At 67.8% G+C, this 57,671-nt stretch carries 45 protein-coding genes and 1 pseudogene (1 of these 46 running past the window's edge); 19 read left to right on the forward strand and 27 right to left on the reverse strand.

The genetic code is table 11. The annotated features are described in order from the left end of the window. The 5 genes from RTO53_RS03225 to RTO53_RS03245 form a co-directional block, all read right to left on the reverse strand. Positions 1 to 907: glycosyltransferase family 2 protein (locus RTO53_RS03225; RefSeq protein ID WP_312236445.1), on the reverse strand; the 907-nt coding region annotated here is incomplete at its 3' end. Then, complete coding sequence (locus RTO53_RS03230) at positions 892 to 1,995, reverse strand: DegT/DnrJ/EryC1/StrS family aminotransferase (RefSeq protein ID WP_312236446.1); 1,104 nt, start codon at positions 1,993 to 1,995, stop codon at positions 892 to 894. The genes RTO53_RS03225 and RTO53_RS03230, both read right to left, overlap by 16 nt. Positions 1,996 to 2,128: 133 nt before the next feature. Next, on the reverse strand, positions 2,129 to 2,521 hold the full coding sequence (locus RTO53_RS03235; protein WP_312236447.1) for a hypothetical protein: 393 nt from the start codon (positions 2,519 to 2,521) through the stop codon (positions 2,129 to 2,131). 65 nt (positions 2,522 to 2,586) lie between these two features. Further along, positions 2,587 to 3,525 (reverse strand): electron transfer flavoprotein subunit alpha/FixB family protein, encoded by a 939-nt coding sequence (locus RTO53_RS03240; protein ID WP_312236448.1) that lies wholly within the window; start codon positions 3,523 to 3,525, stop codon positions 2,587 to 2,589. Then, positions 3,526 to 4,272: an electron transfer flavoprotein subunit beta/FixA family protein gene (locus RTO53_RS03245; RefSeq protein ID WP_312236449.1), complete on the reverse strand. Its 747-nt coding sequence runs from the start codon at positions 4,270 to 4,272 to the stop codon at positions 3,526 to 3,528. It lies immediately after the preceding gene. Between the two features lie 266 nt (positions 4,273 to 4,538). Here RTO53_RS03245 and rfbB point away from each other — a divergent pair, with 266 nt between their 5' ends. The 4 genes from rfbB to rfbD are packed head-to-tail and all read left to right on the forward strand — an operon-like array spanning position 4,539 to position 7,957. Further along, on the forward strand, positions 4,539 to 5,594 hold the full coding sequence (gene rfbB / locus RTO53_RS03250) for a dTDP-glucose 4,6-dehydratase (protein WP_312236450.1): 1,056 nt from the start codon (positions 4,539 to 4,541) through the stop codon (positions 5,592 to 5,594). A 34-nt stretch (positions 5,595 to 5,628) separates the two neighbouring features. After that, positions 5,629 to 6,516, forward strand: coding sequence for a glucose-1-phosphate thymidylyltransferase RfbA (gene rfbA, locus RTO53_RS03255; protein WP_312236451.1), 888 nt, complete (start codon positions 5,629 to 5,631; stop codon positions 6,514 to 6,516). Beyond that, complete coding sequence (rfbC, locus tag RTO53_RS03260; protein WP_312236452.1) at positions 6,513 to 7,070, forward strand: dTDP-4-dehydrorhamnose 3,5-epimerase; 558 nt, start codon at positions 6,513 to 6,515, stop codon at positions 7,068 to 7,070. Before rfbA ends, rfbC begins: the two co-directional genes overlap by 4 nt. Beyond that, entirely contained in the window at positions 7,067 to 7,957 is an 891-nt protein-coding gene (gene rfbD, locus RTO53_RS03265; protein ID WP_312236453.1) for a dTDP-4-dehydrorhamnose reductase, read from the forward strand. Before rfbC ends, rfbD begins: the two co-directional genes overlap by 4 nt. A 140-nt stretch (positions 7,958 to 8,097) precedes the next feature. Here the strand turns inward: rfbD and RTO53_RS03270 are convergent, their stop codons facing one another. The 8 genes from RTO53_RS03270 to RTO53_RS03305 all read right to left on the reverse strand — a co-directional run bounded on the left by RTO53_RS03270 (position 8,098) and on the right by RTO53_RS03305 (position 17,118). Continuing rightward, entirely contained in the window at positions 8,098 to 9,501 is a 1,404-nt protein-coding gene (locus RTO53_RS03270; protein ID WP_312236454.1) for a mannose-1-phosphate guanylyltransferase/mannose-6-phosphate isomerase, read from the reverse strand. A 12-nt stretch (positions 9,502 to 9,513) separates the two neighbouring features. Continuing rightward, positions 9,514 to 10,863 carry a phosphomannomutase gene (locus tag RTO53_RS03275; RefSeq protein WP_312236455.1) on the reverse strand — a complete coding sequence of 450 codons (1,350 nt, stop codon included), beginning with the start codon at positions 10,861 to 10,863 and terminating at the stop codon, positions 9,514 to 9,516. Between the two features lie 128 nt (positions 10,864 to 10,991). Then, the gene (locus tag RTO53_RS03280) at positions 10,992 to 11,393 is read right to left on the reverse strand and encodes a GtrA family protein (protein WP_312236456.1); all 402 of its coding nucleotides are present in this window, start codon (positions 11,391 to 11,393) and stop codon (positions 10,992 to 10,994) included. Continuing rightward, positions 11,390 to 12,676 carry an NAD(P)/FAD-dependent oxidoreductase gene (locus tag RTO53_RS03285; protein WP_312236457.1) on the reverse strand — a complete coding sequence of 429 codons (1,287 nt, stop codon included), beginning with the start codon at positions 12,674 to 12,676 and terminating at the stop codon, positions 11,390 to 11,392. The genes RTO53_RS03280 and RTO53_RS03285 overlap by 4 nt, the downstream gene beginning before the upstream one ends. Before the next feature lie 2 nt (positions 12,677 to 12,678). Further along, the gene (locus RTO53_RS03290) at positions 12,679 to 13,626 is read right to left on the reverse strand and encodes an NAD-dependent epimerase/dehydratase family protein (RefSeq protein ID WP_312236458.1); all 948 of its coding nucleotides are present in this window, start codon (positions 13,624 to 13,626) and stop codon (positions 12,679 to 12,681) included. 8 nt (positions 13,627 to 13,634) lie between these two features. Continuing rightward, positions 13,635 to 14,372 carry an SDR family oxidoreductase gene (locus RTO53_RS03295; protein WP_312236459.1) on the reverse strand — a complete coding sequence of 246 codons (738 nt, stop codon included), beginning with the start codon at positions 14,370 to 14,372 and terminating at the stop codon, positions 13,635 to 13,637. A 2-nt stretch (positions 14,373 to 14,374) separates the two neighbouring features. Beyond that, on the reverse strand, positions 14,375 to 15,682 hold the full coding sequence (locus tag RTO53_RS03300) for an FAD-binding oxidoreductase (RefSeq protein ID WP_312236460.1): 1,308 nt from the start codon (positions 15,680 to 15,682) through the stop codon (positions 14,375 to 14,377). After that, positions 15,682 to 17,118, reverse strand: coding sequence for a UbiA family prenyltransferase (locus RTO53_RS03305; protein WP_312236461.1), 1,437 nt, complete (start codon positions 17,116 to 17,118; stop codon positions 15,682 to 15,684). Before RTO53_RS03305 ends, RTO53_RS03300 begins: the two co-directional genes overlap by 1 nt. A gap of 183 nt (positions 17,119 to 17,301) precedes the next feature. On the opposite strand from RTO53_RS03305, the gene RTO53_RS03310 reads away from it, so the two are divergent. Genes RTO53_RS03310 through RTO53_RS03320 form a run of 3 tightly spaced genes read left to right on the forward strand, consistent with a single transcriptional unit; the run spans position 17,302 to position 19,311 of the window. Continuing rightward, positions 17,302 to 18,033: a CoA transferase subunit A gene (locus tag RTO53_RS03310; RefSeq protein WP_312236462.1), complete on the forward strand. Its 732-nt coding sequence runs from the start codon at positions 17,302 to 17,304 to the stop codon at positions 18,031 to 18,033. A gap of 1 nt (position 18,034) precedes the next feature. Then, a complete protein-coding gene (locus RTO53_RS03315) occupies positions 18,035 to 18,667 on the forward strand; it encodes a CoA transferase subunit B (RefSeq protein ID WP_312236463.1) in 633 nt (210 codons plus the stop codon). Positions 18,668 to 18,720: 53 nt separating this feature from the next. Next, entirely contained in the window at positions 18,721 to 19,311 is a 591-nt protein-coding gene (locus tag RTO53_RS03320; RefSeq protein WP_312236464.1) for an alpha-ketoglutarate-dependent dioxygenase AlkB, read from the forward strand. Here the strand turns inward: RTO53_RS03320 and RTO53_RS03325 are convergent. From RTO53_RS03325 to RTO53_RS03340, 4 genes are read right to left on the reverse strand one after another with little or no spacing between them, the layout of a single operon-like run. Then, on the reverse strand, positions 19,274 to 19,948 hold the full coding sequence (locus RTO53_RS03325) for an ABC-type transport auxiliary lipoprotein family protein (protein ID WP_312236465.1): 675 nt from the start codon (positions 19,946 to 19,948) through the stop codon (positions 19,274 to 19,276). The genes RTO53_RS03320 and RTO53_RS03325 overlap by 38 nt on opposite strands. Next, the gene (locus RTO53_RS03330) at positions 19,945 to 20,871 is read right to left on the reverse strand and encodes an MlaD family protein (RefSeq protein ID WP_121042588.1); all 927 of its coding nucleotides are present in this window, start codon (positions 20,869 to 20,871) and stop codon (positions 19,945 to 19,947) included. Before RTO53_RS03330 ends, RTO53_RS03325 begins: the two co-directional genes overlap by 4 nt. A gap of 3 nt (positions 20,872 to 20,874) precedes the next feature. Further along, a complete protein-coding gene (locus RTO53_RS03335) occupies positions 20,875 to 21,684 on the reverse strand; it encodes an ABC transporter ATP-binding protein (protein ID WP_312236486.1) in 810 nt (269 codons plus the stop codon). Positions 21,685 to 21,708: 24 nt separating this feature from the next. After that, positions 21,709 to 22,821, reverse strand: coding sequence for an ABC transporter permease (locus RTO53_RS03340; protein WP_312236466.1), 1,113 nt, complete (start codon positions 22,819 to 22,821; stop codon positions 21,709 to 21,711). Between the two features lie 102 nt (positions 22,822 to 22,923). On the opposite strand from RTO53_RS03340, the gene RTO53_RS03345 reads away from it, so the two are divergent. Next, positions 22,924 to 24,183 carry a threonine/serine exporter family protein gene (locus tag RTO53_RS03345; protein ID WP_312236467.1) on the forward strand — a complete coding sequence of 420 codons (1,260 nt, stop codon included), beginning with the start codon at positions 22,924 to 22,926 and terminating at the stop codon, positions 24,181 to 24,183. Positions 24,184 to 24,700: 517 nt separating this feature from the next. Here the strand turns inward: RTO53_RS03345 and RTO53_RS03350 are convergent. From RTO53_RS03350 to RTO53_RS03360, 3 genes and pseudogenes are all read right to left on the reverse strand, one after another. Then, positions 24,701 to 25,072 (reverse strand): annotated as a pseudogene (locus RTO53_RS03350) (H-NS histone family protein); the annotation flags it as partial. A 152-nt stretch (positions 25,073 to 25,224) separates the two neighbouring features. Next, positions 25,225 to 26,916 (reverse strand): proline--tRNA ligase, encoded by a 1,692-nt coding sequence (locus RTO53_RS03355; protein WP_312236468.1) that lies wholly within the window; start codon positions 26,914 to 26,916, stop codon positions 25,225 to 25,227. Between the two features lie 111 nt (positions 26,917 to 27,027). Further along, the gene (locus tag RTO53_RS03360; protein ID WP_312236469.1) at positions 27,028 to 27,414 is read right to left on the reverse strand and encodes a DUF4124 domain-containing protein; all 387 of its coding nucleotides are present in this window, start codon (positions 27,412 to 27,414) and stop codon (positions 27,028 to 27,030) included. 124 nt (positions 27,415 to 27,538) lie between these two features. Between RTO53_RS03360 and pssA the strand changes: the two genes are divergently transcribed. The 3 genes from pssA to rimI are packed head-to-tail and all read left to right on the forward strand — an operon-like array spanning position 27,539 to position 29,300. Then, on the forward strand, positions 27,539 to 28,318 hold the full coding sequence (pssA, locus tag RTO53_RS03365) for a CDP-diacylglycerol--serine O-phosphatidyltransferase (protein WP_312236470.1): 780 nt from the start codon (positions 27,539 to 27,541) through the stop codon (positions 28,316 to 28,318). Continuing rightward, positions 28,315 to 28,806 carry a hypothetical protein gene (locus RTO53_RS03370; RefSeq protein WP_312236471.1) on the forward strand — a complete coding sequence of 164 codons (492 nt, stop codon included), beginning with the start codon at positions 28,315 to 28,317 and terminating at the stop codon, positions 28,804 to 28,806. Before pssA ends, RTO53_RS03370 begins: the two co-directional genes overlap by 4 nt. Next, positions 28,803 to 29,300: a ribosomal protein S18-alanine N-acetyltransferase gene (rimI, locus tag RTO53_RS03375; RefSeq protein ID WP_312236472.1), complete on the forward strand. Its 498-nt coding sequence runs from the start codon at positions 28,803 to 28,805 to the stop codon at positions 29,298 to 29,300. The genes RTO53_RS03370 and rimI overlap by 4 nt, the downstream gene beginning before the upstream one ends. 337 nt (positions 29,301 to 29,637) lie before the next feature. On the opposite strand, the gene RTO53_RS03380 is transcribed toward rimI, so the two are convergent. From RTO53_RS03380 to RTO53_RS03400, 5 genes are all read right to left on the reverse strand, one after another. Beyond that, entirely contained in the window at positions 29,638 to 30,462 is an 825-nt protein-coding gene (locus tag RTO53_RS03380) for a DMT family transporter (protein WP_312236473.1), read from the reverse strand. A 235-nt stretch (positions 30,463 to 30,697) separates the two neighbouring features. Beyond that, the gene (locus RTO53_RS03385; RefSeq protein WP_312236474.1) at positions 30,698 to 33,466 is read right to left on the reverse strand and encodes a valine--tRNA ligase; all 2,769 of its coding nucleotides are present in this window, start codon (positions 33,464 to 33,466) and stop codon (positions 30,698 to 30,700) included. A gap of 42 nt (positions 33,467 to 33,508) precedes the next feature. Further along, complete coding sequence (locus tag RTO53_RS03390) at positions 33,509 to 33,697, reverse strand: YqaE/Pmp3 family membrane protein (protein WP_088432079.1); 189 nt, start codon at positions 33,695 to 33,697, stop codon at positions 33,509 to 33,511. Between the two features lie 49 nt (positions 33,698 to 33,746). Continuing rightward, the gene (locus RTO53_RS03395) at positions 33,747 to 34,172 is read right to left on the reverse strand and encodes a DNA polymerase III subunit chi (RefSeq protein WP_259207039.1); all 426 of its coding nucleotides are present in this window, start codon (positions 34,170 to 34,172) and stop codon (positions 33,747 to 33,749) included. An 85-nt stretch (positions 34,173 to 34,257) separates the two neighbouring features. Then, positions 34,258 to 35,736 carry a leucyl aminopeptidase gene (locus tag RTO53_RS03400; RefSeq protein WP_312236475.1) on the reverse strand — a complete coding sequence of 493 codons (1,479 nt, stop codon included), beginning with the start codon at positions 35,734 to 35,736 and terminating at the stop codon, positions 34,258 to 34,260. A 104-nt stretch (positions 35,737 to 35,840) separates the two neighbouring features. On the opposite strand from RTO53_RS03400, the gene lptF reads away from it, so the two are divergent. Beyond that, a complete protein-coding gene (gene lptF, locus RTO53_RS03405) occupies positions 35,841 to 36,920 on the forward strand; it encodes an LPS export ABC transporter permease LptF (RefSeq protein WP_312236476.1) in 1,080 nt (359 codons plus the stop codon). Continuing rightward, a complete protein-coding gene (gene lptG, locus RTO53_RS03410; protein ID WP_312236477.1) occupies positions 36,917 to 38,023 on the forward strand; it encodes an LPS export ABC transporter permease LptG in 1,107 nt (368 codons plus the stop codon). The genes lptF and lptG overlap by 4 nt, the downstream gene beginning before the upstream one ends. 246 nt (positions 38,024 to 38,269) lie before the next feature. Here lptG and RTO53_RS03415 read toward each other — a convergent pair whose 3' ends face one another. Then, positions 38,270 to 38,743: an RDD family protein gene (locus RTO53_RS03415; protein ID WP_312236478.1), complete on the reverse strand. Its 474-nt coding sequence runs from the start codon at positions 38,741 to 38,743 to the stop codon at positions 38,270 to 38,272. Between the two features lie 70 nt (positions 38,744 to 38,813). Here RTO53_RS03415 and xerD point away from each other — a divergent pair, with 70 nt between their 5' ends. Beyond that, on the forward strand, positions 38,814 to 39,791 hold the full coding sequence (gene xerD, locus RTO53_RS03420) for a site-specific tyrosine recombinase XerD (protein WP_312236479.1): 978 nt from the start codon (positions 38,814 to 38,816) through the stop codon (positions 39,789 to 39,791). Between the two features lie 111 nt (positions 39,792 to 39,902). Then, positions 39,903 to 40,697 (forward strand): thioredoxin fold domain-containing protein, encoded by a 795-nt coding sequence (locus RTO53_RS03425; RefSeq protein ID WP_312236480.1) that lies wholly within the window; start codon positions 39,903 to 39,905, stop codon positions 40,695 to 40,697. 71 nt (positions 40,698 to 40,768) lie between these two features. On the opposite strand, the gene RTO53_RS03430 is transcribed toward RTO53_RS03425, so the two are convergent. Further along, positions 40,769 to 42,877 carry a glycosyl hydrolase family 18 protein gene (locus RTO53_RS03430; protein ID WP_312236481.1) on the reverse strand — a complete coding sequence of 703 codons (2,109 nt, stop codon included), beginning with the start codon at positions 42,875 to 42,877 and terminating at the stop codon, positions 40,769 to 40,771. 291 nt (positions 42,878 to 43,168) lie between these two features. Here RTO53_RS03430 and purL point away from each other — a divergent pair, with 291 nt between their 5' ends. From purL to gspE, 4 genes are all read left to right on the forward strand, one after another. Then, complete coding sequence (gene purL / locus RTO53_RS03435; protein WP_312236482.1) at positions 43,169 to 47,053, forward strand: phosphoribosylformylglycinamidine synthase; 3,885 nt, start codon at positions 43,169 to 43,171, stop codon at positions 47,051 to 47,053. 450 nt (positions 47,054 to 47,503) lie between these two features. Next, a complete protein-coding gene (locus RTO53_RS03440; RefSeq protein ID WP_312236483.1) occupies positions 47,504 to 55,075 on the forward strand; it encodes an ESPR-type extended signal peptide-containing protein in 7,572 nt (2,523 codons plus the stop codon). Positions 55,076 to 55,233: 158 nt separating this feature from the next. Continuing rightward, positions 55,234 to 57,087, forward strand: a complete 1,854-nt coding sequence (locus RTO53_RS03445) for a S8 family peptidase (protein ID WP_312236487.1) — start codon at positions 55,234 to 55,236, stop codon at positions 57,085 to 57,087. A 248-nt stretch (positions 57,088 to 57,335) separates the two neighbouring features. Next, a protein-coding gene (gspE, locus tag RTO53_RS03450) for a type II secretion system ATPase GspE (RefSeq protein ID WP_312236484.1) crosses the window boundary here: on the forward strand, positions 57,336 to 57,671 show its 5' portion. Its footprint extends 1,392 nt past the window's final position; the window shows 336 of its 1,728 coding nt (coding positions 1-336); its start codon is at positions 57,336 to 57,338; its stop codon lies off the right edge, out of view.

The following is a 57,671-nucleotide window of genomic DNA, read 5'->3' on the forward strand; positions in this document are numbered from 1 at the left end:
GTGCCTTGGTGTTCTCGAACGTCCGCCATGCGTAAGCGCCCACCACGCCCAGGCCGAGCGAGTTGAGTGCGCCGAAGAACAGGATGGTCACCATCGTGCCCGCGTAGCCGGGCACCGCGACCAAGCCCGAGAGTTTGGCGGCCAGGATCAGGATGGACAGCCCGACGGCGGCGATCAGCGCGAGTGTGCCGATGGCCATCAGCAGGCGCACCGGCAGGTCGGTGAAGGCGAACACGCTGTCGGACAGGTAGCGCAGCTTCTTTTTCAGGGTCCAGGCGCTCTTGCCGTGTTCCCGACGCAGGCGCCGGTAGGACACGAACGCGCGCCGCCCGCCCAGCCAGAACAGCTGTGCCAGCAGGCTGGTGTTGCTTTCCTTCAGCAGCAGCAGGCGATCGCGCATGTCCGCGGTCACCGCGAAGATGTCCACGCCGCCCTTGGGAATGTCCGGCATCACAAAGCGCCGGTACAGCGACCAGAAGGTCCCCGATGCGAGTTTGGAAAGGCCCGGGTCCTCACGCGATTCGCGCACCCCCATGGCGATGTCCTTGTCCCCGGGCAGCAGTGCCTTGAACAGATCGATCACCAGCGCAGGGGGCTCCTGCAGGTCGGCGGCCATCACGGCGATGATCGATCCCCTGGCGTGTTCGAGACCGACCCGGATCGCCGAGAACGCCCCGAAGTTGCGCGACAGTGCAATCAGCTGGGCGTCGAAGCCTGCCGAGGGAAGCTGCTCGCGCAGGCGCGCATAGCTCTGGTCAGGGCTGCCGTCGACGACGAACACCGCCTCGAACGCAACGCCGGCCTCCTGCTTGATCGACGCAAGCGCGGCGACCAGCGGCGTGATCGAGCCTTCGTTGCCGTAAACCGGGACAACGACGGTCAGCGAGGGGCTCAGAAGCGGTTGCATGCGTCGATGACTCGATCGATTTCGGCATCCGTCAGTTCGGGGAAGCACGGCAGGGTGAGCACGGTGGTGCAATCCAGCTCGGTCTGCGGCAGCGTCACGCGATCGAAACGACCGGCGTGGCAAGGCTGCTTGTGATCGGCGATGGGGTAATGCACGTCGGTCTGGATGCCGTTGTCGGTCAGATGCTGCTGCAGCGCGGTGCGTTCATCGGTACGGATGACATACAGGTGCGCGACATAGCCCTGGCCGTTGCTCGTATTGGTGCGGATCCTGGGGTTGCGGATGCCCGCGGCGTAGCGTTCGGCGACGTTCCGGCGGTTCTGGTTCCACTGGTCCAGATGCGGAAGCATCAGCAGCAGCATGCTGGCCTGGATCTCGTCCAGGCGGCTGTTGCGGCCACCGGCCAGGCCGTTGGTGTATTTCTGCGTCCAGCCGTACTGGCGCAGCATGCGCACGCGATCGGCCAGGTCGGTACGACCGGTGACCACTGCACCGCCATCGCCCAGCGCGCCGAGGTTTTTGGTCGGGTAGAAACTGAAGCTGGCGATGTCGCCGAACGAGCCGGCCACGCCGTTGTCGTTGCGGGCGCCATGCGCCTGGGCGCAGTCTTCCACCAGGCCGACGCCGCGCGCCTTGCACAGGGCAGCGATGGCGTCGATATCGGCCAGCTGGCCGTACAGATGGGTGACGATGACCGCCTTGATGCCGCCGTCGGCCAGTGCTGCTTCCAGCTTGGCCGGATCCATCGTCGCGCTGTCGGCGCGGATGTCGATGAAGACCGGTTCGGCGCCGCAGGCCAGCACGGCCGAGGTGCCGTACATCGCCGCGTTGGCCACGACCGCGACGCGGTCCGCGCTGCCGACTTCCAGTGCGCGCAACGACAGCTCCAGCGCGTCGGTGCCGTTGGCGACGCTGATGCAGTGCTCGACGCCGCAATACGCGGCGAAGGCCGATTCGAAAGCACGGACGTTCGGGCCCAGCACGTAATAGCCACTTCCCACCACTTCGGTGGCGGCTGCCGCGAGGGCGTCCTTCAGCGGCTCGATGTGACGGGAGAGGGAATTGACAGGAATGGCTTCAAGCGTCATTGAAATGGATTCTGCTGTAGATGAAGCCATTGGAAGCCAGGTTCCAAGCACGCTTCTTGTGGGTGCACCGGCAAGTGACTGCCAGTGCTGGGCAATAGACCCGCCGATTGTAACCATTCCTGAAGCGATGGCTTCAGCGGCAGCCCGGCCCGCCGACCAGTGCTTCGACGATGACCTGGTGGGTCTGCGGCGTCTTCAGGCGGAATCGTGTTCCCGGCCGGGTCCACGCACCGGTTTTTGCCGAGCCGGTCGGACCACCGCCGGCAAACAGCTTCTCATCGTTGTCGCCGCCGACCCAGAGTTCCACCGACGGCAGGTTGGGCTGGTCGCTCACATCCCAGGACACCGTCGCTTCCATCGGCTCACAGCTGGGCATTTCCCTGGGATCGATCGACAGTGCCTTGCTGGACGACTGGATCACCGCGGCGGGCGCCGGTGGGGCAGGTGGCGGAGGCGGCGGCACGCCCTCGGGCTGGCAGGCGCTCAAGGCAAGCAGGCACAGGAGCGGAGCAACGGGGTTCTTCATGGCAGTGGCCTTGTATCCGTCCATTGATAGAGTCGCCATCCGACAGCGGATGGCGACGTCCGGTATTACAGCGCCGCTTCCAGCTCCGGCAGCAGCGTGAACAGATCTCCCACCAGCCCGATATCGGCGATCTCGAAGATCGGCGAATCCGGGTCCTTGTTGATCGCCACGATCGTGCCGGCGTCCTTGATCCCGGTCAGGTGCTGGATCGCGCCGCTGATGCCCACGGCCACATACAGCTCCGGCGAGATGATCTTGCCGGTCTGGCCGACCTGCAGGTCGCTGGGCACATAGCCGGCGTCCACGGCGGCGCGCGAGGCACCGACGGCGGCGCCGAGCTTGTCGGCCAGCTGGAAGATCACCTTGAAGTTCTCTTCCGAGCCCACGCCACGGCCGCCGGAGACCACGCGCTTGGCGCTCTGCAGGTCCGGGCGATCGGTGGCACCGGCGGCCAGGCCGACGAAGCGGGTGTGGGTCGGCAGGGCCGCATCGACGCTGGCCGATTCCACGGGGGCATTGCCGCCCTTGGCGGCTTCCGGCCAGGACGCGGCACGCACCGTGGCGACCACGATCTGGTCACCCGGCACCTCGACGGTGATGATCGCGTTGCCCGCGTAGATCGGGCGCTTGAAGCTGTGGCTGCCTTCGACGGTCATCAGGTCCGAGACCTGGTTGACGCCCAGCAGGGCGGCCACGCACGGCATCAGGTCCTTGCCGAAGGTGGTCGAGGGGTCGAACACGTGGGTGTAGCCCTTGGCCAGCTGCGCGATCTGCGGGGCCAGCACCTGGGCCAGCGCCTGCGCGTTGGCGGGGTTGGCCACGGTCAGCACCTTGGCCACGCCGGCCAGCTGGGCGGCTTCAGCGGCCGCGCCGGCCGGGTCGGCAGCCAGCACCAGCACGTCGATGCTGGCACCGCTGATCGCGGCGGCGGCACTGACGGTCTTGGCGGTGGCGGCGTTGAGCTTGCCGTCGTGGTGTTCGGCGACAACGAGGATCTTGGTCATTTACAGCAACCCCTTCTGCTTGAGTGCGGCGACCAGTTCGGCCGCGTCCTTGACCATCACGCCCTTGCTGCGCTTGACCGGCGCGGCGTACTGGGTGGTCTTGAAGGTATCGGCGGCGTCCACGCCGAGGTCGGCCAGCTGCAGCGTTTCCATCGGCTTGGCCTTGGCCTTCATGATGTCCGGCAGCTTGATGAAGCGCGGCTCATTCAGGCGCAGGTCGGTGGTGACCACCGCCGGCAGATCCACTTCCAGCGTTTCCAGGCCGGCATCGACTTCACGGGTGACCGTGGCCTTGCCGCCTTCGATCTGCAGCTTGCTGGCGAAGGTCGCCTGCGGGCGGCCCCACAGCGTGGCCAGCATCTGGCCGGTCTGGTTGGCGTCGTCGTCGATGGCCTGCTTGCCGAGGATGACCAGGTCCGGCTGTTCCTTTTCGACCAGCTTGAGCAGCGTGCGCGCGGCGGTCAGCGGCTGGATGGCCTGGTCGGTGACCACGTGGATGGCGCGGTTGGCACCCATGGCCAGGCCATTGCGCAGGTGGGCCTGGGCGTCGGCCGGGGCGATGGTGGCGACCACGACCTCGGTGGCGATGCCCTGGTCGCGCAGGCGCAGCGCTTCTTCCAGCGCGATTTCATCGAACGGGTTGGGGGACAGCTTGACGCCGTCGGTGACCACGCCGGAACCGTCCGGCTTGACCTGAATGCGGACGTTGTAGTCCACCACGCGCTTGTACGCGACGAGGATTTTCATCTGGTGCTGGATCCTTCAATAACGGGGGAACGTCCGGTTCTGTTCACAGCAACCGGTTCGGGGGTGGGACAGCGATTCTAACTGCCTCAAGGCAACCATGCGAATGCGTATGGTTATGCTGCAGCGCGGCACAAAATGCACATTCCATCGTGTCCGTTCACGTCCAGCAGGCAGTCGTGAAGACGGCCCGCATGTATCCTGTAGCGCTGCATCCGGAGCGCTGCATTGGCGGCCGGAGACTTTAGAACCGAACAGGAGAACGGGTAGTGCCCACATGGCTTGTCACCGGCGGAGCCGGATTCATTGGCGGTAACTTTGTCCTCGAAGCCGTCGCCAAGGGCGTTCGGGTCATCAACCTGGATGCCCTGACGTACGCCGGCAACCTGAAGACGCTGGCCCCGCTGGAGCGCAACCCCGATCACGTGTTCGTGCAGGGCGACATCGGCGATCGCGACCTGGTGGCGCGCCTGCTGGCCGAGCACCAGCCCGATGCCGTGGTGAATTTCGCCGCCGAAAGCCATGTCGACCGCTCCATCGACGGTCCCGGCGCGTTCATCCAGACCAACGTGGTCGGCACGCTCGGCCTGCTTGAAGCCGTGCGCGACTACTGGAAGGCCCTGCCGGCCGACAAGGGCCCGGCCTTCCGTTTCCTGCACGTGTCCACCGATGAGGTGTACGGCACCCTCGGCGAGACCGGCAAGTTCAGCGAGACCACCCCGTATGCGCCCAATTCGCCGTACTCGGCGTCCAAGGCTGCCTCGGACCACCTGGTGCGCGCCTTCCACCACACCTACGGGCTGCCGGTGCTGACCACCAACTGCTCGAACAACTACGGCCCGTACCACTTCCCGGAGAAGCTCATTCCGCTGGTGATCGCCAAGGCGCTGGCCGGCGAACCGCTGCCGGTGTACGGCGATGGCAAGCAGGTACGCGACTGGCTGTTCGTGTCCGACCACTGCGAAGCGATCCGCACCGTGCTGGCCAAGGGCCAGGTCGGTGAGACCTACAACGTCGGCGGCAATTCGGAAAAGGAAAACATCGAAGTGGTGCACGCCATCTGCGCGCTGCTCGATGCCCGTCGCCCGCGTGCGGACGGCCAGCCGCGCAGCAGCCAGATCACGTATGTCGCCGACCGCCCCGGCCATGATCGTCGCTACGCGATCGACGCCAGCAAGCTGAAGGATCAGCTGGGCTGGGAGCCGAAGTACACCTTCGAGCAGGGCATCGGCTACACCGTGGACTGGTACCTGGACAACCAGGACTGGGTCAACGGCGTGCTCGACGGCAGCTACCGCCTGCAGCGCATCGGCACCGCTGCCTGAGCGGCGGCGTCAACCAGAGACTGAGGACCAACGCATGACTCAACGCAAGGGCATCATCCTCGCGGGCGGTTCGGGCACGCGCCTGTACCCGATCACCAAGGGCGTCAGCAAGCAGCTGCTGCCGGTGTACGACAAGCCGATGATCTACTACCCGCTCAGCGTGCTGATGCTGGCCGGGATCCGCGATGTATTGATCATCAACACCCCGCACGAGCAGGCGCTGTTCCAGGCGCTGCTGGGCGATGGGTCGCAGTGGGGCATGAACATCCAGTACGCCGTGCAGCCGAGTCCGGATGGACTGGCGCAGGCGTATCTGATCGGCCGCGATTTCGTCGACGGCAAGCCGAGCTGCCTGGTGCTGGGCGACAACATCTTCCACGGCCATGGCCTGCGCGAAGTGCTGCGCAACGCCGACCAGCGCGATGCCGGTGCCACGGTGTTCGGCTACTGGGTCAATGATCCGGAGCGTTACGGGGTGGCCGAGTTCGACAAGGCCGGCAAGGTCATCGACCTGGTCGAGAAGCCGGAGAAGCCGCGCTCCAACTACGCCGTCACCGGGCTGTACTTCTACGACGGCAACGCCAGCGACTATGCCGCCGAGCTGAAGCCGTCGCCGCGTGGCGAACTGGAGATCACCGATCTCAATCAGCGCTACCTGCGCGAAGGCAATCTGCACCTGGAAGCGCTGGGTCGCGGCTATGCATGGCTGGATACCGGCACCCACCAGTCACTGCTGGAGGCGTCCAATTTCATCGAAACCATCCAGACCCGTCAGGGCCTGCAGGTCTGCTGCCCGGAAGAAATCGCGTTTGGCCAAGGCTGGATCACGGCCGAGCAGCTGGAGGCGCTGGCCGCCCCGCTGATCAAGAATGGCTACGGCCAGTACCTGCATACGCTGGCGCAGCGGGGCGTGGTTCCGTGAAGATCATTGAAACCTCGCTGTCCGGCTGCAAGGTGATCGAGCCGGCGGTGTTCGGTGACGAACGGGGCTTCTTTTTCGAGACCTGGAACGCCGCGCGATTCGCCGAGCAGGGCCTGCCCACCGCGTTCGTACAGAGCAACGTGTCGTCCTCGGCCAAGGGAGTGCTGCGTGGCCTGCATTACCAATGGCCGCGTCCGCAAGGCAAGCTGGTCACCGTGCTCGAAGGCGAGGTCTACGACGTTGCCGTGGATATCCGTCGCGGTTCGCCGACCTTCGGGCGTTGGGAAGCGGTGATCCTCAGCGCCGAGAACAAGCGCCAGTTCTGGATTCCAGAAGGCTTCGCGCACGGATTCGCCGTGCTTTCCGAACGTGCGCTGTTCTCGTATCTGTGCACGGATGTGTACGTGAAGGAACACGATGCCGGCATCCGCTGGAATGATGCCGATATCGCCGTGGATTGGCCGATCAGTGGTCCCACGCTCTCGGCCAAGGATGAAGCCGCACCGTTCCTGAAAGACATCGCCGACGACCGCCTGCCGGTCCATCAGCCGTGATCGTGCTGCTGTTCGGCGCCAATGGTCAGTTGGGCCAGGAACTGCGGCGCGCACTCTCGCCGCTGGGTGAGGTGGTCGCGACCACCCGCAGTGGCACGCTGCCCGATGGAAGCGCCTGCGAAACGGCCGATTTCAACCAGCCCGCATCGCTTGCCGCGCTGCTGGATCGCGTCCGTCCGGACGTGGTCGTAAACGCGGCCGCCTACACCGCGGTGGACCGTGCGGAAGAAGAACGTGATGCCGCCTGGCGCGCCAATGCCGAGGCACCGGGCGTGATCGCGCGCTGGTGCGCGGCTGCAGGCGTGCCGCTGGTGCATTACTCCACCGATTACGTGTTCGATGGGCAGGGTACCCGCCCATACCGCGAAGACGATGCCACCGCGCCGCTGGGCGTGTATGGCGCCAGCAAGCTGGCCGGTGAAGAAGCCATCCGCGCGGCCGGCGGCCGTCACCTGATCTTCCGCACTGCGTGGGTGTATGCCCCGCACAGCGCCAACTTCCTGCGCACCATGCTGCGGGTGGGCGCCGAGCGCGACGTGCTGCGCGTGGTGGCTGACCAGGTCGGCACGCCAACCCCGGCGGCGCTGATCGCCAATGTCACCGCGCAGGCATTGCAGCATCCCGGTGGCCTGTCGGGCACCTGGCACCTCACCGCCAATGGTGAAACCAGCTGGCATGGCTTTGCCGAGGCGATCTTCGCCGAAGCGGTGTCGGCCGGGAAGCTGGCGCGCGCGCCAAAGGTAGAGGCGATCACCACCGCCGACTACCCGACCCCGGCCAGGCGTCCGGCGTATTCGCACCTGGATGTGCGCAAGCTGGAGTCGGACTTCGGCATTGCACTGCCGGAATGGCAGGATGGTTTGAAGCGGGTGATCGCCGCGCTCTGAAGCTGCGCGGTGGTGCCACGCCATGCGTGGCTGCACTCCGGATCGTCCGCAGCGCGTCAGCCACGCATGGCGTGGCTCTACCCGGACAATGAAAAACCCGGCCTTGGCCGGGTTTTTCTTGTTTCTGCAACGCTCCTCGATCACGTACGACCGTAGGTATCCTCGAACCGCACGATGTCGTCTTCGCCCAGATAGCTGCCGGACTGCACTTCAATCAGCTCCAGTGGCAGTTTGCCGGGGTTCTTGAGGCGGTGGGTCACGCCCAGTGGAATATAGGTACTCTGGTTTTCGGTGAGCAGCAGCACTTCCTCGCCGCGCGTCACTTCGGCGGTGCCGCTCACCACGATCCAGTGCTCGGCACGGTGGTGGTGCATCTGCAGGCTCAAGGTGGCACCGGGTTTGACGGTGATGCGCTTGACCTGGAAACGCTCGCCATGGTCGATCGAGTCGTAGGCACCCCACGGGCGATACACCTTGCGGTGCCAGGTCGCTTCGGGACGTGCATCGGCCTTCAATCGCGCCACTACCTGCTTGATCTCCTGCATGCGGTCGCTGCGGCCGACCATCACCGCGTCGTCGGTCTCCACCACGATCACATCGTCCAGTCCGACCAGTGCGATCAGGCGCTCGCCGTAGGCGTAGGTGTTGCGGCAGTCGATGGCGATGACATCGCCATGATGGGCATTGCCGTCGGCATCCTGCGGCGATACATCGCGCAGTGCCGTCCACGAGCCGACATCGTTCCAACCGGCATCCAGCGGTACCACCACCGCATCGGCGGTCTTTTCCATCACCGCGTAGTCGATGGAGTCGGAGGGCACCGCGGTGAATGCCTCTTTGCCCAGCCGGGTAAAGTCCGCATCGCGTCGTGCCTGTTCCCACGCGGTGCGGCTGGCCGACAGCATCGCCGGGTTGAATTTCTCCAGCTCGGCCAGGTAGCGCGAGGCCTTGAACAGGAACATGCCGCTGTTCCAGAAATACTCGCCGGACTGCACGTACTGCTGGGCGGTGGCCGCGTCGGGCTTCTCGACGAAACGATCCACCGCGCGCACCTCGCCGGCCGATGCCGCCTTGATGTAGCCATAGCCGGTTTCCGGCCCGGTCGGCACGATCCCGAAGGTGACCAGCTTGCCCTCGCGCGCGGCAGGCAATGCGCGCAGCACGGCGGCACGGAAGGCGGCTTCATCGGCAATCACATGATCCGACGGCAGCACCAGCAGCACCGCATCGTCGCCGTCGCGGGTGGCTTCCAGCGCGGCCACCGCGATCGCCGGGGCGGTGTTGCGGCCCACCGGTTCGAGCAGGATCGCCAGCGGCTGCACACCCAGCTGTTGCAGCTGCTCGGCCGCCACGAAGCGGTGTTCTTCGTTGGCCACCACCAGCGGCGCACGGCCTGCGATCGGTGCCACCCGCTGCCAGGTCGCCTGCAGCATCGTCAGCTCGCCGGCCAACGCCAGGAACTGCTTGGGGTAGGCCTCGCGCGACAGCGGCCACAGCCGGGTGCCGGAACCGCCGGACAGGATGACGGGAAGAAGATCGTTCATCGGAGCGATGCCTCAGGAGGCCGTAAGCAGCTGGGAAATTTCATCGGTGCGCTGCTGCAGCAGCGCCGCATCGCCACGCGTTTCGATGTTCAGGCGCAGCAGCGGCTCGGTGTTGGAACTGCGCAGGTTGAAGCGCCACTGGCCGAAATCCGCACTGATCCCGTCGGTGTGGTCCAGGGACGGCGACTGTGCGGCGTAATGGTCCATCACCCGCGCGACCGCGGCCTTGGCATCGCTGACCTTGAAATTGATCTCGCCGCTGCACGGGAACTTGGCCATGCGTGCTTCGACCAGATCGGCCAGCGAGCGACCGGATTCGGAGACCAGCGCGGCGATCAGCAGCCACGGGATCATCCCCGAGTCGGCGTAGGCGAACTCGCGGAAATAATGGTGCGCGCTCATCTCACCGCCATACACGGCGTTCTCGCTGCGCATCTTTTCCTTGATGAAGGCATGGCCGCTCTTGCACAGCACCGGCTGGCCGCCGGCGTCTTCAACCATCTCCACGGTGTTCCAGGTCAGGCGCGGGTCGTGCACGATCTTGCCGCCGGGCTGGCGCGCCAGGATCGCCTTGGCCAGCAGGCCGACCAGGTAATAGCCTTCGATGAAGCGGCCGTTGTGGTCGAAGAAGAAGCAGCGGTCGAAATCGCCGTCCCAGGCAATGCCGAAATCGGCACCGTGCTCGCGCACGGCCTGCGCGGTCAACGCACGGTTCTCCGGCAGCAGCGGATTGGGGATGCCGTTGGGGAAGCTGCCATCGGGTTCGTGGCAGATACGGATGAACTCGAAGGGCAGGTGCGGGGCCAGCAGGTCGACGATCGGGCCGGCGCCGCCATTGCCGGCATTGACCACCAGCTTGAGCGGCTTGAGCGCGGCGCGATCGACGTAGCTGAGCAGGTGATCGATGTAGGCGCTCTTGTCCGGATGGGTCTGCAGGCTGCCCGTGGCCTCGGCCGGGGCGGCGCCATCGGCTTCGACCGCGTCGGAGATCGCCAGCAGGCCGGTGTCCGAACTGATCGGCCGGGCCTGCTCCTTGACCAGCTTCATCCCGTTGTAGTCCATCGGGTTGTGGCTGGCGGTGACCATCACCCCGCCGGCGGCCTTGAGGTGATCGACCTGGAAATAGACCTCTTCGGTCCCGCACAGGCCGATGTCCAGCACGTCGCGCCCGGCGCCACGCAGGCCGGCGGCCAGCGCGTCCTGCAGGGCGGGGCTGGTCAGGCGGATGTCGTGGCCGACCACCACCGTGCCGGGGGCGAGCTGGGCGTCCAGGGCCACGCCGATGCGTCGGGCCAGCTCTTCGTTCAGTTCGTCCGGCACGCGGCCGCGGATGTCGTATGCCTTGAATGCGGGGAGCGTCATCTATTCCAGTCCTTCTGACAGTCAGCGGATTAGTGTAGCCGCAGCCATGTATGGGAATCGTTTTCACCCCCGGCGACCATCACGGGCGTTGCGGGCGGGTCATCTGCACCACCGGCCGCGCCGGATGGCTACCGGAACGAGAGGTACTTGTGCCCGAAATAGCTCGAAAACACCGGTACCGCCACGCCCACGGCATGGGCGATCTCCAGCCGCAGCACATCCACGCCCAGCCAGGGCAGCAGATGGAAGGCCAGCAGCGTTGATACGACCCAGGTCTGCAGCACCGCCAGCAGGTTCACCAGGACGAAGTAGAAGGCCGAATGGTGCAGCGGACGGGTGCTCTGCTTGAACACGAACAGGCGCGACAGGACGAAGGCGGTCACCATGCCGGTGAGGTAGGCCAGCACGATCGCCGGCGTGAACGACAGCCAGTGGCTGTAGCCGATCCGGGACAGGAAATTGACCAGCGCAGCCACCCCGCCCACCAGCAGGAACAGCAGGAACTGCCGCGAGGCCAGCGCCTGGATCATGCCACCGCTTCCCTGGCCAGCATCCGGCCGAAGCCGATGCTCTCGGAGATGCCGCGGTCTTCAGGGTAGTAATGCGAGGTGTCGGCCACCCAGAGGCCTTCGACCGGCAACCTGCGTGGAGGCAGGCGATCGAGGAAGCCCGGTTCGCAGATGGGCTGGGCATGCCGGTAGCGACTGGCGCGGATGTCGATGAAATCCTCTTCCACCAGCGCCGGATTGATCTGCATCAGGTAGCGCCGCACCTTGTCGATGAACACCGCGTCCGGATCGGCGTACTTGGGGTGCTCGCCGGGCATGTAGAAGGGTACGTAGACGATGTGCGCGTCCATCGGGCGCAGGTTGGTGTATTCGACGATGCCGGGGATGTCCATGTCCGGGTCGTTGGTGTTGACCCAGAAATTCCCGGAGACCGGGCAGCGCAGCTTGGCGATCACGCATACCACCGCGATGTTGTTCAGCGCGCGGAACCTGGCCAGGATCGATTCGGGCAGGTCCGGTGCCAGCCGCGGGACGAACGGCAACGGCACGGTGGAGACCACCTTGTCGAACGCCAGGCGTTCGCCGCCGACCTCCACGCCGCACACCTTGCCCTGTTCGATCACGATGCGCTGCACCGGCGAGGACAGCCGCACCTCCCCGCCGTGCCGGACGATGTCGGCGTGCAGTCCATCCAGCAACGTTGACGAGCCGCCGTCGAGGTAGCCCAGTTTTTCGCGCATCAGGCTGTAGCGTGAGCGTCCGATGCGACGGATCCGGCTCCAGATCCACGCCGCCGACAGATTGTCGGCGTAGTCGTAGAACTTGTAGTCGAACAGCTTTCGCCACAGCACCTCGTAAGCCTCCGCGCCCACCCAGCGGCGGATCCAGCCACGGGCGTCGACGTGGTCCAGCGGCGTCCAGTCATTGCGCCGGGTGCACAGGAAGGCATGCAGGCCGTAGCGGAACTTGGCGATCAGGCCCAGCCCCCTGAAGCGCAGCAGCGCGACCGGATTGCCCCATGCCTGCAGGCGCTTGCCGAACCAGTAGCCCATCCGGGTCTGGGTCCAGCGCATCCTCGAGGCCAGCCCAAGCTCGTCGAGCACGGTCAGGAAGTCCGCATCGGAGGTGCAGTGGAAATGGTAGTAGCGCTCGATCTGGATGCCGCCGAAATCGAAGCTGGCGGTCATCCCGCCGACCCGGTCATCGGCTTCGAAGATCACCGGTTGATGGCCATCGCGGGCCAGCTGGTAGGCCACGGCCAGGCCCATCGGGCCGGCGCCGAGGACGGCGATGCGTTCGCTCACGATCAGAACTCCAGGGTGATGTCGCCGTAATCGGGATCGTTGAAGGTCGCCTCGATCGCCTCGGCGAACGGCGTCGGCTGCACGCCGAAGATGCCCGGCCAGTCGATCACCTCGAACTCGTCGTGCGCGACCAATGCCTTGAGCTGGGCCGCGGTGAACGGTGGGTCGCGGTCGAACAGCGCCCAGGTCTTCAACAGCGCATGGAACAGCCCGTACGGGATGTGCAGCAGGATCGCCCGCGCACCGGTGCTGCGTTTGATCTGGGCGATGATGTCCACGTAGTCGACCTTCTCCAGGCCGGTGATGTTGTAGCGCTGGCCGGCGATGCGCGAACGCAGGCAGCTGGCGATGATGCTGGCGAAATCGGCGGCATACAGCGGTTGGCGCATGAAGCGGCCATCACCGGGAATCGGGAAAACAGGCATCCTGCGCATGAAGCGCGACAGCCAGCCCAGGTGCTTGCGGTCGAACCAGCCGAACATCAACGTCGGCCGCAGGATCACCGCGGCGATGCCGCTGTCGGCAACCCGCTGCTCCTGTTCGCGCTTGGTGCGGGTGTAGTCGTCCTCGGCCACCGAGCACACCACCGACGAGCTGACATGCACCGTGTAGGGCACGGCATGGCGTCGGATCGCGTCGAGGATGTTGTCGGTTGCGGTGATGTTGTTGCGCACGAACGGCAGCGGGTCGGTACCGCCGATCTGTGCCTGCAGCATCACCACGGCGTCGGCGCCGGCGAAGTGCTGCTCCCAGGTGCCGGGATCGGCCAGGTCGGCCAACGCGGTGACCAGGGTCGGGTGCATCCGGCGCAGGATGGCGAGGTTGGCCTCGTGCTTGTCGATCACCACCAGGTTGCGGTAGCCCTGGCGCGTGAGGATGGCCACCAGGTTCTGACCGACCAGACCGGCGCCACCGGGAATGACGATCTTCTGCTCAAAGGCGCCCGGCATGACGGTACTCACAGCGCGGCCCGGTTGAACACCGCCTGCGGCAGCAGGCGGATGACCAGCATGATCAGGCGCCAGAAGCCGGGGGCGTACAGCACCGGTGTTCCTCGCCCGATGCCGCCGACGATACGCTTGGCGACCTGGTCGGGGCTGGCCCACAGCGGGCCTTTTCGCAGGTGCGCGGTCATCGGGGTATCGACGAAGCCCGGGCGGATATCGACCACGGCGACGCCGCGCTTGTGCAGGCGTTGGCGCAGGCCACTGAGGAAGGCGCTGGTCGCCGCCTTGGCCGCGCCGTAGGCGTAGTTGCTCTGCCGCCCGCGATCGCCGGCCACCGAGGTGATCACCGCCAGCGTACCGGTGCCGGCCTCGGCCAGGCGGTTGGCGATGGGCCCGAGCAGGGCCATGGTGGCGCTGCCATTGGTGGAAAACTCGGACAGGAATACCTCCACCGAGGCTTCGCACGCAGCCTGGTCGGGCAGGGTGCCATGCGCGACCAGCACCACGTCCGGGCGGCCCAGGGTCGCCCAGGCCTGTTCGATCATCGCGGCGTGTCCGGCCAGATCATTGACGTCCAGCGCGTACTGGCTCACCTGTCCGGCACCGCGCACGGCCAGGTCGGCGCCGATCACCGACAGCCGCGCCATGTTGCGTGCCACCAGGAAGAGCGCCGCACCGCGCGCGGCATAGCGCCGGGCGACCGCTTCGGCGATGGCGGACGTCGCCCCGATGATGAGGATCTTCTGCATGCTTACTCCGTGACCCGGCGCCAGAAGCCGGATGAAAAACGCGGATCGAGGAAACGCGAGAATGCCTGCCAGCGCGGATACGCCTGCTGGAAGGCGTGGCTCGACATCCGCGCATCCTTGGCCGGATACAGCGCGCCGCCCGCGGCCTCGACGATCTGGTCCAGGCGCTGCAGCAGGGCGAAGACCGCCGGACCGGTGTTGGGGAAGTCCAGCGCCAGGGTAGTGCCTGGGCGTGGAAAGGACAGCATGCCGCGCGAGGGCATGTCGCCGAACTGTTTCAGCACGGCCAGGAACGACCCGTGGCCGCTGCGCGCGATCTCCTGCAACAGGGTAGCGACCCCATCGGCGGCGGCCGCCGGCGGCAGCACGCACTGGTACTGCAGGAAACCGGCCGGGCCGTACATCCGGTTCCAGTGGCCGATGCCGTCCAGCGGATGGAAAAACGGCAGCAGGTGCGCGACCGAACGCGTGCGCCGCGCCGGCTGACGCCAGTAGTACAGCGCATTGAACGGGCGCAGGGTGAGCCGGTTGACCAGCGACAGCGGCGGCGTCAACGGCATCGTCAGCCGCCGGCGCGGTGCCGGCGGCCGCTCGTCCGCGCGCTGTGCGGCATGGTCGGCGCGGGTGAAATGGCCACGCCCCAGGCTACGGCCGCGCGCCAGGCAGTCGATCCACGCCACGCTGTATTCATGGGTGGATGCCGACGCGCGCGACAGCGAGAAGAACTCCGCCAGTGACCCGAACCGGATGTTCTCCACCTCCAGGCTGGTGCCGGGGACGCGACGCAACTGCAGCTCGGCCCAGGTCACCAGGCCGGTCAGGCCCAGCCCGCCAACGGTCGCGGCGAACCAGCCCCCGTCGTCCTCCTCGGCACGGCACAGACGGCGGCTGCCATCGCTGCGCAGCAGCTCGAACGCGATCACGTGGTGGCCGAAGCTTCCGTACCGGTGGTGATTCTTGCCGTGCACATCGTTGGCGATCGCGCCCCCTACCGTGACCTGGGAGGTGCCCGGGGTGACCGGCAGGAACCAGCCCTGCGGCAGCACCAGCGACACGATCTCCTCCAGCGTGGTGCCGGCTTCGCACTGCAGGCGGCCGGACACCGGATCGAAGCTGATGAAGCGGTCCAGCCCACGCGTACCCAGCAGGGTGCCGCCCGGGTTCTGGCAACTGTCGCCGTAGCTGCGGCCATTCCCATGGGGCAACGCGCTGCCGGTAAAGTCGGGCAATCCGCTCAGACGGTCATGCAGCGGAACACGGGTGTGCGCCGCGCGTGGGTAGCGTCCCCAGGAATCGCCGTCGTCGCGCATCAGATCGCCACCAGGGCACACAGCGCGCACAGCAGCGCGACCACCTGGCTGGGGCGGTCGGTGGCGGCGAACACGATCGGATCGTCGTGCATGTCGCCACGATGCGCGATCACCCAGGCCCGGCTGACCCAGTACAGCAGTACCGGGCAGATGAACCAGAGCAGCTTGGGATTGCGATACAGCGCGATGCTCTCGGGGCTGTTGATGTAGAGCGCCATCACCATCACCGCGATGTAGCCGGCGGCCGCACCGAGGGATTGCAGCAAGGGCAGGTCATCCACGCCATAGCCGCGCCCGCTGGCCGTGGTCCTGCCCCGGGCCAGCATCGCGTGCAGCTCGGTGTAGCGCTTGAGCAGGGCCAGCGAAAGGAACATGAACATGCTGAAGGCGAGCAGCCAGAACGACAGTTCGGCATCGATGGCGATCGTGCCGCCGATGATCCGCACCGTGTACAGGCCGGCCAGCAGCACCACGTCGAGCATGACGATGCGCTTGAGCCGCAACGAGTAGGCCAGGGTGGCCGCGTAGTAGGTCAACAGCACGCCGGCGAAGGCCGGGCTGCATGCCAGCGCCACCAGCAACCCGCCCACGGTGAGCAGCGGGGCGACCCACAGCCCGTGCAACAACGGCAGGCGACCGGCGGCGAACGGGCGATGGCGTTTGCGCAGGTGCTGGCGGTCCGCGCTCAGGTCGAGCAGGTCGTTGAGCAGGTAGACCCCGGAAGCGCAGAGGCCGAACGCGGCGAAGGCCAGCAGCGACTGCACGACAGCCTCCGGCTCCAGGAAACGGTGCGCGGTCAGCAACGGCACGAACACCAGCAGGTTCTTCAACCATTGGTGCAGGCGCAGTGCCTTGAACCACGCCGCTGCGCGTGGCGGCGCCGGCCAATGTGCGTGCACGGTGGTGCGCTGCGCGGCGGCGCGCGCCAGGCCGTCGTCGTTGTTGACCACCCAGGCACCGGCGGCGTGCTGCCACACGGCCAGATCGACCTTGCCGTTGCCAACGTAATCGAAACCGCGTTCGCCAAATGCCCCGACCAGCGCCTGCGCCTTGTGTGCACCGGCGAGATTACGCTCGCCGTCGCTGGCGATGACACGTTCGAACAGGCCCAGGTGCGCGGCGATGGGCGCGACCAGCAGCGCATCGGAGGCGGTGCACAGCACGCGCGGTCGTTGCGCGGTGGTACGCAGCAATTCCAGCACCCGCAGGTTGTAGGGCAGGTGCTCCGGCGCGAGGGTGACCCGCGCGGCGATCTGGCGCTTCAGCGCAGCCTTGCCCTGCAGCAGCCAGAACGGCAGCAGGAACAGGTACAGCGGATGTCGCGCCAGCAGGGCCAGCAGCGACTCATACAGGATGTCCGAGTTCAGCAGGGTGCCGTCCAGGTCCACGCACAGGGCGTGGGCCTGCGCGTCGCCAAGGGCGGGGGAGGGTGTCATGGACATCAGCAGGGCAGAAGAACGTGCATGGGATCAATTGTAGCCGTCCCGCCCGGCCCACCCGCTGTGCCGACGGCGACACGGTCGCCAGTGGCCCGTCGTGCCGGGCATTGCTGCGCTGCAGTCGAGGCCGGGGAAGCCCTCCCGTTAGAATAGGCGTTTGTTCACCAGTAGGGCGCAACCATGGAAAACACCAGTGCCGCCAAGCGGCGCGGCAAGCAATACGCCAGCGCGGCGCACGCCCTGGACGGTGTGGTCGCCGATGGCCAGACGTTGGCGGTCGGCGGGTTCGGCCTGTGCGGCATTCCGGAGGCGTTGATCGCCGCGTTGCGCGACACCGGGGTCAAGGGCCTGACCGTCATCTCCAACAATGCCGGCGTGGATGGCTTTGGCCTGGGCCAGCTGCTGGAGACCCGGCAGATCCAGAAGATGATTTCGTCCTACGTGGGCGAGAACAAGGAATTCGAACGCCAGTACCTGGCCGGCGAACTGCAGCTGGAGTTCAACCCGCAGGGCACCCTGGCCGAGCGCCTGCGCGCCGGCGGTGCCGGTATTCCTGCGTTCTTCACTGCCACCGGTTACGGCACGGTGGTCGCCGAAGGCAAGGAAACCCGTGAGTTCGACGGCAAGCACTACGTGATGGAAACCGCCCTGCGCGCCGACGTGGCGCTGGTCAAGGCATGGAAGGCCGACGCATCGGGCAACCTGGTGTTCCGCAAGACCGCACGCAACTTCAACCCGGCCTGCGCGATGGCCGGCAAGCTGTGCATCGTCGAAGTGGAGGAAGTGGTGCCGGTGGGCAGCATCGACCCCGACCAGGTGCACCTGCCGGGCATCTACGTGCACCGCATCGTGCACAACCCGCACCCCGAAAAGCGAATCGAACAGCGCACCGTGCGTGCGGAGGGCAACTGACATGGCGTGGACCCGCGATGAAATGGCCGCGCGCGCCGCGCGCGAACTGACCGACGGTGCTTACGTGAACCTGGGCATCGGCCTGCCGACGCTGGTGGCCAACCACATCCCCGACGGCGTGGACGTGTGGCTGCAGTCCGAGAACGGCCTGCTCGGCATCGGCCCGTTCCCGACCGAGGCCGAGGTCGATGCCGACCTGATCAATGCCGGCAAGCAGACCGTCACCGCACGCCCGGGCGCGAGTTACTTCGGCAGCCACGACAGCTTCGCGATGATCCGCGGCGGCCACATCAACCTGGCCATCCTCGGTGCGATGCAGGTCACCGACAAGGGCGACCTGGCCAACTGGATGGTGCCCGGCAAGATGGTCAAGGGCATGGGCGGGGCGATGGACCTGGTCGCCGGCGTGCGGCGGGTGGTGGTGCTGATGGAGCACACCGCCAGGAACGGTGAACACAAGATCCTGCCCGAGTGCACGCTGCCGCTGACCGGCGTGGGGGTGGTCGATCGGATCATCACCGACCTGGCCGTGTTCGACGTCACCGACAGCGGCCTGGTGCTGGTCGAGGCCGCACCGGGCGTGGGCCTGGATGAGCTGAAGGAAAAGACCGGCGTGGCCTTCGGCCAGGCCTGACCGTCGTCGCCACCGGGTGCCGTCCGGGCACCCGGTGGGTATAGGGGGATCTCATGGACCTGCATCTGCGCGACGCCGACGTCCACTGGCACCGCCACTGGCTCCCCGCCACCGACGCCGACGTCCTGCAGCGCACCCTGCGCGAGGACGTGCCATGGGAGGTCCACCGCATCCGCATGTTCGGGCGCCAGGTCGATTCGCCGCGGCTGAGCTGCTGGATGGGCGATCCGGCCGCGCGCTATCGCTACTCCGGCACCGACTTCGTGCCGGCGCCGTGGCACCCGGCGTTGCTGGCGCTGCGCGAGCGGTTGGCAACCTTCTGCAACGCGCCCTTCAACAGCGTGCTGCTCAACCGCTACCGCGATGGCGACGACGGCATGGGCTGGCACAGTGACAACGAGCCCGAACTCGGTCCGGCACCGATGATCGCTTCACTGAGCCTGGGCGCCGAACGCCGTTTCCTGCTGCGGCGGCGCGAGGACCATGCGCGCAAGGCCGAGGTGATGCTCGGTCACGGCGACCTGCTGCTGATGGGCGGCCAGACCCAACGCCATTACCAGCATGCCCTGCCGAAAAGCGCGCGGCCGCTGGCCGAACGCATCAACCTCACTTTCCGCTGGATTGACGCAGCCGGGTCGGCATGACCTGCGCCTGCTGGTAATCGGCCTGGCCGGTCACCAGCGTCCAACCCACCACGTCGGTGGTCAGGGTCTGCAGGCTCTGCTCGAACGCCCGGGCGACATCGGCGGTGGCGGTGCTCGGCACCGGCTGTTCCTGGCGGAACGTGCGGTCGGCCACCACGCGCTGGTCGATCACGTGGATCAGCTTGGCGTTGACCTCGATCAGCGCCGCGGGCGTGGCCTGGCCGCGGTAGTCGGCCTCGAAACGGCGTACGTCCAGGGCCAGCTTGTAGTCGGCGCGGATGCCGGTGGTGGCGCGGGCGACGCCGGCGATGCGGCCGGAATCCTCGAAGCCGCGCACCAGCGCGTCATCGAGCATGTCGGTGGCCGGCTGTGCCCAGCTCACGCCCTTGTACACCTCCAGCTCGGACGGCGAGGGACGCACGTTGATGCGCGGGCTGTCGACCACGCGCGCGGCGCTGGGCTTGACCACGATCAGCTGCCAGTCGACCTTCGGCCAGCCGGGGTCGGCCTGGATGCGCACGATCGGCGAATAGATGGTCACCGCGCTGCGCTCGTTGCTGCCCAGCAGCGAGCAGCCACCCAGGGCGGCGATCAGGGCGACCGGCAGCAGGATTCGGGGAAGGGTCGGGCGGCTCATTTGGGTTCGAACTCCTTGGGCGCGTCACGGCCCAGCAGATAGCGTGCCGGGTTGTTGTCGAGGCGGTCGCTGACCCGGCGCAGGTCGCGGATCAGCCCGCGCAGCTCGGTCAGGGTCGGGCCAAGCTGGGCCAGGCCGTCATTGGCGAAGCTGTTGATGGCCGCGCGGTTCTCGCCGAGGATCGAATCGGCGTTGCCGGCGGCCGAGTCCAGCTTGGACAGGGTGGTTTCCAGCTTGTCCAGGATCGGCGGCAGCTGCTGCACCAGGTTCTTGTCCAGGCGCTGGATGGTGCCATTGGTGCTCTTCAGGGTGACATCCAGGCTACGCGCGGCATCGCGCGCGCTGAGCAGCAGCGCCTGGGTGCCCTGGTCGCGGTCGGCCAGGCCACCGCTGATGGTTTCCAGATTGGCCAGCGTGGCGTTGATGCTGGCCACGTTGCGGTCGCTGAGCACCTGGTCCATGCGCTCGACGATGCGGTTGGCCACGTCGGTGATGTTCTGCAGGGCCGAGGGCGTGGTCGGGATGATCGGGGCCGGGTCCTTGTTCACCGCGGTCAGTGCGGCGGACTGGGGCGTGCCGCCGCTGAGCTGGATGATCGACGGGCCGGTCAGGCTGGTGATGGCCAGCTTGGCGCGGGTGTCGGTCTTGACCGGGGTATTGGAGTTCAGGCGGATCCGCGCCACCACCTGGCGCGGGTCGTCCGGCACCAGGTTCAGTTCGGTGATCGAGCCGACCGCGATGCCGTTGTACTGCACCGGGCTGCCGACCGACAGGCCGGTGACCGCCTCGCGGAACACGACCCGGTACTCGGTCCAGGTACGGTCGGAGGAGTACTTGGCGGCCCACAGGCCGAAGGCCAGCAGCGCCAGTCCCACCACCAGGGTGAACGCGCCGATCAGGACGTAATTGGCTTTGGTTTCCATGGCTTACTCGCTCTCGTGCTTTGCATCGCGCGCAGCTCGCGCACGCGGTCCGTGGAAATATTCCTGGATCCACGGGTGGTCCAGTTGTTCGATCTCGTGCAGCGGGGCATTGGCGATCACCTTCTGGTCGGCCAGGACCGCCACCCGGTCACAGATCGCATACAGCGTGTCCAGATCGTGTGTGATCAGCAGGACGGTCAGCCCCAGCGCTTCCTGCAGGGTCTTGATCAGCCGGTCGAAGGCGGCCGCGCCGATCGGGTCCAGGCCGGCGGTGGGCTCGTCCAGGAACAGCAGCGGCGGGTCCAGCGCCAGCGCACGGGCCAGGCCGGCGCGCTTGCGCATGCCGCCGGACAGCTGCGAGGGCAGCTTGTTGATGGCATCGGCCGGCAGCCCGGCCAGTTTCACCTTCAGCAGGGCCAGCTCGTAATGCCAGCGCTCGGGCAGCTCGCGGTGGTGTTCCTTGAGTGGCACCTGCACGTTCTCGCCCACGGTCAGCGAGGAGAACAGCGCGCCATCCTGGAAGAGCACGCCGGTGTTGCGTTCGATATGCAGGCGATTGTCCGGATTGTCCGAGCGCGCATCCACGCCCAGCACCTCGATCTGGCCCGCATCGGGAACGCGCAGGCCCAGGATGCTGCGCATCAGCACCGACTTGCCGGTGCCCGAACCGCCCACCACGCCGAGAATCTCGCCGCGGCGCACGTCCAGGTCGAGGTTGTCGTGCACGGTCTGCGCGCCGAACCGGTTGGTCAGCCCGCGCACGCGGATGGCCAGCCCCTCGTCATCGCCGGTGGTGTCCTCGGGCGTGGCCATGCCGGCCGGATCGGTGGCCATGGTTTACCAGCCCATCTTCATGAACCACAACGCGGCGAACGCATCGAGGATGATCACCAGCGAAATGGCCTGCACCACGCTGGAGGTGGTGCGCTCACCGACCGACTGCGCGGTGCCTTCAACCTTCAGGCCTTCCAGGCAGCCGATCAGGCCGATCACCAGTGCGAACACCGGCGCCTTGGACAGGCCCACCAGCATGTTGCGCACTTCCATGGTCTCGTGCATCCGCGCGATGTACATCTGCGGCGGAATGCCCAGGTCGAACGCGCCCACGGTGATGCCACCGGCCAGGCCGGCCACCATCGCAATGAAGGTCAGCAGCGGCAGGGTGATCAGCAGCGCGACCAGGCGCGGCAGCACCAGCAGGTCGATCGGGTCCAGGCCGAGGGTGCGCATCGCGTCGATTTCCTCGCGCGCCTTCATCGCACCGATCTGCGCCGTGAAGGCGCTGGCGGTGCGGCCGGCCAGCACGATGGCGGTCAGCAGCACGGCGAACTCGCGCAGGAAGGCGATGTTGACCAGCTCCACCACGTAAATTTCCGCGCCGAAGTCGCGCAGGATGGTCGAGCCGAGGAAGGCGATCACCGCGCCGACCAGATAGGACAGCAGCGCCACCAGCGGTACCGCGTCCAGTCCGACCTGTTCCATCTGCGCCACCGTGGCGGTCAGACGGAAGCGACGCGGCTCCTTGATCAGGCGCGCGCCCTTGACCAGGTTCTCGCCGAGGAAACTGGCCAGCGCCACGATGTTGTGGCCCATCCCATGCACGCTGACGCCCAGCCGCTCGAGCGCGGCCAGTACACCGAAATCGCGTTTGGCACGCGGGCGGTCGTCGGCGACTTCCTCGATGGTGGAGACCAGCGCGCGATGTTCTTCGCGGAAGCTGACCGCGTTCTCGCCAAGGTCGGCGCGACGGGCCACCCGCAGCAGCTGCAATACCCCGGCCGAGTCGAGCACGGTGATGCCGCTGGCGTCGATGCCGGTCAGCGCGTCGGGAATGCCGCGCAGCACTTCGGCCGCGTCCAGCGCGGTGTGCAGGGTCCAGTGGCCGGAGAGCCGGACAAGTCCGGGATCCTGCGCGTCCTGTTCGAGATGGGGGGCTTGGCTTGGCGTCATGGGGCGTCCTGCGCGCAGCATACCTTGTCCGTGTCCACACCAAGTGTGTGCTCTGCGACATGATTGTTCAGCCGGGGCAGCCTTCGGGTAATACTACGACGCATGTCTGCCGATACCGCCACCCTTCCCACCCCCCAGGCCACCTATGCGCAGCGCGTTGCGTTCGTGTGCGAGATGGCCGGGCGCCTGCACAGTTACGGCACCACCGCCCAGCGGCTGGAGGCGGCGGTGGTCGCGCTGGCGCAGCGGCTGGACCTGGACTGCGAGCCGTGGTCGAACCCGACCGGGCTGATCCTGAGTTTCAGCGATCCGACCAAGGCCATCGGTTCGTCGGATATCACCCGCGTGATCCGCCTGGCACCGGGTGAAAACGACCTGCATAAACTCAGCATCGCCGACCAGATCACCGATGCGGTGGCCAACGGCACCATGAGCATTGCCCAGGGCCATACGGCGCTGCGGCCGCTGGACAAGGATCCGGGCCGGCGCGGCAAGATCCGCATGATCCTGTCCTACAGCCTGGGCGCGGCCGGCGTGGCCGGACTGTGGAAACTGCCGTGGCTGGATATCGCCACGGCCGGGGTGATCGGGCTGTTGATCGGGGTCATGACGCTGTATACCGATCGGCGCCCGGCAAGCCGCGAGGCCAGCGAGGCGCTGGCGGCACTGGTGGCGGGCACGGTGGCGGCGCTGGTGGCCTCGTTCCTGGGGCCGCTGAATCTCAACACAGTGATCATCGCCTCGCTGGTGGTGATGCTGCCCGGGATGTCGCTGACCAATGCGGTCAATGAACTGGCGAGCCAGCACTGGGTATCGGGGACCGCGCGTTTTGCCGGGGCCATCACCACCATCCTGAAACTGACAGTGGGCGCGGTGATCGCGGTGACGCTGTCGGGGATCATCGGGCTGGAGCCGCACGTGCGTGCGTCGCGGCCACAGGCCGATTGGGTGGAGTGGAGCGCGTTGCTGGTGGCCGCGTTCGCATTCGCGATGCTGTTCAAGGCCAATCGCCGCGATTATCCGTGGGTGATGGCGGCCTCGGTGGCCGGATATGCGATTTCCAAATTCGCCGGCCAGGCGTGGGGGCTGCCGGCGGGTATTTTCATGTCGGCGATGCTGATGACTGCCGCAGGCAATCTCTTCGGTCGTCTGGCACAGCGCCCCGGGGCGATCATCCGCCTGCCGGGCATCATCATGCTGGTGCCCGGCAGTACCAGTCTGCGCGGCGTGCTCACGCTGGTGCAGCAGCAGGACATGAGCGCCGGCCAGACCGTGCTGATGACCGTGCTCAACGTGGTGATGGCGCTGGTGGCCGGGTTGCTGTTCGGCAATCTGTTGATTCCGGCGCGGAAGAATCTCTGAGGGGTGTTGGCGTGTGGCGTTTCTTGTAGAAGCGTCAGAGCGCAGGGCCGCTTGTCCCTTGGCTGGGCGGGGATGTCCCGGTTCGCAGGACACGCCGTAAACCCATCCATGGGCGCTCGTGTACGGCATCCATGCCGGACACGGTGCCGCGAGCCCACACATTCCCGCCGACGACAGTGGGTCGATGCCCATGGAAAAGACACGAGCGGAAAAACCGCTCGGTGGCCGCGTTTCATTGCGCACCAGCACCCTGTCAAAGGGCGGGTGCGGATGGGTTGGCGGGACCGTCATGCGCCATGGATGGCGCATGCGAGCCTACACGGACGTACTTGCGGCGTGTCCCGCCAACCCATCCGTACCCGCCCAGCCAAGCAGGGGCACGCACTCGCCAGTCGTTGATCCTGCAGTGCTCCGGCCAACGTCGCGTCCGCGCAGCTGGAAAAAGCGCAGACAAAAAAACGCCGGCATCGCGGCCGGCGTTTTCAATGTCAGTTTCCGATGAAACCAGAAACCATTACTTCTTGATCAGGAACTCTTCGACCTTCTTGCCCTTGGTGGTCAGCGCGGCCAGCCAGCGCGGCTGCTTGCCACGGCCGGTCCAGGTTTCCTTCGGGTTGGCCGGATTGCGGTATTTCGGAGCCACCTTGCCCAGCTTGCGCACGGCCTTCTTGGCCGGAGCCTTGGTCGCCTTGGCGGCGCGGCCGCGGGTCGGCGCGGCGCCACCGAACACTTCCTCGATCGAATAACCGTGCGCCTTGGCCAGCTTGGTCAGCTGGGCACGCACCTTCGTCACCGCCGGGCGCTTGGCCACGATGGTCTGTTGTTTCTTGGCGTTCTTGATCAGGGCGCCCAGCTCTTTGGCGGACAGGCCACTCAGGTCAATGCTCATCAACTGCTCCGGAATCTAATTAAGGACGGGGTCGGCCAGTCCTTGGCTTGCGCGACAGCATACATATCCGACGGGATGCTGCACAGAGTTAACCGGCATATTCAATCGTCCGGCCAAAAAGAAAAGCCGGGATATTCCCCGGCTTTCTTCGATCAACCCGTCAGGCGGCCCAGCAGGGCATCGCGGTCCAGGTTCTCCGCCTCGCTCCCGCTGCGCGACCGGTACTCGTAGGTGCCGGCGGCCAGCCCGCGTTCGGACACCACCACCCGGTGCGGCACCCCGATCAGTTCCATGTCGGCAAACATCTGGCCCGGGCGCAGGCCGCGGTCGTCCAGCGCCGCATCCAGCCCGGCGGCCTGCAACTGCGCCAGCAGCTCGGCGGCGGCGCTGGCCACCGCGTCGTCCTGCTTGGGATTGATGACGCAAACAACCACTTGCCACGGTGCCATCGCGGCCGGCCAGATGATGCCCGCCTCGTCGTGGTTCTGTTCGATCGCTGCGGCCACGATGCGCGAAATGCCGATGCCGTAGCAGCCCATCGCCAGCACCGCCGCCTTGCCGTTCTCATCCAGCACCGTGGCCTTGAGCGCCTGCGCGTACTGGCGGCCCAGCTGGAACACGTGACCCACTTCGATGCCGCGCGCGATTTTCAGCTCGCCACCATCGGCGGCGCGGTCGCCTTCCTTCGCGTTGCGGATGTCGGCCACTTCCGGCTCGGGCAGGTCACGGCCCCAGTTGACGCCAGCGATATGGAAACCGGCTTCGTTGGCACCTACCACGAAATCGGCCAGCGCCGCGACATCGCGGTCGGCCACGATGCGGATCGGCCGGGCCGGGTTGAGCGGGCCGAGGAAGCCCGGCTCGCTGCCCAGGTGCGTGGCGATTTCCGCTTCGCTGGCCATGCGGTAGCCCTGCAGCCCGGCGACCTTGCCCAGCTTGATCTCGTTGACCTCGTGGTCGCCGCGCACCAGCGCCAGCACGAAACCGCCTTCGCTCATGATCGCGATCGACTTCACGGTGCGCTCCAGGCCCAGACCGAGCAGCGCCGCAACGGCCTCGCAGGTCTTCTGGGTGGGCGTTTCGATCCTGCGTTGCGCTTCGCTGGCCGCCGGACGTGCATCGGGCGCGGCGGCAATCGCCGCTTCCATGTTGGCCGCGTAATCCGAGCCGGTGGAAAACACCAGCGCGTCTTCGCCGGAATCGGCGATCACGTGGAATTCCTGGGAGGCATCGCCGCCGATCGCGCCGGAGTCGGCCTGCACCATGCGGAAGTCCAGGCCCAGGCGGGTGAAGATGCGGCTATAGGCCGCCTTCATGTTCTCGTACTCGCGTACCAGGCAGTCATCGCGCAGATGGAAGGAGTAGGCGTCCTTCATCAGAAACTCGCGCGCGCGCATCACCCCGAAGCGCGGGCGGATCTCATCGCGGAACTTGGTCTGGATCTGGCAGAAATTGACCGGCAGCTGCTTGTAGCTCGACAGCTCCTGGCGCGCGAAATCGGCCGCAGCCTCCTCGGCGGTGGGGCTGTAGCAGAACACCTGCTCCTTGCGGTCCTTGATCTTCAGCAACTGCGGACCGAACTTTTCCCAACGCCCGGTGGTTTCCCACAGTTCCTTGGGCTGGATGGTCGGAATCTGGAATTCAACCGCGCCGGCGCGCTCCATTTCCTCGCGCACGATGCGCTCGACCTTGCGCAGCACGCGCAGGCCCAGCGGCGACCAGGTGTACAGCCCCGAGGCCAGCTTGCGGATCATGCCCGCGCGCAGCATCAAGCGGTGGCTGGTGAGCTCCGCGTCGCTGGGGGTTTCCTTGGTGGTGTGCAGGTGGAACTGGGAGAGGCGCATCGTCGGCTTCGCTGAACGGCAGAAGTCGATATTCTGCCAGCCCAGCCGCTCCCCTGCCCATCACGGCGGCGGCCTGGGCCAAAGGCCGCTGCCTGGCCTGGCCGGCGTGGCTCAGCCGGCCGGCTTGCAGTAAGCCTTGATGGCTGCGTCGGCCAGGTTCTTCTGCGCCTGGCGCTGTTCGTCCGTCAGGGCGGTGTCGGCCTTGCCGTCACCGTTGGTGTCCTGCATGACCGCGCCCTTGCCGTTGAGCAGGGTCAGGTTGCTGCGCGCGGTGGTGCACTCGCTGGGTTCGGCCGGCGCTGCCGCTGCCGCTGCCGGGACCGCGCGGGCGACCGGGTCGCGGCCTTCGACCTGGCGCGATTCGTACTTCTGCCCGGTCGGGGCTTTCTCCGAATACTGGGTGACGCCGTTGGCATCTTTCCACTTGTAGACGGTACCGGCACTGGCCGAGGCACTGGCGAGCAGCAGCAGGCAGCACAGAGAGGGCAGGGCACGCATGGCAACTCCGGCATCAAGGTCAGGGCGCCGATTGCAGCATCCCGGCCCGGCGCTGGCAAGCCGGCGGCGACAGGCGGGAGGCCGGGCTGCCCCAAAGGCCGCCACACCCACTAAACTGGCCGGTATGGATCAGATGAAACCCCCGCCGCGCTCGCGCAGTATTTACCTGCTGCCCAACCTGTTCACCACCGCCGGCCTGTTTGCCGGCTTCTACGCGATCATTGCCGCGGCCAATGGCGACTTCGTCAATGCCGCCATCGCGGTGTTCGTGGCTGCGGTCATGGACGGGCTGGACGGCCGCGTGGCCCGACTGACCGGCACCAGCAGCGAATTCGGCGTGCAGTACGACTCGCTGGCCGACCTGGTCAGCTTCGGCATGGCCCCGGCGCTGGTGATGTACCACTGGTCGCTGTCGTGGCTGAAATTCGACGATCCGGTGCTCGGCCGGGTCGGCTGGGCGGTGGCGTTCCTGTATGCAGCCTGCGCCGCGCTGCGCCTAGCCCGCTTCAACACCCAGGTCAGCGTGGTCGACAAGCGCTGGTTCATCGGCCTGGCCAGCCCGGCCGCCGCCGGCCTGATGATGTCCTTCGTCTGGGCCTTCGCCGACGGCAACCTGGGCTGGGATGGCAATCAGCTGCGCTACGTCGCCCTGGGCGTGACCCTGGTGGCGGCGCTGCTGATGGTCAGCCGGATCCGCTTCTGGAGCTTCAAGGGCAGCGGTGAGAAGGGCCCGCGCTCGGACCGCGTGCCGTTCCTGGCGCTGGCCCTGGTGCCGATCGCCATCGCCATCATGGTCATCGACCTGCCGCGCGTGCTGTTCGCGGTGGGCATTGTGTACGCCCTGTCCGGCCCGGGTTACTGGCTGTGGCAGCGTGCCCGCAAGACGGTCGAGCCCGGCGCGTGAGCGATATCGGCCTGCCGCCACTGTGGTCCCCGGCGCAGCAGTCGTGGCTGCAGGCGATGGGCTATACGGTGTTTGTCGACGGCCAGATCGAGGACGTCGCGGCGCCGGCACCGATTGAACTGAGCGTGGTTGCGGCAGAGCCGGCGGCCACGCCGGCACGTGCTGCCGCGCCGGCTGCCGAGGCCGGTCGGGCGCCGCCGGTGGCGTCCCCGTCACCACCGCGGCGCAGTGCCCCGGCCAGCGTCGATGGCCCTGCCGACGGCGCAGCGCCGGTACGCGAGCGCGCACCGGCCGGCCGCCGTCCGGCGGTACGCATGCCCGACCGGCTGCAGATCGCGCTGCTGCGGGCATCCGGCTGCAATCCGTCCGAACCGGAGACGCAGGCGTTGATGGCCGGCTGGAACCTGGAGGAACTGCGCGGCAATGCCGCGGCCAAACGCGCGCTGTGGCCGCAATTGCGGGCCCTGCGCAAGCGGGGCCGTGCATGAGCGCGGTCAGCTCCCCCCGTCCGCTGTCCCTGCGCGCGCTGCGCGAGGCGGACATCGATGCGGTGATGCCGATCGAGCTGCGCGGTTATCCCTTCCCGTGGACCCGCGGCATCTTCGTGGATTGCCTGCGCGCCGGCTACCCGGCGCTGGCGCTGGAAGATGACGGCGTGCTGGTCGGCTATGGCGTGTTGAGCATCGCCGCCGACGAGGCGCACGTGCTCAATGTCTGTGTCGACACGCAGAATCAATCGCGCGGCCTGGGGCGCTACCTGTTCCGCGCGCTGGTCAAGCTGGCCCGGGACCATGGCGCGCAGCGCGTGTTCCTGGAAGTGCGGCCCTCCAATACCCCGGCGGTGGCGCTGTACCACAGCGAAGGCTTCAACGAGATCGGCCGCCGCCCACGCTATTACCCGGCCCGCGAAGGGCGCGAGGACGCGCTGGTGATGGTGATGGAACTGGTGGACGACGACATCCAGACGATGCCGCCGCTGTAACGGCGCGGGTAGAGCCGAGCCATGCTCGGCTGCTCCATCGTGCCCCGATCGGTGCGCCGTGATCCAATCGGCCGGTTTTTGCCGCAGCTGCGCTGCGGCAGCCGAGCATGGCTCGGCTCTACCGTCATGATCTCCTGACGATGCCGCCGCTGTAACGGCTAGGGTAGAGCCGAGCCATGCACGGCTGCTCCCTCGTGACCCGATCGGTCCGCCGTGACCCAATCGACCGGTTTTGCCGCAGCTGCGCTGCGGCAGCCGAGCATGGCTCGGCTCTACCATCAGGATCTCCTCTCGCCACCTTTGCCTCTGGCGCTGGGCCGTTGGCGCATCATGTGCGTCAGGCGAGCCGCAGCACCGCCGCGCCCAATACGATCAACCCCGCTGCGATCCAGCGCTGCCGGGTGACCCGCTCATGCAGGATGAACGCCGAGATCAGGATGCCGAACAGGATCGAGGTTTCGCGCAGGGAGGCAATCATCGCCACCGGCGCGACGGTCATTGCCCATAGCGCCAGCGCGTAGGAGGTCAGGGTACCGACGCCGCCGACCATCCCGTAATGCCAATTGGCACGCGCATACGAACGCAGCGCCGCCGCACGCGTGCACAGCGCCCAGATCGGCAAGGGCAGGCCCGACAACAGGAACAGCCACAGCGTATAGCTCAGCGCCGCGCCGGAGTGCCGTGCGCCCCACGCATCCACCAAGGTGTAGGTGGCGATGACACCGGCGTTGAGCAGTGGCAACCAGAGGTGCTGGCGCGAGATGCCACGCGTCATGCACAGGATGCCGGCGCAGATGAGCGCGATGCCGGCCCAGGCGATTCCTGCCAGGCGCTCGCCGATGAACAACGCGCCCACCAGCGCGACCAGGAGCGGCGCGCAGCCCCGCATCAGCGGGTAGGACGCGCTCATGTCGGTCACCTGGTAGGTGCGCGCGACCAGTACGTAGTAGATGACCTGCAGCCCGGTCGAGGCGGCCAGCCACGGCCAGCTCTGCGCGGCGGGTGCGGGCAGGAACGGCAGGCCGATCGCGGCGAGGACGGCCGCCGAACCGGTGACCAGGATTGTGGTCAGCAGCGTGTCGCGACCGCGTTTGACGATCGCGTTCCAGCTGGCGTGCAGCAGTGCGGCGAACAGCACGATGCAGAAAATGGAGAGCGACATCGTGTCGGCAGGCAGTCATTGCGGGGACGAACCCGCATGATGCCGCAGGCGCGCGGGCACCGCCCACCATCGACACGCCGCACCGCAGGTGCAGCGCACGAAACGACCCACACCGGTAGAGCCACCCCATGGGCGGCTGCACACAACCCACACCCGGTAGAGCCACCCCATGGGTGGCTGCACGCAATCCCGGCCCGGGGAGGCAGCCACGCATGGCGTGGCGCTACCCGTGCGATTACAGCTTCGCGCGCTGTCCGCGCAGGCCGTCCAACTGGGCGGTCCACTCGACCAGGCGCACGCGCTCCTGTTCGACCACCGCCGCCGGCACCTTGTCGGTGAACCGGGACAGCTTGGTCTCGCTCTTCTCCTTTTCCGACTCCACCCGGGCGATTTCCTTGTCCAGGCGCGCGCGTTCGGCGCCCAGGTCGACCAGGCCCTCCAGCGGCACCAGCAGGGTGAGATCGCCCACGATCGCGGCGGCGGCCGGCGGGGTGTCACTGCCGTCGGCCAGCCACGCGATGCGCTCCAGCTTGAGCAGGAACGACAGCGAGGAGGTGAAGCGGGTCATGCGCGCGCGATCGTCCTCGGTGCCCCCCTGCAGCAGCAGGGTGACCTGCTTGGACGGCGGCACGTTCAATTCGCTGCGCACGCGGCGCAGCGCGTTGACCATCGACTTCACCCATTCCACGTCGGCCTCGGCGCGGGCGAAATCGCCGGCGAATTCCTCGGCGGTGGGGTACGGACGCAGCGAGATGGTGTCCTCGGTGATGCCCAGGCGCGGGGCGACCTGGCGCCACAGCTGCTCGGTGACGAACGGGGTCAGCGGGTGCAGCAGGCGCAGCAGCGCTTCGAGCACGTACAGCAGGGTGTGGCGGGTGCTGTCGGCATCGTCGGCATCGGCACCGTTGAGCGCCGGCTTGGTCAGTTCCAGGAACCAGTCGCAGAACTCGTTCCAGGCGAACTCGTACAGGCACTGCGCCAGCAGATCGAAGCGGTAGTTGGCGTAGTGCGTCTGCGCCTCGGTGGACACTGCCGCCAGTCGCGACAGAATCCAGCGCTCGGCATCGGTGCGCGGCTGCGGCACGCCGGTGAAGCTGCTGCCCTCGGTGTTCATCAGGGTGAAGCGGCTGGCGTTCCACAGTTTGTTGCAGAAGTTCTTGTAGCCCTCGGCGCGGCTCATGTCGAACTTGATGTCGCGGCCGTGGGTGGCCAGGGCCGCGATGGTGAAGCGCAGCGCATCGGCACCGTGGGCGATGATGCCCTCGGGGAATTCGCGGCGGGTCGCCTTCTCGATCTTCGGCGCGTCCTTGGGCTTCATCAGTCCGGTGGTGCGCTTGGCGATCAGGTCGTCGAGCGAGATGCCATCGATGATGTCCAGCGGATCGAGCACGTTGCCCTTGGACTTGGACATCTTCTGACCCTGCGCATCGCGGATCAGGCCGGTCATGTAGATGTCCTTGAACGGAATCTTCCCGGTGAAGCTGTCGGTGGCCATGATCATGCGGGCCACCCAGAAGAAGATGATGTCAAAGCCGGTGACCAGCACCGCCGAGGGCAGGTAGCGCTCGAAACCGCGCGCCGCCATTGCCTCTTCGTTGGGCCAGCCCAGCGTGGAGAACGGCCACAGCTGCGAGGAGAACCAGGTCTCCAGCACGTCGCTGTCCTGGTGCAGGGCAAGGTCGGCAGCGAGGTTGTTCTTCGCGCGTGCCTCGGCCTCGTCGCGACCGACGTAGCAGTTGCCCGCCTCGTCGAACCACGCCGGGATGCGATGGCCCCACCACAGCTGGCGGCTGATGCACCAGTCCTGGATGTTCTCCATCCAGTGGCGGTAGGTGTTGATCCAGTTGGCCGGCACGAACTGGATGCTGCCGTTCTCGACCAGCTCCAGACCGCGCTTGGCCAGCACGTCCATCTTCACGAACCACTGGTCGGTCAGGTACGGCTCGATTACCTGCTGGGTACGATCACCGCGCGGCACCTGCAGCTTGTGGGCCTTGGTCTCGACCAGGATGCCGAGGTCTTCGAGTTCGGCCAGGATCACCTTGCGCGCTTCGTAACGGTCCAGCCCGCGGTATTTTTCCGGGGCGTTGTCGTTGATCGCCGCCGTCGGGGTGAACAGGTTGATCATCGGCAGGTTGTGGCGCACGCCGACCTGGTAATCGTTGAAGTCGTGCGCTGGGGTGACCTTGACCACGCCGGTGCCGAACTCGCGGTCGACGTAGTCATCGGCGATCACCGGAATCTCGCGGTCGGTCAGCGGCAGCTTGACCCGCTTGCCGATCAGGTGCGCATAGCGCTCGTCTTCGGGGTGCACCATCACCGCGGTGTCGCCCAGCATGGTTTCCGGACGCGTGGTGGCCACGGTCAGGGTGCCGCTGCCATCGGCCAGCGGGTAGCTGATCGACCACAGGAAACCGTCTTCTTCCACGCTTTCCACTTCCAGGTCGGAAATGGCGGTCTTCAGCACCGGGTCCCAGTTGACCAGGCGCTGGCCACGGTAGATCAGGCCCTGCTCGTGCCAGCGCACGAAGGCTTCGATCACCGCCTCGGACGGCTGCGGGTCCATGGTGAAGGTGCTGCGCGACCAGTCGCTGGAGGTGCCCAGGCGGCGCATCTGGCGCTCGATGGTGTCACCGGACTGGGCCTTCCATTCCCACACTTTCTCGATGAAACCTTCGCGGCCCAGCGAATCGCGGGTTTCGCCCTGGCCGGCCAGCGCCAGGTTGCGGCTGACCACCATCTCGGTGGCGATGCCGGCGTGGTCGGTACCCACCTGCCACAACGTGTCGTAGCCGCGCATGCGGTGATAGCGCACCAGCGCGTCCATCAGGGTCTGCTGGAAGGCATGGCCCATGTGCAGCGTGCCGGTCACGTTCGGCGGCGGCAGCAGGATGGTGTACGGCTCGCCCTTGCCGGACGGCTTGAAATGGCCGGCCTTCTCCCACGAGTCGTACAACTCGGTTTCAAAGGATTTGGGGTCGTAGCTGGGGGCGAGTTGGGTCATGCGGGAACCAGGATCGAAGACGAAAGGTGGGGTGCCGGAAGCTCAGCGCCCGAGGGCGCGACGGATCTTCTGGTCGGTATGGAACTGCGAGACCGCGTAGGCGGCCCAGATCGCGGCGGGCAGCCAGCCGATCAGCGTGATCTGCAGGATCAGGCAGAGGATGCCTGCGATCGGGCGGCCGATGGTGAAGAAGGCGAACCAGGGAAAGATCAGGGCGATCAATAGGCGCATCAAGAGGCTCCGGGGTGCAGCGGCGACGGCCCAAGGGACGCCGCGCGGGTTACATGTCGTACTTGTTCAGGTCAAAGCCCAGCGCCTTGTACTGGCGCCAGCGCTCGCGCAGCGGCTCGCGTGCCTCCGGGTCGGCCGGCACCACTTCCAGCACGCGGTCGCACTCGGCCAGGTAGGGGTCGTCGCGCAGGTTGATCACCAGCGGACGCGCCGGGGCCGGCGTGCCGGGCACGGCGATCAGCACCAGCGCTTCTTCCTCGTCCATGTCTTCGCCGGCGATCTGATGCGGGATGTAGGCGTCGTTGTCGAACGCCCACAGCAGCTCGTCCAGCTCCTCGGCCTGGGCCTGGTCGCGGGCCAGCACCAGGGTGAACAACCCGGCGTCGTTGGCCTTGCGGGCCAGCTCGCAGACCAGGCGCAAGGGCTCGGTCAGGAAGCGGGGCTTGGCGATCAGGTAGAAATCAGCACGGGACATGGCAGGGCCTGGAGCGGAGGGAGAACCCGGCGCCAGGCCGGGCGGGATCGCGGCCACCGGCAGGCGGCCGCGATCGGGCGGGGCATCAGGCGCGGGCGACCTGGTCCAGCAGCCACTGGCTCAGCAGGCCGACCGGGCGACCGGTGGCCATGCCGCGCTTGCCTTCGTCGCTGGCCACGCCGGCGATGTCCAGGTGGGCCCAGCGCTGGCCGTCGGTGAAGCGCGACAGGAAGCAGCCGGCGGTGATCGCACCGGCCCAGCGGCCGCCGATGTTGTAGACGTCGGCGAAGCTGGAATCCAGCATCGGCTGGTACTCGTCCCACAGCGGCAGGCGCCAGGCGCGATCGAACACGTGCTCGCCGGCGGCCAGCAGTTCGTTGGCCAGGTCGTCGTGCTTGGTCATCAGGCCGGCGGTCTGGTGGCCCAGCGCGACCAGGCAGGCACCGGTCAGGGTGGCCACGTCGACCAGCGCGGCCGGCTCGAAGCGCTGCGCGTAGGTGAGGGCGTCGCACAGGATGAGGCGGCCTTCGGCGTCGGTATTGCCCACTTCGATGGTCTTGCCCGACATCGAGGTGATCACGTCCGACGGGCGGTAGGCGTTGCCGTCGATGGCGTTTTCCACCGCCGGCACCACCACCACCAGGTTCAGCGGCAGCCTGGCGGTGACCGCCGCGACGAAGGTGCCGATGACGTTGGCGCCACCGCACATGTCGTACTTCATCTCTTCGATGCCGCCCTGGGTCTTCAGGTTGACGCCACCGGTATCGAAGGTGATGCCCTTGCCGACCAGCACGTAGGGCTTGGCGTCGCCGCCGTTGCTCCACTTCAGCACCACCAGGCGCGGGCGGTTGGCCGAGCCGCGGGCCACGGCCAGAAGCGAGCCCATGCCCAGCGCTTCCATCTGGTGCTCGTCCAGGATCTCCGCTTCGGCACCTTCATGGGCCTGGGCGAACGTCACCGAGGACTCGGCCAGGTAGGCCGGGGTGCAGACGTTCGGCGGCAGGTTGCCCAGCTCGCGGGCGTACTGCACACCGGCGGCGATGGCCTGGCCCTGGGCCAGCGCCTGGCTGTCGGTGCCGGCGACGGCCAGCTGGGTCAGGCCCGGCGCTTCGGCCTTCTTCTTGCCCAGCGTGGCGCTGTAGCGGTAGGCGGCGTGGTCGGCGGTGATGATCGCCTGGCGGATATTCCAGGCGGCGTCGCGACCCTTGACCTCCAGTTCGGTCAGGGTCAGCAGTGCGTGGTGGCTGACCCCGCTCTTGAGCGCGCGGCTGGCGTCGCCGATCGCCTTGAGGTACTGCGGCACGCCGAACTTGGCCGGCTCGCCGAGCCCGACCACCAGCACGCGCGGTGCATTGACGCCGGGCAGGTCGTGCAGCAGGGTGGTGGCGCCGGTCTTGCCGCCGACATCGCCGCGGGCCACCAGGGCCGACAGGCGACCACCGGACGCGGTGTCCAGGGCCTGGGCCGCCGGGCTCAGGGTCTGGTCGGCATAGGCGCCGACGATGACGCAATCGAACGCGGCCGAGGCCGGCGTTGCGTGGTTCAGGGTGAATTCCAGGGCCATTGATCAGATTCCGTTGGCAAATCCGTACAATCGCGAGCTGTTTACGTCCCGTCGGTAGACTGGGCAGCATCGCGAACGAATCCGAGAGTTTAAACCACCGCCCCATGTCGAAGCTCGATCGCTATCTCCTGCGTGATTTCGTCCAGAGTTTCCTGGCCACCCTCATCGTTCTGCTGGTGGTGAGTGTCGGCGGTGTCCTGGTGGACATCCTCGGCAACATCGCCGACGGCCGCCTGCCGGCCCGCCTGCTGTTCTCCCAGCTGGGCCTGCAGTTCATCGTCTACATGCCGCTGATCCTGCCGCTGGCGCTGATGCTGGGGCTGATGCTGGCCACGGCACGGCTCTACCGCGACTCGGAAATGGCGGTCCTCACCGCCATCGGGGTCGGCCCGAAGCGGCTGCTGCGCCCGGTGCTGATGCTGGTGCTGCCGGTGGTGGCGCTGATCGCCCTGTGTTCGCTGTGGCTGGGGCCGTGGGCCGACCGCACCGGCGAGACCATGATCGAGGAGGCCAACCGCAGCGTGGTGATGGCCGGCCTGGAGTCGGGCAAATTCACTACCCTGCCCAACGGCGGGGTGGTCTACCTGTCCTCGGTCTCGCCCGATGGCACCCAGCTGGGCAAGGTGTTCATGCAGCGGCAGAAGGAAAATCGCCTCGAGGTGGTGTCGGCCGATCGGGGCCGGATGTTCTTCGAGGGCGCCCGCCAGCGCTACCTGGAGCTGGAAGACGGCCACCAGGTCGAAGGCCCGGCCCAGGGCGCGCTGGACTACAAGCTGATGACCTTCGCGCGCAACGATGTGGCCATGCCCGATGGCGCCGATACCCGCGAGAAGGACGACCCGGAGCTGCTGCCGACCGGGCAGCTGCTCGGCGATGCGCGCCCGGCCGCGCAGGCGCAGCTGCATTCGCGCATCACCCCGCCGCTGATCGCGCTCGCATTTGCGTTGATGACGCTGCCGCTGGCGCGCAGCTCGCCGCGCCAGCAGCGCTACGGGCGGATGATGCTGGCGTTCCTGGCCTACATGGTGGGCATGAACCTGATGTTCATCGGCACGCGCTGGATCGCCGATGGAAAATTGCCCGGCAGTGTCGGCTTGTGGTGGCTGAGCCTGCCGCTGCTGGCGCTGGCGATCTGGATGTACCTGCGTGACGGCAAGCTGTCGCGCCCGCGGAGGACCGCATGAAGCTTCACCCGATGCGGTTTGATCTCTATCTCGGCCGGGCGGTGTTCAGCACCGTGCTGCTGACCTGGGCAGTGCTGGTGGGCCTGGACGTGGTGATGGCGTTTTCCGGCGAGTTCAAGGACGTCGGCAAGGGCAGCTATACGCTGGGGCACGCGGCGGCGTGGGTGTTGTATACGGTGCCGCGCCGGGCCTACACGTTCTTCCCGACGGCGGCGGTGATCGGCTCGCTGATGGGCCTGGGCCAGCTGGCGGCGACCTCGGAGCTGACCGCGCTGCGTGCGCTGGGCCTGTCGCGCAAGCGCCTGAGTGCGTCGGTGGCGATCGCGCTGTCACTGCTCACGGCGGTGATGGTGTTCAGCGGCGAGACCGTGGCGCCGTGGGCGCAGAGCCGGGCCGACGACATCAAGATGAGCGCCAAGTGGGGCAACAGCATGGCCGTGGCGCGCTACTCGGGCGTGTGGGCGCGCGAGGGCGATACGTTCCTCAATGCCGGCGCGGGTGATGAGCAGTTGCTGCCGGGCGGTGGCACCAGGCTGGTGCTGCGCGACGTGCGCCTGTACAAGATCGCTGAGGACGGGCGGTTGGCATCGTTGACCTACGCCGGGTCGGCCGAGCATGACAAGGACGGCTGGGTGCTGAAGAAGGTGCGCCGGGATACGTTCGGCGAACGCTCGGCGACGCGCGAGATGGTGGAATCCGAACCGTGGAATTCACGCCTGGATGCGGCGGCGTTGGCCAGTGGCATTTCCAAGCCGCGCAACCTGACGGCGATGGACCTGCGCACGAGCATCGAGTACCGCAAGCGCAACGGGCTGGATTCGCGCGATTACGAAGATATCTACTGGAGCCGGTGGTTCTATCCGGTGAACGTGCTGGCGTTGTGCCTGGCGGCGGTGCCGTTCGCGTTCGGGTCACTGCGCAGTGGCGGCATGGGCAAGCGGCTGTTCCTGGGCATTCTGTTCGCGCTGGGCTTCTGGTTGCTGCAGTTGTTCTTCGGCCGCATGGCCGGTGCGCTGAAGTTCGACTACCGCATCGCCTACGCGCTGCCGCCGATCGTGATGCTGGCGGTGTCGGGGATGCTGTTCCGGCGCAAGTCGGGGTAATTCAGCGGCCGGGGTTCTGCGGGGTCGTGATGGTTCATGGTTGGCGTGTGCGGGGAGGAAGAGCGTCGCCCCGGCGTTGCGCCATCGGCGCTGCATCCGGCCCCGACGAGCCTCACGCCTGCCGGCACGGAACGACACCGCAGATCGGCCGATAGAGCCACGCCATGCGTGGCTGCGCTTTGCGCGGCAATCAAAATGCCAATGACCCCATCCCGACCAAGGGGGGCCTCCACGTGTTGCGTGGTTTCACCGCTTCGGCAGGCGTCGCATCCGCGTGCCGCTGGCACGGTCGTGCCAGCTCAGGCGTTGGCGGTCGATCAACGCCCACCACAACCCCAGGCCGCCGAGCAGCAGCGAGATCGTGCCGACGCTGTAGCGCAGCCACAACTGGCGGCGCGTGGGTGGCCTTCCGTCGGCAGTGGTCACCTGAAGTCGCCACGGGCGCATGCCCAGGGTCTGGCCACCACGACGCCAGCTCAGCGTGGCGTACAGCCCGGTGACGATCCAGCAGCACAGCCAGAGCAGCCATTGCAGGGCGCTGAAGGCAGGGATGTTTTCGCGTTCGGCGTGGCCGGACAGGGTGTAGGCCACGGTGAACACGGTGCCGACCAGCATCCACAGCGCGAGTGCGGGAAACAGGTCGTAGAGCAGGGCCAGCAGGCGCCACAGCAGCAGCGTGGCGGGGCGGTCGGCGGTTGCACTGGAAACGGTGGTGGCCATGGGCCGAGCATACCTGCGCGCTGGCGTCGGTTCGATGGCCGCGATGCGCCCGGCTCCGTATGCTGGTGGCATGTCCGATGCCTCTACCCCCGCACTGCGCCGCCAGTTGGTCCAGCAGCTTCCGCCATTGCGCGATGGCGACAACGTGCTGATCCAGCGCTTCCTCGATGCGATCTGGGCCGAGCAGGGGTTGGCGCGGGCCAGCCTGGACAGCTACCGGCGTGATCTGGAAGGGCTGGCGCGCTGGCGTGACGGGGCCGGCGGCGGGCTCGGCACGATCGACCGGGCCGGCCTGTTCGACTACCTGGCCTGGCGCGCGCGGCACGGCTGGTCGCCACGCAGCAACGCGCGGTTGCTGTCCGCCTTGCGTGCGTTCTTCGCCGATGCGCTGCGGCGCGGCCAGCGCAGCGAGGACCCCAGCGCGCTGCTGGACCCGCCGCGGCTGCCGCGGTTGCTGCCCAAGGCGCTGGCCGAAAGCCAGATCGATGCGCTGCTGGATGCGCCGGATATCGCCTCGCCGCTGGGCCTGCGCGACCGGGCGATGCTGGAGCTGATGTATGCCGCCGGGCTGCGCGTGAGCGAGCTGGTGGAGCTGCCGGCCAATGCGGTCAACCTGCGCCAGGGCGTGCTGCGGGTGACCGGCAAGGGCAGCAAGGAGCGCCTGGTGCCGTTGGGTGAGGAATCCCAGCACTGGCTGGAGCGTTACCTGGCCGAATCGCGGCCGCAGCTGGCCGGCAAGCGCACGGTGCCGGGCGGCGCGGACGGGTCGGTGCCGATGTTCGTGGCCCCCTCGCTGCAGCCGCTGAGCCGCCAGCAGTTCTGGGCGCTGGTGAAGAAGTACGCGGTGCTGGCCGGGATCGATCCGGTGCGGATCAGCCCGCACGGGCTGCGCCACAGCTTCGCCACCCACCTGCTCAACCGCGGCGCGGACCTGCGCGCGCTGCAGATGCTGCTGGGCCACAGTTCGCTGTCCACCACCCAGATCTACACCCTGGTGGCGCGTGAACACCTGCAGAAACTGCACGCCAGGCACCATCCGCGCGGCTGAGGCGGTGGCGGGGCGCTGGCTGGCGCCGGTCACTGTTCCACTGCGGTCCAGCTGCGGGTGTGGGTGGCTGTGCGAGAATCAGGGCCATCTTCTTTGTCCCCGGATCGCTCGATGCTCCGTGTTGCCATTGCCGCGCTCCTCGGCGCGCTCAGCCTGACTGCCTGCGCGCAGCAGCCCTCCGCTCCGGCCGCCAGCAAGGGCGCGTCGGCCCCGGCCAGTGCCTCGGCCCCGGCCGACGGCAACGCCGACCAGCGCGTGCGCAAGGCGCTGCAGCAGTTGGACCCCAAGTTCTCCCCGGACTACATCGGCGCGGCGCCGTTCCCGGGCTTCCGCGAGGTGCTGGTGGGCGGGCAGGTGCTGTATGTGACCGATGACGGCCGCTACCTCATGCAGTCCCAGCCCTACGACATCCAGAACAAGGCGCCGGTCAGCAGCGCCGGCCTGCTCGGCTACCGCCAGAAGCTGCTGGCGAAGGTGCCGCAGAGCGAGCGCATCGTGTTCGCCGCGCCGAACGCCAAGTACACCATCAGCGTGTTCACCGATATCGAGTGCGGCTACTGCCGCAAGCTGCACCAGGACATCGCCGAGCTCAACCGCAACGGCATCAGCGTGGAATACCTCGCCTTCCCGCGCATGGGCCTGGGCAGCCAGGACTACACCGACATGATCTCGGTATGGTGCGCGGCCGACCGCAAGCAGGCGCTGACCGCGGCTAAGACCGGCAAGCCGGTCACGCCGAAGAACTGCACCAATCCGGTGGCCATGCAGTACACGCTGGGCCAGCAGATGGGCGTCAATGGCACGCCGGCGATCTTCGCGCCCGATGGCACGCAGCTGGGCGGCTATGTGCCGCCGGCACAGCTGAAGGCCGCGCTGGAACGCATCACCGCCGGCGGCAGCCGCTGAAACAAACAACGCCCCGGCATGGCCGGGGCGTCGTCGTTGAGGGGCCTGCCCGACCGTGGGTCGGTTCCCCGTCAGTTCAACCCGTCGCGGATCGCCTTGGTCAACGTGCCCTGGGCGTCATCGCCGCTGAACTCCCAGAAGAACGCGCCGCCCAGTCCCTGGGTTTTCACGTAGCCCATCTTCTCGGTGACCATCGCCGGGGTGTCGAAGCTCCAGAACGTGGTGCCGTTGGAGATCCACGTGGCCTTGGCAACGCTGTCGGTGTAGCCCGGCCAGGCCAGGTTCTTGAGCACCTTCCAGTCTTCGATGCCGGCCTCGTAGGTGCCCGGCGCCGCGCCGCTGGCGCTCCTGTACAGGCCGTTGTTGCCGCTGGCCACGCCGGTCCAGCCGCGCCCGTAGTAGCCGATGCCCAGGTTCAACTTGGACGCCGGTACGCCACGGCTCAGGAAGGCCTCCATCGCATCGTTGCTGTTGTAGAGCTTCTGATCACCGGTGGACGGGTCGGCCGGTGAATCGAACAGCGCCGAGTGATGGTTGGTCTGCGGATCCCACGCACCGTGGAAGTCGTAGGTCATGACGTTGATGAAGTCCAGGTACGGGTGGTACGCAGCCGGGTCGGTCACCCGTACCTTGTCGATGCCCGCACCCACCGCCACGGTGAGCAGCAACCCCGGTCGCACCGCATCGAGCTGGCGGCGGAACTCGGCCAGCAGCGCGGTGTAGTTCGCGTTGTCGGCCGGGGTGCCACAGCTCAGCCCACAGGCCACCGGGTACTCCCAGTCGATGTCGATGCCATCGAACACGCCTGCCGCCGCGCCCACGCCACCGGCGCCGTCGGTGACCGGCAGGTTGCCCTTGATGTAGGCATCGATGCACGAGGCGACGAAGGCCTGGCGGTTGGCCGGCTGCGCCGCGCTGGAGAAGCCGCGCGACCAGGTCCAGCCGCCCAGCGAGATCAGCACCTTCACGTTGGGGTACTTGGCCTTGAGCTGCTTGAGCTGGTTCCAGTTGCCACGCAGCGGCTGGTCCCAGGTATCGGCGCCACCGCTCACGCTCTCGCCGGCACCGAAGGCCTTGGTGTAATCGGCGAAGGCATCGCCGCCCACGCCGGTGTTGGCGTCCGAGGCCTGGGTGATGCCCACTTCGCAGCGGTTGTTGCGCACGTTGCCGAAGGCGTAGTTGATGTGGGTCAGGCGCGCGGCCGAGCCGCTGGTGTCGATGTTCTTGACCCGGTAATTGCGCCCGTAGATGCCCCACTGCGTGAAGTACCCGATCACCCGCTTGCTGCCGCCCGTGCCGCCGCCGGCGGCCGTGGTGACGCTGATCGAGGCGCTCTGTGCCGAGGCGTTGCCGGCGTTGTCGCGCGCACGCACCGTGTAGGTGTAGGCGGTGCTGGCGGTGAGCCCGCCGTCGGTGTACTGGGTGGCGGCCGGCGAGCCGACCAGGCTGCCGTTACGGTACACATCGTAGCCGGCTACGCCGCTGCCGCCGCTGTTGTCGGTGGCGGCCGTCCAGGCCAGGTTGACCGTGGTGGCGGTTTTGGAGGGTGAGGCGAGGCCACCGGGCACGCTGGGCGGGGTGGTGTCGTTGCTGGCGGCGGTGACGGTCACGCTCACCGTGGCCGAGGAGGTCACCGCGTTGTTGTTGTCGGTGGCCACTGCCTTGAAGGTGTGGCTGCCGGCGCTCGCGTTGGTCCAGCTCACGCTGTACGGGGCGCTGGTGTCGATGCCCAGCGAGGTGCCGCCGCGGAAGAACTCCACCTTGCTGACGCTGCCGTCGCTGTCACTGGCGTTGGCACTGACGGTGATGGTGCTGCCGGCGCTGAAACTGGCCCCGGCCGCGGGGGAGGTCAGGCTGACGCTGGGCGGCTGGTTGCTGCCGCTGCCATCGCAGGCGCCGAGGTTGGTGTAGTAGGGCGCGCCGGCCGGGTGGTCCGGCGGGGCGTTCCAGATGTCCTGGTTGGCGCGGTACAGCACGCCGCTTTTCTGCAGGGTGGTGCCGGACAGGTAGATCACCGCCGGGTTCCATTCCGGGGCCCCGGTACAGTTCGCGGCCAGCGCCAGGGTCGGGGCGGCGGTGGTGGCAGCCGCCAGGGCCAGGGCGAGCAGCCAGCGTTTGCGGCGGCCTGCCGCAAGGGAGGATATCGATGTCACCGCACTGCGCATCATCGGGTCAGGCATGGTCTTACTCCGATCTAGTGATGGGCGCGGGCCGCCGGGTGGGGCGGCCCGCGTGCAGCAGGTCCGAGCGCCGGGGAGAGGCCGGCAACAGCAGTGGGGGCGGACGAGGACCTAGTCGGACAACTGCGCTGACCAGGTGGTGGCAACGTTGTCATGCATTCCGAACGCAATCCGTGAACCAGCGCATGGTTCGAATGTGAAAGGCACGGTATGGACGCGGCGGCCAGGGAAGCCCCGGCGGCGGACTTGGGTACAATGGTGGGCCCCGTCTCCAACCACGGTTCCCCGGACATGATGGTCCTCGAGGGCGCATCCGCCCTTTCGCCGTTCCGCCGCGAACGTCTTGAATCCCGCCTGCAGTCCCTGGCCACCGATCTGCGCATCACCGGTGCCTGGCATGTCTACTTCATCCAGACCGAGGGCGATGCGGCCCCGGACCCGGTGATCCTGAGCCGGATCCTGGAGGCCCAGCCGGCGCTGGCGGGGCGTGAAGATGGCGCGACCTCGCGGTTCGTGGTCCCGCGCCTGGGCACGCTGTCGCCATGGTCGAGCAAGGCCACCGAACTGGTGCGTGGCGCCGGGCAGCCGATCCGCCGGGTCGAACGTGGCCTGCGCATCGACCTGGCCGGCTGGCCGGCCGATGCCGCCGCGCAGGAAGCGGTGATCCGCGCGCTGCACGACCCGATGACCCAGTCGGTGCTGGCCGACGCCGAGCAGGCGCAGGCCTTGTTCAGCGCGCCGACCCGTGGCGAACTGGAGCGGATCGCGCTGGACGACCTGGAAGCGGCCAACCGCCGCCTGGGCCTGGCCATGGCCCAGGACGAGATCGACTACCTGCGCCAGCGCTTCGGCGAGCTCGGCCGCAAGCCGTCGGACGTGGAACTGATGATGTTCGCGCAGGCCAATTCCGAACACTGCCGGCACAAGATCTTCAACGCCAGCTGGACCATCGACGGCGCCGACCAGTCGCACTCGCTGTTCCGGATGATCAAGAACACCCACCAGCAGACCCCGCAGCACACGTTGAGCGCATACAGCGACAACGCCGCGGTGGTGGCCGGTTTCCCGGCCGCGCGCTATCGCCCGGACCCGGCCAGTGGCGAGTACCGCAGCGAGGCCGTGGTCGATTCGGCGTTCTGCATCAAGGTCGAAACCCATAACCACCCGACCGCGATCGCCCCGTTCCCGGGTGCGGCGACTGGCGCGGGCGGTGAAATCCGCGACGAAGGTGCGACCGGCCGCGGTGGCAAGCCCAAGGCCGGCCTGACCGGCTTCTCGGTCTCGCACCTGCGCATCCCGACGCTGCCGCAGCCGTGGGAAGCGCCGCGCGCGCTCAACCCGCGCATGGCGCCGGCGCTGGACATCATGCTCGAGGGGCCGCTCGGCGGCGCCGCGTTCAACAACGAATTCGGCCGCCCCAACCTGCTCGGTTATTTCCGCAGCTTCGAGCTGCCCGAAGGGCAGGGCCTGACCCGCGCCTACGACAAGCCGATCATGCTCGCCGGCGGCCTCGGTGCGATCGACCAGAACCAGGTCGAGAAGCTGCGCCTGCAGCCGGGCGATGCGGTGATCGTGCTCGGTGGCCCGGCCATGCTGATCGGCCTGGGCGGCGGCGCGGCCAGTTCGGTGGCGTCGGGCGAGAGCGCCGAAGACCTCGATTTCGCCAGCGTGCAGCGCGACAACCCGGAAATGGAACGGCGCTGCCAGGAAGTGATCGACCGTTGCGTCGCGCTCGGCCTGGACAACCCGATCCGCTGGTTCCATGACGTCGGTGCCGGCGGCCTGTCCAACGCGATCCCGGAACTGCTGCACGACTCCGGCGTGGGCGGTGTGATCGACCTGGGCAAGGTGCCCACCGACGATCCGTCGCTGTCGCCGATGCAGTTGTGGTGCAACGAATCGCAGGAGCGTTACGTGCTCGGCGTGCCGCAGGCGCGTCTGGCCGAGTTTGCCGCGCTGTGCGCACGCGAGCGCTGCCCGTTCGCCGCGGTCGGCGTGGCCACTGCCGAAGAACGCCTGGTCGTGGCCTATGGCGCGACCGTGGGCAATACGCCGGCAGATGCGCCGATCGACCTGCCGATGGACGTGCTGTTCGGCAAGGCGCCGAAGATGCACCGCGATGCCACGCACCCACCGGCACCGCGCTGGCCGGCGCTGAAGACCGCCGGACTGGACCTGCATGAAGCCGGCCTGCGCGTCCTCGCGCACCCGTCGGTGGCGTGCAAGAACTTCCTGGTCACCATTGGCGACCGCAGTGTGGGTGGCCTGACCGCGCGTGAGCAGATGATCGGCCCGTGGCAGCTGCCGTTGGCCGACGTCGCCATCACCCTGGCCGGTTTCGATACCGTGGCCGGTGAAGCGATGGCGATCGGCGAACGCACCCCGCTGGCCCTGCTCAATGCGGCCGCCTCGGCGCGCATGGCGGTGGGCGAAGCGATCACCAACCTCTGCGCCGCCCCGGTGGACGCGCTGGACACGGTGAAGCTGTCGGCCAACTGGATGGCGGCGGCCGGCCACGAGGGCGAAGACGCGCTGCTGTACGACGCGGTGCGCGCGGTGGGCATGGAACTGTGCCCGCAACTGGACCTGAGCATTCCGGTCGGCAAGGATTCGCTGTCGATGCAGGCCCAGTGGCAGGCCGATGGCCAGGCACACAAGTCGGTGTCGCCGGTGTCGCTGGTGATCACCGCCTTTGCACCGGTGGCCGACGCCACCGCACAGCTGACCCCGCTGCTCGACCGCGATACCGAAAGCGAGTTGTGGCTGATCGGGCTGGGGGCTGGCAAGCAGCGCCTGGGCGGTTCGATCCTGGCCCAGGTGCATGCCGACCACAGCGCCCTGCCGGCCTTCGCCGGTGCGGCGCCGGACCTGGACGATGCACAGCGCCTGCGTGCGTTCTTCGAACTGATCCGCGATGCGCGTCAGTCCGGCCTGCTGCTGGCGTATCACGACCGCAGCGACGGCGGCGCGTTTGCCGCGCTGTGCGAAATGGCCTTCGCCTCGCGCCTGGGCCTGGACATCACCCTGGATGCCTGGGGCGATGATCCGTTCCGCAGTCTGTTCAACGAAGAACTGGGTGCGGTGGTGCAGATCGCCAAGGAAGACCGCGCGGCCTTCGCCGACCTGGTCGAACGCCATGCGCTGACCGAATGCGCCCAGCGCATCGCCCGACCGACCACCGCCCCGGTGGTGCGGGTGTCGCTACAGGGCGAGAGCCTGGTGGAGTGGCGCTGGGAGGCGCTGTTCGATGCCTGGTGGTCGGTCACCCACGCCATGCAGAAGCTGCGCGACAACCCCGACAACGCCGACCAGGAGCGTGCGATCGCGCGCAACTTCAACGCGCCGGGCCTGAAGCCCAAGCTGACCTTCGATCTCAACGAAGACGTGGCGATGCCCTTCATCAACACCGGCGCGCGTCCGCGCGTGGCGGTGCTGCGCGAGCAGGGCGTCAACGGCCAGATCGAAATGGCCAACATCTTCGAGCGTGCCGGGTTCAGTGCGTATGACGTGCACATGAGCGACCTGATCGAAGGTCGCGTGGCGTTGTCCGACTTCACCGGCCTGGTGGCCTGCGGTGGCTTCAGTTACGGCGACGTGCTCGGTGCCGGCCGCGGCTGGGCCACCTCGGTGCTGGAGCGCGGCGCGCTGCGTGATGCGTTCGCGGCGTTCTTCGCGCGCCAGGACAGCTTCGCGCTGGGCGTGTGCAACGGCTGCCAGATGATGAGCCAGCTCAAGGACATCATCCCTGGTGCCGAGCACTGGCCGCAGTTCCGCCGTAACCGCAGCGAGCAGTTCGAAGCCCGCACCGCGCTGCTGGAAGTGGTGGAATCGCCGTCGATCCTGCTGCGTGGCATGGCCGGCGCCCGCCTGCCCGTGGCGGTGGCCCATGGTGAAGGCCAGGCGGTGTTCGCCACGGCCGTGGACCAGGCCGCCGCGCGCGTTGCACTGCGCTACGTCGATGGCGATGGCAACGTGGCCACCCAGTACCCGCTCAACCCGAACGGTTCGCCGGACGGCATCACCGGCCTGACCAGCACCGACGGTCGCGTCACCATCATGATGCCGCATCCCGAACGCACGCCGCGCGCACTCAACCTGAGCTGGCGTCCGAGCGAATGGCAGGGCGATTCGCCGTGGCTGCGGATGTTCCGAAACGCACGCGTATGGTGCGGCTGACAGCGCGCATGCCACCGTTGTCGACGCGATGAAAATCGCGTGAAGAAACCGCCGGTAATCCCGGCGGTTTCTTTTTGTGCGCAGCGGAAAATGATCCCCAGCAATGAGTTACAGCGCGTTTCAGTGTGAAAACGCGTTATGACCATTACTCACATGGAACTAACGAAATAAGCGTGTTTTGCGCCGTTTTTGTGACGCGTTTGGCGGTCGTGAGTTTTTGGGAGTCAAAGTGTTGACGTTGTTGCCACGGTGCGTTAACACTGATTGCTCATTTCGGAAGCATTCAGTTCTGCAGTAACCGCATGGATGGCGAGTCGGCTGTACGTCTGTAGCGAGCCATTCGGCGCAACGCACTAAATCAAGCGAAAAACGCCCCCAGGGGACGTTGGACCACGCGGTCCGGCGTTGGCGTCGCTTTGCCTAAAACCAGCCCACTCAGGAGTCGCATCGATGAATCGGATTTATCGCAAGGTCTGGAACAAAGCACTGGGGCAGATGGTTGTTGCCTCGGAATTGGCCAGCAGCCAGTCCGCCGGCGTGGTCATCGACCAGCGACGATCCACCGACACGCGCGGCACGTCGCTGTTGTCGGCCGCCATCGCATTGACGCTGGGGGCGGGTATCGCCGGTTTCGCGCCAGGCGTGCAGGCGCAGTCGGTGGAAGTGGGCGGCAACGCCAACTGCGTGGTACTCAACAGCTCGGTGATCGACAGCTGCGTGGTCGACGGCAACGCCACCGCGTCGGGCACCAACGCCGTGGCGATCGGCAGCAACAGCACCGCCTCGGCCAACAACAGCGTTGCGCTCGGCGCAGGCTCGAAGGCCAATCGCGTCAATACCGTCTCCGTCGGTGATGCCGGCAAGGAACGCCAGGTCACCAACGTGGCCGCCGGCACCGCCGCCACCGACGCGGTGAACAAGGCGCAGCTGGACAAGGTTGCGGTCGCCGCCGAAGGCGCGACCCGCTATTTCAAGGCCGATGGCGCAGGCAACGACAGCGACGCGGCGAAGATCGACGGTGACGGCGCACTTGCCGCCGGGGCCGGTGCCAACGCTGACGGCGATGGCGCCACCGCACTGGGCCAGGGCAGCCAGGCGCTGGCCAACGCCACCACTGCAGCGGGCAGCCAGGCCATTGCCGCCGGCCTGGGCGCCAGTGCGTTCGGCCAGAATGCGCTCGCCTTTGGCGATGCAAGCGTTGCGGTCGGCCAGAGTGCCGGTGCGTTCGGTCTGGGCGACGTCGCCCTCGGCGCGTCGGCATTGGCCGCCAGCGAAAACGGTGCAGCCACGGCGATCGGTGGCCTGGCCGAAGCCAGCGCCGATGGCGCTACCGCGATCGGTGGCGGTGCACTGGCGATCGGTGCGGGCAGTACGTCGCTGGGCCGCGGTGCGGGCAGCGGCGGCGAAGCCTCGATCGCGGTAGGTGCGTTCAGTGTCGCGGTCGCCGATTTCAGCGCCGCGCTCGGGTCCAACTCCGCGGCGGTGGCGGTGGGCAGCGTGGCGCTTGGCGCCGGCTCCTATGCCGATCGCGTGGATACGGTGTCGGTGGGCAACGGCGAAAACGGCCTGCGCCGGCAGATCACCAACGTGGCCGACGGTACCGAGGCCAACGACGCGGTGAACAAGTCCCAGCTGGATACGGTGGGCGCGGTTGCGGCCACCACCAGCAAGTATTTCCAGGCCAGCGGCAGCACCGACAGCGATGTCGGCGCGTATGTGGACGGCGACAACGCCACGGCCATCGGCGAAGCCAGCAATGCCATCGGCAGCGGTGCCACCGCCCTGGGCGGCGGCGCGGCCGCGTACGCGCAGAACGCCACGGCGGTTGGGTTCAACGCGCTGGCCAGCGGCCAGAACAGCGCGGCCTTCGGCAACAACGCACAGGCCACCGGCCCGGGCAGCGTGGCCGTTGGCGGTGTCGCGGTGGATGCCGATGGCAATCCGCTGATCACCAACGGCGGCGTACCGGTGGATACCGGTGCGACCAGCGCCGGTGTCGGCGGAACCGCCGTCGGCGCCAGTGCGGAAGCGTCCGGCTTTGCGGCCTCCTCCTATGGCGTGGGTGCCTATGCCGGCGGTGCGCAGTCCTCCGCCTTCGGCGCGGTCGCCAACGCGACCGGCGACTACGCCACGGCAGTCGGCACCCAGAGCGTGGCCACCGGCAACAGCAGCACCGCCATCGGCGGCCCGGCCGACCTGCTGCCAGGGCTGGGCTTCTTCGTACAGACCCAGGCCAGCGGCGAAGCGGCCACGGCAGTCGGTGCCGGTGCGATCGCCAGCGGTGATTACGCCGTGGCCAACGGCACCTTGACCGAAGCGTCCGGTACCGAAGCCACCGCCGTGGGCTACTTCGCCTATGCACCGGGCGAGGGCGCCACCGCGCTGGGCGCGGAGACCTGGGCCAGCGGCGAGCTCAGCACCGCCGTGGGCTTCTACGCCACCGCACGCGGTGAAAACAGCGTCGCCCTCGGCGCCAACTCCACCGCCACCCGCGCCAATACGGTGTCGGTCGGCGATGTCGGCAACGAACGCCAGATCACCCATGTGGCCGCTGGTACCGAAGCCACCGACGCGGTCAACAAGGCGCAGCTGGATGGCGTGGCGCAGGTGGCCAACGTCACTGCCAGCCGCTTCAAGGCGAATGCATCCGAGGACAGTGACGTCGGTGCGTTCGCCGAAGGCGATGGCGCGCTGGCCGCCGGTGAGGCAAGCAATGCGCTGGGTGCGGGCGCGGCCGCGATTGGCAACGGTGCCAATGCGCTTGGCGATGACAGCGTCGCGGTCGGGCGCAATGTCAGTGCCAATGGCAACGGCAGCGTCGCCATCGGCGGCCTCGGCCAGGCCTATGACGAATTCAACCAGCCGCTGGTCGATGCCGACGGCAATGCGGTGAAGGTCGGCACCACGGCGGCGCAGGACGCCGTCGCGGTGGGTGCCGGTGCACTGGCGACCGGTACCACCAGCAATGCGTTCGGCAGCGGTGCACAGGCCACCGGCAGCAACAGCCTGGCCGCCGGTTACAAGGCGCGCGCCACCGGCGACTACAGCGTCGCCCAGGGCGACAACGCCTTCGCCAGCGGTGAGGAAACCACCGCCACCGGCGCCTATGCATGGGCCACCGAAGACGGTGCAACCGCGTTCGGTGCCAGCGCGTGGGCGACCGAAGCCAATGCCACCGCCGTGGGCCAGTCGGCCTGGGCCAGCGGCACCGGCTCCACCTCGATCGGCTACAACAGCTGGGCCCGCGGCAGCAGCGCCACCGCGCTCGGCCGCGGTGCGTTCGGCTATGGCGACAACAGCGTCGCGGTCGGCTTCCAGGCCTTGGGCAACAGCATCAACAGCATCGCCATCGGCACCAATGTGGTGGCCGGCGGTGAAAGCGCCATCGGCATCGGTGCCGGCAGCAGTGCCAGTGCCTCCAATGCCGTGGCACTGGGTGCCGGCGCGGTCGCCGATCGTGCCTACACGGTGTCGGTCGGCAATGCGGACCGTCAGCGCCAGATCACCAACGTCGCCGCCGGTACCGAGGGTACCGATGCGGTGAACGTGGACCAGCTCACCGATGCCACCGCGCAGTTCCAGGCCAGCGGCGACGGCGTGGCCGTGGCCGGCGGTGAGGAAAGCGTAGCGGCCGGCGCCAACGCCGCCACCGACGGCGATTACGCCACGGCGGTCGGCTCCAGCAGCTTCGCTGCCGGCAGCGGCGCCACCGCGCTGGGCAGTGGTGCGTTCGCGCTGGCCGACAACGCCAGTGCGGTCGGCTTCAATGCACTGGCCACTGGCGCCAATGCCATCGCGGTCGGTGCCAATGCACAGGCCAGCGGCGAGTACGCCACGGCCACGGGTGCCGAAAGCGAAGCCACCGGCGAGCAGAGCACCGCCACCGGCGCCGCCAGCATCGCCTCCGGGGCCGGCAGCCTCGCTGGCGGCGCGCTCTCCGAAGCGGCCGGTGAGGAATCGGTCGCGTTGGGGTACTACAGCACCGCCAGCGGCCAGGGCGCTACGGCCGTCGGCGCTGAAAGCGTGGTCAGCGGCACGCTCTCGGCCGGTTACGGCTTCGGTGCCGAAGCCACTGCCGGTTACACCACCGCCATCGGCGGGCTGGCCGTGGCCAGCGCCTTCAATGCCACCGCGCTGGGCAGCTTCGCCCAGGCCACCGGTTCCAACAGCGTGGCCGTCGGCGGCGATGCCGAGGCGTCCGGTGCGTACAGCACCGCCACCGGCCAGGGCAGTCTGGCCACCGGCACCAACAGTGTCGCCGTCGGCGGTTCGCTGTTCGGCCTGCTGGCCACCGAAGCGTCGGGCAACTATTCCACCGCCGTCGGTGGCGGTGCGTGGTCGCCGGGTCTGAACAGCACGGCATTGGGCAATGCGGCCACCTCCAGTGGCGAGAACAGCGTTGCCCTCGGTGCCGACTCGATCGCCGACCGCGACGACACCGTGTCGGTGGGCAGTGCCGGGGCCGAGCGTCAGGTCACCAACGTTGCCGCCGGTACCGAAGGCACCGATGCGGTCAACGTCAATCAGTTGAACGCAGTGGCTGCCGCCGGTGAAGCCACCAGCAAATACTTCAAGGCCAGCGGCAGCGACAACAGCGATGCCGGTGCGTACGTGGAAGGCGACGACGCGCTGGCGGCCGGTGAAGCGGCCACCGCGATCGGTGACGGTGCCACCGCGCTGGGTGCCGGTGCGAATGCGCTGGCCACCAGCGCCACGGCCGTGGGCGACAGCGCCCTGGCCAGCGCCGATGGGGCGGCGGCGGTGGGCAGCAATGCGCAGGCCAGTGGCGAGAACAGCGTGGCGCTGGGCAGCAACGCCAATGCCAGCGAGATCGGTGCCAGCGCCGTCGGTAGCGGTGCGCTGGCCAGCGGTGCCTACGCCACCGCCAACGGCTTCGAGTCGGTGGCCAGCGGCCAGCAGGCCACCGCCAACGGCTTCCGCAGCAGCGCTTCCGACGCCGGTGCCTCCGCGTTCGGCAGCTACAGCGAAGCCAGCGGTCGCCTGTCCAATGCGTTGGGCTATGGCGCGATTGCGTCCAACAGCCTCGCCACCGCGGTCGGCACCTCGGCGACCGCCTCCGGTGCCAGCGCGGTCGCGCTCGGTGAATCCAGTGAAGCCACCGGCGATGAAAGCGTGGCCATCGGTGGGTCGACCTACTTCGGCCTGATCCCGGCCCGTGCCAGCGGCACCGGTGCGGCCGCGTTCGGCGCCGGTGCATGGGCCACCGACGACTACGCCACCGCGATCGGCTGGAACTCCTGGGCCGATGCCGCCAGCGCCACCGCGCTGGGTGCAAATGCCTCGGCAGAAGGCGTGAACAGCGTCGCCCTGGGTGCCGGTTCCAGCGCCGTCCGCGACAACACGGTCTCGGTCGGCACGGCCACCGCGCAGCGCCAGATCACCAACGTCGCCGCCGGCACCGAAGGCACCGATGCGGTCAACCTCAACCAGCTCGATGCCGTCGCCGACGTTGCCGAGCAGACCAACCGCCAGTTCAAGGCCTCCGGCAGCGGCAACGGCGATGATGTCGGCAGCTACGTCGACGGTGCCTACGCGACGGCGGCCGGTGAAGCGGCCAATGCGTTCGGTACCGGCGCCTCGGCATACGGCAGCGGCGCGAACGCGTCCGGCCGCTATGCCTCGGCCTCGGGCTTCAACGCGTCGGCCACCGCCGATTCGGCCACTGCCATCGGTGGCGCGCTGTATTACGAAGACGCCAATGGCAACGTGGTGCTCGACAAGGCCACCAGTGCCAGCGGCATCGGCGCCACCGCGCTCGGTGCGGGCGCGCAGGCGACCGGTGTGTTCAGCACCGCCAGCGGTGCCGGGTCCACCGCTGCCGGGCTGCAGTCGTCCGCCTTCGGTTACAGCGCCGAAGCGGGCAGCGACTACAGCACCGCCGTCGGTACCTTCAGCGCCGCCAGCGGCGTGCGGACCACGGCGCTGGGCTACGGCGCCGAGGCCAGCGGCGACTACGCCTCCGCACTGGGCTGGGGCAGTGCCGCCTCCGGTGCCTACGCCAACGCGATCGGCTATGCCTCGCAGGCCAGCGGTGCCAACAGCATCGCTGCCGGTTCCAACGCCTGGGCCACGGCGGCGCAGACCACGGCGGTCGGTCAGTTGGCCTGGGCCACCTCGGCCGGCTCCACCGCGATCGGCCAGGACAGCTATGCCTACAGCGGCATCAATGCCACCGCGCTGGGCAAGAGCTCCTCGGCCAGCGGTGCCGGCAGCGTCGCCCTCGGTGCCGGTGCGCGGACCAGCGAGGCCAACGTGGTCTCGGTCGGTGGCGGCAACGGCACCACCGGTCCGGCCACGCGCCGCATCACCAACGTCGGCGCGGCGGTCAATGCCAACGATGCGGTCAACAAGGCGCAGCTGGACACCGTGGCGGCCACGGCCGACGCAGTGGGCAAGCACTTCAAGGCCAGCGGTACCGGCGTGGCCACCGCCAGCGGCAGCGATGCACTCGCCGCCGGCTCCGGCGCGGCGGCCAGTGGCAACCGCAGCAGTGCGCTGGGCAGCGCGGCGGTCGCCTCGGCAACCGGTGCCACCGCGGTCGGCGCCGATGCGTCCGCGCGCGGTGACAACAGCACCGTGCTTGGCCGCTCGGCCTCGACCAATGCGGTCAACGGCGTGGCGATCGGCAATGGCGCCTTCGCCAGCAACGGCGCCGGCAGCATCGCGCTGGGTGCCGGTGCAGGCGTCTCCGGCGCCGGTTCGGTAGCGCTGGGTTCGGGGGCACGTGCGGTGGAAGCCAACGTGGTCTCGGTCGGCGGCGGCAACGGCACCGACGGTCCGGCCACGCGCCGCATCGTCAACGTCGGCGCCGGTCGCATCGCGGCGGGCAGCACCGACGCGGTCACCGGTGGGCAGCTCAACACCACCAACCAGCGCGTGGGCGCGGTGGAAACGCGTGTGGGCGACATCGACGAGCGCATCGGTTCGGTCGAGACCGTCACCGCCAATGCACTGACCTACGACGATGCCAGCCGCGACCGTCTGACCCTGTCGGGCGTGCAGGGCACCGTGGTGGACAACGTCGGCAGCGGCTCGATCGCCTCGGGCAGCCGCCAGGCGATCAACGGCGGCCAGTTGTTCCAGTCCCTGTCCGACGCCGCCAGCTTCCTCGGCGGCGGTGCCAGCGTGGGCATGCAGGGGGTGTTCGTGGCCCCCAACTACGTCATCCAGGGCGCGACCTACACCAACGTCGGCGACGCACTGGGCGCGCTGGACCGCAAGGTCAGCGACCTCGACCAGCGCGTTGCAAGCGGCAGCACCACTGCACGTGCACGCAGCGCGGCAGCGCCGGCGGCTGCAAGCCTCGCTGCTGCCTCGCTGGCAAGCGTGGACGACACTGCGGCCACGGCCAGCGTGCAGGGTACGCCGAACGCTGCCAGTGCCGGTACGGCACAGGTGGTCAGCGCGCCGGTTGCCGCCGCACCGACCGCGGTCAATGCGGTGGTGATGGGCGATGGCGCGGTGGCCAGCGGGGCCTCGGCCACTGCGATCGGTCAGGGCGCCACGGCAACGGCGGCCAATTCGGTCGCGCTCGGCCAGGGTTCGGTCGCCGACCGCGCCAATGCGGTGTCGGTCGGTGCAGTGGGCAATGAGCGCCAGGTCACCAACGTCGCCGCCGGTTCGCAGGCGACCGACGCGGTCAACAAGGGCCAGCTGGATGGGGGCATCGCCACCGCCAACAGCTACACCGACCAGCGCTTCGGCGCGATGGCCGACAGCTTCGACATGTACAAGGGCGAGATCGACCAGCGCCTGCGTCACCAGGATCGTCGCATCGATCGCCAGGGGGCGATGAGCGCGGCGATGCTCAACATGGCCACCAGTGCGGCCGGCGTGCGTACCCAGAACCGGGTCGGCGTGGGTGTCGGCTACCAGGGGGGCGAATCGGCACTGTCGCTGGGCTACCAGCGTGCGCTCAGCGAGCGCGCCACGGTCACCATCGGCGGCGCGTTCAGCAGCGATGACAGCTCGGTCGGCGTGGGTGCCGGCTTCGGCTGGTAAGCGGATGTTGCAGGGCGTGGCCCGGACGGGCCGCGCCGCAAGCAATGCAAGGCCTGAGGGGGCGGGTCACGGGAACCCTGGCCAGGGCCGGCCAGGGAACTCGCATGGAATGTTGGCCTGAACAGTCGTTCGATCATGACCTTGAAGAGGATTTCAACGTGACCAGTAAGCAGAACCTTCGCATCAACGTACTGGCAGCCGCGCTGCTGTCGATCTCCGCCGGCTCGGCCTTTGCCGCCAGCCCGCGCACCGAAGAGCCGAAGCGCCCGGCGACGGCCGCGCAGCAGACCAGTAACGGCATCATCGTCAAGTACGCCAATGGCAGCGCCGCTGCCTCGGACCGCTCGGCGAAGCTGGCGGTGGTGAACTCGGCGCTGTCGCGCGCCACCCTCAACGGCGGCACCGCGCGTGCCGGCGCGCTCAGCCCGCAGGTCGTGCGCAAGCTCGGCGTCGGCGCCGACCTGATCCGTCTGAAGAGCCGCCTGGGCGATGCCGAACTGCAGAAGGTGCTGGCCGAACTGAAGGCCGACCCGAGCGTGGAATACGCCGTGGCCGACGCGCGCATGCAGCGCGCCGACCTGCGCGCCAAGCCGACCGAGACCAAGCAGCTGGTGCCCAACGACCCGTACTACGCGCAGTACCAGTGGCACTTCGGCAATGCCACCGGCGGCATCAACGCACCGTCGGCGTGGGACGTCTCGCAGGGCGAGGGCGTGGTGGTGGCGGTGATCGATACCGGCATCCTGCCCAACCATGAAGACTTCAGCGGCAATCTGCTGGAAGGCTACGACTTCATCAGCGATGCGGAGACCTCCCGCCGCCCGACCGACGCGCGCGTCCCGGGTGCGCTGGATTACGGTGACTGGGTGGAGAACGACAACGAGTGCTACACCGGCTCGCTGGCCGAAGACAGCTCCTGGCACGGTACCCACGTGGCCGGCACGGTTGCCGAGGCCACCAACAACGGCGTCGGCATGGCCGGCGTTGCCTACAAGGCCAAGGTGCTGCCGGTGCGCGTGCTTGGCAAGTGCGGTGGCAGCCTGTCGGACATCGCCGATGCCATCACCTGGGCCTCGGGCGGTACGGTGGCGGGGATCCCGGCCAACGCCAATCCGGCCGAGATCATCAACATGAGCCTGGGCGGCAGCGGCGCCTGCGATCCGGTCTACCAGGCCGCGATCAACGGTGCGGTGTCGCGCGGCACGCTGGTGGTGGTGGCCGCAGGCAATGCCGGCGGCAATGTTTCCAACGCCCGTCCGGCCAACTGCAACAACGTCGTCGCGGTGGGTGCCACGCGCATCACCGGTGGCATCACCTACTACTCCAACTATGGTGCGGCGGTGGATCTGTCGGCGCCGGGCGGCGGCGGCAGCGTGGATGGCAATCCGGGCGGCTACATCTGGCAGGCCATCTCCAGCAGCACCACCTCGCCGGAACTGGGTACCTCCGATTACGGCGGCAAGGGCGGCACCTCGATGTCCTCGCCGCACGTGGCCGCAGTCGCCGCGCTGGTGCAGAGCGCCCGCATCGCCAACAACCGCGACGCGTTCACCCCGGCCGAGCTGGAAGCCCTGCTCAAGTCGACGGCGCGCAAGTTCCCGGTGACCATCCCGGCGGCTACCCCGATCGGCACCGGCATCGTCGATGCCAAGGCCGCGCTGGCCAAGGCGCTGGAAGAAGAGTGCACCGAGAACTGCGGTCCGACCGCGATTCCGCTGACCAACAAAGTGGCGGTGGGCGGCCTGAGCGGCGCCGGTGGCAGCGAAGTGCTGTACAGCTTCGACGCCCAGGCCGGCAAGGTGCTGAGCCTGCTCACCTACGGTGGCAGCGGCAACGTGTCGGTGTACGTCAGCCAGGGCAAGGAGCCGACCGCGACCGTGTTCGACGCCAAGTCGACCCGTCCGGGCAACAGTGAAACCGTGCGCTTCACCGCGCCGGTAGCCGGTACGTACTACATCAAGCTGGTCGGCGAGTCCGCATTCAGCGGCGTGAGCGTCATCGCCAACCAGTAACGGGTGTGTGGTTCGCGGGCGTCCGTCGTTGTGACGGGCGCCCGCTTTTTGTTTGGGGGTTTCTCCACCCTTGCCCGCCCAGGCCCGTAAGAGGCGAACACCCGCAGCCGTTGCTCTCGATTCGCCCTCACATACGGAATCAATCGTTGGCGCCAGGCAAGCATCCAATCCTTTTTCTCCGGGCACCGCCAAAGCGGTGCAGGGCAGCGTTGAACTGCTAAAGTCGCACGGTCGCCAGGAGAGCTTTTGTGAACGCGGTTGCCCACGATCCCATCGCAGATTCCAGTGCGGAACACCGCATCGTCGAGGCGTTGCTGCGCAATGGCCGCCTGAAGGAAGGCGACCTGGCGCGAGCCCGTCCGCTGCACCGCGAAGCCGGTGGCAGTTTGCTGCAGCTGCTGGTGCGGCTGGGCCTGGTGTCCGAGCGCGACCATGCCCAGACCAGTGCCGAGGTCCTGCAGCTGCCGCTGCTGGAGGCACGCGCCGTGCCCGAAGCCGCCCCGGAATCGCTGCTGGACGCGCTGCCGCTCTCGCTGCGCTTCCTCAAGCAGTTCCATGTCTGCCCGCTCGCGCTGCACGACGGC

The sequence above is a fragment of the Stenotrophomonas sp. genome (genome assembly GCF_031995405.1).
Classification (GTDB): domain Bacteria; phylum Pseudomonadota; class Gammaproteobacteria; order Xanthomonadales; family Xanthomonadaceae; genus Stenotrophomonas.

Bases quoted from the DNA above. Each gene is read 5' to 3' on its own strand.
- RTO53_RS03230 (WP_312236446.1), bottom strand. From the start codon at position 1,995: ATGACGCTTGAAGCCATTCCTGTCAATTCCCTCTCCCGTCACATCGAG.
- RTO53_RS03235 (WP_312236447.1), bottom strand. From the start codon at position 2,521: ATGAAGAACCCCGTTGCTCCGCTCCTGTGCCTGCTTGCCTTGAGCGCC.
- RTO53_RS03240 (WP_312236448.1), bottom strand. From the start codon at position 3,525: ATGACCAAGATCCTCGTTGTCGCCGAACACCACGACGGCAAGCTCAAC.
- RTO53_RS03245 (WP_312236449.1), bottom strand. From the start codon at position 4,272: ATGAAAATCCTCGTCGCGTACAAGCGCGTGGTGGACTACAACGTCCGC.
- rfbA (WP_312236451.1), top strand. From the start codon at position 5,629: ATGACTCAACGCAAGGGCATCATCCTCGCGGGCGGTTCGGGCACGCGC.
- RTO53_RS03270 (WP_312236454.1), bottom strand. From the start codon at position 9,501: ATGAACGATCTTCTTCCCGTCATCCTGTCCGGCGGTTCCGGCACCCGG.
- RTO53_RS03275 (WP_312236455.1), bottom strand. From the start codon at position 10,863: ATGACGCTCCCCGCATTCAAGGCATACGACATCCGCGGCCGCGTGCCG.
- RTO53_RS03280 (WP_312236456.1), bottom strand. From the start codon at position 11,393: ATGATCCAGGCGCTGGCCTCGCGGCAGTTCCTGCTGTTCCTGCTGGTG.
- RTO53_RS03290 (WP_312236458.1), bottom strand. From the start codon at position 13,626: ATGCCGGGCGCCTTTGAGCAGAAGATCGTCATTCCCGGTGGCGCCGGT.
- RTO53_RS03295 (WP_312236459.1), bottom strand. From the start codon at position 14,372: ATGCAGAAGATCCTCATCATCGGGGCGACGTCCGCCATCGCCGAAGCG.
- RTO53_RS03300 (WP_312236460.1), bottom strand. From the start codon at position 15,682: ATGCGCGACGACGGCGATTCCTGGGGACGCTACCCACGCGCGGCGCAC.
- RTO53_RS03305 (WP_312236461.1), bottom strand. From the start codon at position 17,118: ATGACACCCTCCCCCGCCCTTGGCGACGCGCAGGCCCACGCCCTGTGC.
- RTO53_RS03310 (WP_312236462.1), top strand. From the start codon at position 17,302: ATGGAAAACACCAGTGCCGCCAAGCGGCGCGGCAAGCAATACGCCAGC.
- RTO53_RS03315 (WP_312236463.1), top strand. From the start codon at position 18,035: ATGGCGTGGACCCGCGATGAAATGGCCGCGCGCGCCGCGCGCGAACTG.
- RTO53_RS03320 (WP_312236464.1), top strand. From the start codon at position 18,721: ATGGACCTGCATCTGCGCGACGCCGACGTCCACTGGCACCGCCACTGG.
- RTO53_RS03325 (WP_312236465.1), bottom strand. From the start codon at position 19,948: ATGAGCCGCCCGACCCTTCCCCGAATCCTGCTGCCGGTCGCCCTGATC.
- RTO53_RS03330 (WP_121042588.1), bottom strand. From the start codon at position 20,871: ATGGAAACCAAAGCCAATTACGTCCTGATCGGCGCGTTCACCCTGGTG.
- RTO53_RS03335 (WP_312236486.1), bottom strand. From the start codon at position 21,684: ATGGCCACGCCCGAGGACACCACCGGCGATGACGAGGGGCTGGCCATC.
- RTO53_RS03340 (WP_312236466.1), bottom strand. From the start codon at position 22,821: ATGACGCCAAGCCAAGCCCCCCATCTCGAACAGGACGCGCAGGATCCC.
- RTO53_RS03345 (WP_312236467.1), top strand. From the start codon at position 22,924: ATGTCTGCCGATACCGCCACCCTTCCCACCCCCCAGGCCACCTATGCG.
- RTO53_RS03355 (WP_312236468.1), bottom strand. From the start codon at position 26,916: ATGCGCCTCTCCCAGTTCCACCTGCACACCACCAAGGAAACCCCCAGC.
- RTO53_RS03360 (WP_312236469.1), bottom strand. From the start codon at position 27,414: ATGCGTGCCCTGCCCTCTCTGTGCTGCCTGCTGCTGCTCGCCAGTGCC.
- pssA (WP_312236470.1), top strand. From the start codon at position 27,539: ATGGATCAGATGAAACCCCCGCCGCGCTCGCGCAGTATTTACCTGCTG.
- rimI (WP_312236472.1), top strand. From the start codon at position 28,803: ATGAGCGCGGTCAGCTCCCCCCGTCCGCTGTCCCTGCGCGCGCTGCGC.
- RTO53_RS03380 (WP_312236473.1), bottom strand. From the start codon at position 30,462: ATGTCGCTCTCCATTTTCTGCATCGTGCTGTTCGCCGCACTGCTGCAC.
- RTO53_RS03385 (WP_312236474.1), bottom strand. From the start codon at position 33,466: ATGACCCAACTCGCCCCCAGCTACGACCCCAAATCCTTTGAAACCGAG.
- RTO53_RS03390 (WP_088432079.1), bottom strand. From the start codon at position 33,697: ATGCGCCTATTGATCGCCCTGATCTTTCCCTGGTTCGCCTTCTTCACC.
- RTO53_RS03395 (WP_259207039.1), bottom strand. From the start codon at position 34,172: ATGTCCCGTGCTGATTTCTACCTGATCGCCAAGCCCCGCTTCCTGACC.
- RTO53_RS03400 (WP_312236475.1), bottom strand. From the start codon at position 35,736: ATGGCCCTGGAATTCACCCTGAACCACGCAACGCCGGCCTCGGCCGCG.
- lptF (WP_312236476.1), top strand. From the start codon at position 35,841: ATGTCGAAGCTCGATCGCTATCTCCTGCGTGATTTCGTCCAGAGTTTC.
- lptG (WP_312236477.1), top strand. From the start codon at position 36,917: ATGAAGCTTCACCCGATGCGGTTTGATCTCTATCTCGGCCGGGCGGTG.
- RTO53_RS03415 (WP_312236478.1), bottom strand. From the start codon at position 38,743: ATGGCCACCACCGTTTCCAGTGCAACCGCCGACCGCCCCGCCACGCTG.
- xerD (WP_312236479.1), top strand. From the start codon at position 38,814: ATGTCCGATGCCTCTACCCCCGCACTGCGCCGCCAGTTGGTCCAGCAG.
- RTO53_RS03425 (WP_312236480.1), top strand. From the start codon at position 39,903: ATGCTCCGTGTTGCCATTGCCGCGCTCCTCGGCGCGCTCAGCCTGACT.
- RTO53_RS03430 (WP_312236481.1), bottom strand. From the start codon at position 42,877: ATGCCTGACCCGATGATGCGCAGTGCGGTGACATCGATATCCTCCCTT.
- purL (WP_312236482.1), top strand. From the start codon at position 43,169: ATGATGGTCCTCGAGGGCGCATCCGCCCTTTCGCCGTTCCGCCGCGAA.
- RTO53_RS03440 (WP_312236483.1), top strand. From the start codon at position 47,504: ATGAATCGGATTTATCGCAAGGTCTGGAACAAAGCACTGGGGCAGATG.